Consider the following 56,740-nt stretch of genomic DNA (forward strand, 5'->3'; position numbering starts at 1 on the left):
ATGTTGCCGGAAAGCAACGGATCCCGGGTGAGCGGGCCCTCCAGACTCAAGGCGCCACCTACAGTGGCTGAGAGCATGTCGCCATCGGTATAACGGGCATCGGAAAGGCGAATGGCAATTGATGCGGGAAAACCCGCAGCGGCATTGGTGGAGATGGTGCCGTTGGCGCTGACGCTGCCACCGCTAGAGAGATTTGCGGTTACCTGTTGCAGGGTGACGGTTTCACCTGCCAGCGCCGCATCCAGCTGGATGCCGCTCAGACGCAGATTGGTCATGGGGTCGATGACCGTTGCATCACGTGTGGTAACGACGCCCGACAGCGACGGGTTCGTGACGCTGCCCGTTGCCGAGATCTGTGCCTGAACGCTCCCGCTGAACTGTGTTCCACGGCTGATGAGCTGTCTGTTCGCCAACTGCAGAGGCACGCTTGCCTGCGCATTCACCTGAAGCCCGGATCCGCTCAAGGGAATGCGCCCGCTCGCTTCCACAGAAAGTCCAAGCGGTCCCTGTGCATTCAGAGCAGAAAGATTGACCACTCCTTCGGAGAAATTGCCGTTGGCGCTGAGATCGAGAGGTGCGGCGCCAAGATTGGCAAGGGGACGCGCAGACAGGCCGGAAGCGGAGAGACTGAAAGTCACGTCCGGCGATGTGGCCGCACCCGCGACCCGCGCTGTCCCGGTGACGCTGCCGGCGAGATCCTGGCCGCTGATCTGACGGTTGAGAAGGGTCAACGGGAATGACTGCAGTTCCACGTCCAGCGCCAGTTGCCCGTCCGGCGACAGGGGCGCGGTGCCGGAGATATTTGCAGAGAGCCCCCCGGGGCTGCGCAAATTTGCAGCGATGTTCAGCCGATCCGAGACGCTGCGTCCGGTAGCGTCGATGTCGAGTGACGAAACACCGGCATCGACTAGGGCGTTCGCCTCGATGTCCCGGCCGATCAGTTCGAATTCGGCCTGCGGCGAATCCCGCGTGCCGGTGATCATGGCATTTCCGCTGACCGTGCCTGCAAGGCCGAGATCAGGCCGTACGGTGTTTGCGATGGAGAGCGGGATGGACTGGAGCGTAGCGTCCAGATCCAACCGATCCGAGACAGTTCCGCTGATGCTGATTTCACCACCTGCGACGTTCAGGAGCGTCGGTGAGATGGTGATATCATCGCCGATCATCTGCAGCTGTGTGGGCTCCACGAGATAGGCTGTGGTGTTGAGCCGTGTCAGTTCTGCCGTGTCCAGGCCGAGCGTGAAGCCCTGTTCCTGTTGTTCCAGCACACCGGCAAGCGCGATATCAGCACCATTTGCAAGGCGTGCATCTGCGCGAAAATCTGTTTGGTTCTCCTGCGTGCTGGCGGTTGCCTGAAGTGTTGCAATGTCGATCCCGGCAACCCGAAGATTGTCGGCAGTGATTTCACCTTCGGCCAGCGGCACGCCGAGCAGGTCATCAATCTGCGCTTCTATTCCTGCTGCGCCAATTCGCGTTTCGTCAATCTGCAGGTTCGTGACCTCTGCATCGATCCTCGCCCACTGGTCGTCCCCGCGCGGTGCAAGTTCTATACGCGCTTGTGCTGCCCCTTGTACGTCCCTCAGAAGCAGTGCGCCGACCGTTTCGAGTTCGGCGGCATCAAGGGCAAGCATGCCGGAGAACAAGCCGTTGGAATTCTGCGCGACTTCACCGGAAAGTTCCGCGCCGCCGGCTTGCAGTGAAAGTTCACGGATTGAGCGCTCATTTTCGGCAAACGAGATTTCGGCGCTGCCGCTGGTTCTCGTGCCATCCAGAAAGGCGTCGAGGGTGATCTGTCCAACCAACGCGACTTCGCCGAGCGTTCCGTCGAAGCGAAGTGTCGCGTCAGAGAGCCGTTTGTCGACAAGCTTCGCCTCGCTCGTCTTCGCGATCGCCTGGAGTGCCAGAGCATCGCCTGCGCCTTTTGCCGTGGCTTTCAGTTCCAGCCGACCCTGCGCGCGCGGCGTGATCCTCGCCAGATCGGTGACAGAAGCCTCGATATCGAAATCCGAGGCTTCAGACGCGATCGTCCCGTTTGCCTCTATCTCGACCTGCGCGTTTCTCAGTGCAAACTCATCTGCGGCAATACCTTCATCCGTGCGCGCTACCCGACCTGTGAGGGTGGTAGCGCCTGATAGAAGACCATCAACAGCGGTAACGCCGGTATTCAGATCCGTAGCTTCACCATCGAATGTCAGGTCAAAGCCACCGCTGAACGGCTTCAGAAGGCCGCGGGCGGTAAGGTCAACCCGTCCGGCAAGTTCGCGATTTGCGAAGCCGGAGAATGGCGCGAGGCTTGCCGCTTCTATCCGGGTCGTGCCGTCATATGAGCCGTCGGTGAAGTTTCCCTCGCTTGCGATGGACAGTCCGTTGCCGGAGATTGCTGCATTGGCAATTCGCAGGGCCTGGCCTGCGCTCCAGGAGCCTTGTGCGGTGAGATCGAGGCGTTCTCCCAGAGCCTGGGCAATATCAGCGCGTTCAGCGATGATATCCTCAATCGCCCCTTCGGCTTCGAACGTGATGCTGCGCTGTTCGGGCCGCTCGAGATTTCGGGCAGTGCCGCCGAGTTCAAGACGTGTGGTGCCGGCAGCGAAATCAGCTGTGGTCAGATCGCTCAACAGCAGGCGTGCCTGCCAGCGCTCCGCATTGGCCTCACCATAGGAGGCCAGGAGATCGACACGCCCCACCTTTGTCTGACCATCGCCGCCGGGAAGCAAAACCGGCTCGCCGGCCGGATCAGAAATGCGTGCCTCCAGCGAGAGGGCAGTCAGGAAGCCGTCCGAAGCTGTTTCTGCGGCAGCTGTCAGGTTCAGTGCACCGCTTTCCAGGCTGAGATCCTGTAGCAGCGTTCCGCCGCTGTCACGCACCACGCCAGATGCTGTCAGCTGCGTTCGATCACCGAAAAACGGCCGGTATTGTTCGGGAACGAGTCGTGCCAGGGTTCCACTCACATCTGTGGTAAAGCCGAGGCCTTCGCTGCGGCCACGAAGGCGCGCAGTGCCGGAGAGGGCCGGTTCGCCGGCAGTCGCAAGCGAAAGCTGCACGTCCAGCGCATCCAGAGGACCCGCACCGGCCACGACGAGTTCCACCGGCGGGCGGCCTTCAAGCGTGAGGAGATTGGCGACGACACCGTTCTCCGGCTCCTGTAGCTGGAAATCGATTTCGAAGCGTTCGGTGTCGGCGGCGTAGGCAAGATCAAGCGCCAGGCGTCCGCCTGGGCCATCGAGCCGGGTGACATCCAGTTCGGTGTCGAGGGAACCGCCTGCCAGCGCAAGGTTTCCGGTTACCGATATCTGCGACTCCAAGCCAAAAACGCTTCCTCCAAAGGAGACCAGCGGCACCTCCAGCATTCCCAGATTGATGGCGATCGGGAGTTCTGGAACCGAGAAACCACCCGCTTCCGGGGAGGGCAGTCCCTCGTCGGGTAGCGGTTTGCGCAGCACTTCTACGCGATCGGCGGCAAGGCGCTCGATCTCGAGGCGCTGGCGCAGCACGAGTGTCGAGCGGTCCCAGTCGATGCTGGCGTTCTCGATGCGGAGCCAGATCCCTTCACGGTCCGCGATGGTGATCTCCTCGATGGTCGCTTCGGAGGAAAGTGCGCCGGAGATGCCACGCAGTCGAATCTGACGGTTTGGCGTGGAAAGGCGGTCTTCGATGAAGGCCGTAAAGAAAGAGCGTTCTTCTTCCTCATTTGCCGGAGCAGCTTCCTGGGCGGCTGCGCCGAAAGCGAAGAGCAGGAAGGCGAGGGCGGTGAGGAAGCGTGTCAAAATGCCTGTCCTATTCCCACATAGAATGCAAAATCGGGATCATCCGTCTCCGGATCGAGAGGCACCGCGGCATCCAGCCGGATCGGGCCAAGTGCGGTGAGATAGCGCAAGCCTGCGCCCACACCCACCTTGAGATCCTCGGAGAAATCCGGGAATGCCTCGGCACCGACATAGCCCGCATCAGCGAAGGCGACAGCACCGATCGTGTCGGTGATCCTGACCCGCAATTCGGCGGAAGCTTCGGCAAGTGAGTGGCCCCCGCGCAGATTTTCACCGTCCCGCACGCCAATATTGCGATAGGCATATCCGCGGACCGACCCGCCACCGCCTGCAAAAAAGAGCTTGTCGGGTGGCGTTTTCAGCGCCGGCGGATCAAGAAGCGCGCCGATCTTTGCGCGGCCGGCAATGACGAACCGGTCCTCCTCGTCGAAGCTGTAATAGGCCCGCGCTTCGGCGATCATGCGCAAAGCGGCGTTGCCGTAGTTGAACTCGTAATACGGTTCGAGTGTTACCTCGGCAAAAATGCCTTCGGTCGCGTCTGCGGGATTGTCGCGCGTATCATAGGTGACTGCGCCCAGAAGGCCGGCAGTGACGAATTCACGCGTGCCGAAATCGTCTTCGAAGCGTGCCCAGCCGCCATTGGCGAAAAGTCTACCTGACAGATCTGGCGTGAAGCGATGTGTAACGCCGACTTCCCCCGACACGCCCGTGCGCGTATAGGCGTCAAGAACCTCCCGCTCGCCGTAAAGCGATGCGACGAAGTCGGTTTCAGGCAGGTAGATGCCCGGTCGGGTGAATGTTCCGCCGAGTCGGTAGGTGAAGTCTTCCGGATCGATGCTTTCGCCGATCCCGGAAACCTTGCCTTCCACGCGCAGACTTTCCGCGCGACCGAACAGATTGCGGTGCAGCCAATAGGCTTCCAATCCAAGCCCGTCGACGGTGGAATACGAGCCGCCGACGCCAAACCGTCGCGGCAGGCGTTCCTGCACGATCACATTGACCGGCAGTATCCCGTCTTCCCCGATTTCTTCGGCGGTCTCCACGCGGGCAGAACGGAACACGCCAAGCCGATTGATGCGTTCACGTGCCAACTCGATATCATCGGGATCGTATTCTTCACCGGGCTTCAGCCCCGTGTGGCGCGCCACGAATCGAGCGTTCATGCGCTCGGTACCACGAACGGAGACGCCGCCCAGTCGTGCATAGCGTCCAGGTTCGAGGACGATGGTCGCGTCGATCGTGTCCGCGTCATGGGCGGCAACGACGCGCCGCTCGGCGACACGCGCCTTTGCATAGCCCTGCTGTTGCCAGGCTTCGGCGGCAAGGCGTCCTGCCTTGATGATCGCGCCGGATCGCGCTGGAAGGCCGCGGGCAAAGCCGTCGGCGACCTCAACCTCGTCTCCGGGTCCCGCTGGTGGAGCTTCGTTTTCGACACGTGCCGTTGAGAACACAAATTCCGGACCCGGGTCGATGCGAACCATCACCTGGACGGGATTTGGAAATTCGCTGTCGGGCAGGATCTCGGAGGCCTGCTGGCCATTGATCGTGATAGAGATGGTGCCGCCATAGCGTGCATTGGCGTAGAGTTCGTTGAGAATACGCCGATAGTCACCACGCGCCTTCGCTATGAGTCCGCCTGCGCCGGATGCCGGTTCATCGCGATCCTTCCACAGAGTTGAAGCCTTCTTCAGCTCCCGCGAAAGCTCGTCGTTCTCACCGACAACCGTGAACTCGACTTCGAAATCCTGGGGCGTGCCAATCGTGTCGACGGTTTCCTGCTTGTCCTTGCCGAAGAGACGTAGTCCGAAGAGCTCGAAACCATAGGCGGGCAGTGGCGCAATAGCGATGCTTGCAGCAAGGACTGTCCGCGCAAAAGGGCGTGCGCGGCAAAGACCTGTGATCCGAGCATGCTGCAAGACATTCCTCCCCGGCGAATAGTCAAAAACCCGACCAATCGGGCCCATGAGGAAGGCTCGCCCCCTTCTTCATGCAACCTGTTCCGGCTTCAGGAATTGGCAAAACAGGTACTGCACTGATTTGCTAGCCCAGATCATGTGACCAATTCAACAATCGTTTGAGGCGTTTTCACGTCAGGCCGAGGAAGGGACATGACAAAACAGGAGCCACATACAATTCCCAACGAGCGCGGGCGCGATGCGCGCGCGCCGTCCCAGATCCCTCGTTCCGGCTGGAAGGATATTCTTTGGCGCGTATATGGGGAAATAGGTGATGACCGTGTGACGCTGGTAGCCGCGGGAGCCACCTTTTATCTGTTGCTTGCGCTGTTCCCTGCGCTTGCCGCTTTCGTGTCGATATATGGCTTCGTTGCCGATCCAAGCAGTGTGGCGGATCACATAGCCTTTCTGGGTGGGATGTTGCCGAGCGGAGGCCTGGATCTCATTCAGCAGCAACTCGACCGCTTGGCATCGCAGGACGCACAGGCGCTGTCCTTCGGCTTCGTCTTCGGCCTTCTGCTGGCGCTGTGGAGCGCAAATACGGGCATGAAGACGTTGTTCGAGGCGCTAAACATCGCCTATGACGAGGATGAGAAACGGGGCTTCATCATGCTGAACCTGATGAGCCTGATGTTCACGCTGGGTGGAATGCTGATCGGCATCTTCCTCATCGTCTCGGTGGGGGTAATTCCGGCCATTCTGGCCTTTGCAAATCTGGAAGGCGTGGCGGAGACGCTTATCCGGCTCCTGCGGTGGCCGCTGCTTTTCGTCGTCATTGCAGCCGGTATTTCCGTCATCTACCGGTATGGCCCCAGCCGCAGCCGCGCCGAATGGCGCTGGATCACCTGGGGTGGAGCAATCGCAACCATTGTCTGGGTTGCTGCATCAATCGGGTTCTCGTTCTACCTGCAGAACTTTGCAAATTATGATGCCACCTACGGTTCGCTCGGCGCGGTCATCGGTTTCATGATGTGGACCTGGCTGTCGGTGGTCATCCTGCTGATCGGTGCGGAGCTGAACTCCGAGATCGAGCATCAGACGATGCAGGACACCACTGTCGGGCCGGATGAGCCTATCGGGAAACGTGGGGCTGTCATGGCTGATACGGTAGGGGAATCCCGCGGCTGATGCCGCGGGAACGGTAAGTCAGTCGCCTGCGGGGCTTTCGCGATTGCCCTTCCCGAGATCTTCGCGGGCGCGGACATCCTTGTCGAGTTTCTCAAAGCTTTCGATAACGTCATCCGCCTCGCGCTTGGCGTCGGGCTGTGCGTGGCGCTGGTTGCGCACATTCGCCTGATCGTTGCCTTTCAGGTCATTGTCGCCCATTTTCCGATTTGCCAGATCAGTCTCGCGCAGCTCATCTGCCGGTTTGTCGAGGCCGCGTGCCTTGTTCTCCTGGTTCATGGTCTTTCTCCTGTGTTTAGACCCATGCTCAGGCAACGTCCCGCACGAGGCGGGGTTTCGCAGTCGGCCGATTTTTCTGCGTGTACGCTGGTTGTTTACGCATTGTGGTTGAGGAAGGGCGCCCATGCCCTAATATGCTGACGGGGCATTGCTTCCAGTCGCAACAGGGTGAATTCATGGCCGTAACTCCTAAAACGACTTCCAAGCCTACCGCACGCCGCAGTGCATCACGCAGGCCCGCAGCGCGCAGGAGTGGCGCGCCGGTGAACGCGTCCCATACCGGCGACCGCCCGGTTTACGTGGTGGATGGGTCGCGCACGCCGTTTCTGAGAGCCCGGGGTGAGCCGGGACCGTTCACACCTGTTGATCTTGCGGTGCAATGCGGTCGTCCGCTCCTGGCGCGCCAGCCCTTTGCGGCTGAAGCTTTCGACAGCGTCATCCTGGGCTGCGTGAATGTGATAGCGGATGAGATGAACCCAGCCCGCGTTGCCGCGCTCCGTCTCGGCATGGGCGCGGCCATGCCAGCCTTCACGGTGCAGATCAATTGCGGTTCGGGAATGCAATCCATCGACAGCGCATTTCGCACCATCGAGGCAGGCAAGGCCGATCTCATACTGGCTGGTGGAGCCGAAGCCCTTTCACATGCACCTCTCGTGCTTTCAAGAAAGGCTGCCGGGTGGTTCGGCCGTTTCGCGACGGCCAAGACCACCATGGACCGTGCAACGGCTGTCGGTGCGTTCAGGCCGGAGATGGCAAAGCCGGTTATCGGTCTTGAACGGGGACTGACGGATCCCATCACAGAACTGAATATGGGCCAGACGGCCGAGGTGATCGGCCATCTGTTCAATATCAGTCGCGAAGAGGCGGATGCCTATGCGCTGGAGAGCCATCAGCGTCTCGCGCATGCGCAGGCTGAAGGATATCTCGCGAATGAGGTCGAGCCGGCGGTGACGAAAGACGGGCGCTTGCTTGATCATGATGACGGGGTGCGCCCGGATAGTTCGATGGAAAAGCTGGCCAAACTCAAACCCGTCTTCGAGAAGCCCTATGGGAAAGTCACGCCTGGCAATTCCTCGCAGATAACCGACGGCGCGTCCTGGGTGATCCTCGCCTCGGAAGAGGCGGTCAGGAAATACAAGTTGAAGCCGCTTGCACGGATCGTTGACAGCGAGTGGTCGGGGCTGGATCCCTCGATCATGGGGCTCGGACCGACCCTGTGTTCGACTGCGCTCATGAAACGCCATGAACTGGCGCGTGAGAATATTGATCTATGGGAACTGAATGAAGCATTCGCCGCTCAGGTTCTGGCCTGCCTGGCAGCCTGGGACGATGCCGATTACTGCAGGGAAGTGCTTGGCCTGGAAGGACCTTTCGGCCGGATTGATCGCGACAAGCTCAATGTCGATGGCGGGGCGATCAGCCTCGGGCATCCGGTGGGAACAAGTGGCAACCGCATCGTGCTGCATCTGGTGAACGCCATGCGGCGGAAGAAACTCAAGCGAGGGATCGCCACCGAATGCATTGGCGGTGGTCTTGGCGGCGCAATGCTTCTGGAGGTGGTCTGATGTCTGTTTCTGAAGCGAAGGTCTGGGAGAAACTGAAGAGCCGCAATATCGAGCTGGGACCAGTCACCGATATCGCAGATGGCGAATACCGACACTGGAAGATCGCGCGCGATGCCGGCGATGTCGCCTGGCTGGTTCTCGATCGCGCAGGCGAGAGCGCCAACACACTTTCCGAAGAGGTCATGGAAGAACTGGGAGAGATCCTGGAGAACCTCGACAAGAAGCGCCCGAAGGCACTCGTGTTGCGCTCGGCCAAGCCCGGCGGCTTTGCGGCCGGTGCGGATATCCGTGACTTCAAGGGTGTTCGTGATGCACGCCAGATCGAAGAGCGCATGAAGGATGCTCACCGTATCCTGGACCGATTGGCCCATGCGTCCTATCCAACCCTGGCGATTGTTCATGGCCATTGTCTGGGCGGCGGTCTGGAGCTGGCGCTTGGTTGTGATCACCGCATTGCCATTGCCGGGGCAACCTTCGGTCTTCCCGAAGTGCTGCTGGGGCTACATCCCGGGCTTGGCGGCACCTATCGTTTGCCTGCGCTGATCGATCCGATCGAAGCCATGACCATGATGCTGACCGGCAAGACGGTGCATGATCGCAAGGCCAGGAAGCTTGGACTGGTCGAGGCAGTCATCGAAGAGCGCCATGTCGACAAGGCAGTCTCGGATTTCGCCGCCGGGGGCCTGAAGAAGCAGGACAGGAACACTGCAGGCTTTGCGAGCGGTTGGAAGGAGCGGCTGCTGGGGCTTGGGCCTGCGCGCGGGCTTGCGGCCAAACGCATGCGCGGGGAGGTGGAGAAGCGCGCCAGGCGCGAACATTATCCCGCGCCCTATGCCCTCATCGAATTGTGGGAACACGCTAATGGTGACATGGAGCGTGCGCAGAAAGCCGAGATACGCTCGTTTGCCGAGCAGTTGAGTGGAGAGACCGCCCAGAACCTGATCCGCGTCTTCTTCCTGCGGGAGAAGATGAAGTCCAAGGCCAAGGGGGAAAGCGACATCGCGCATGTCCATGTGATCGGGGCAGGGACAATGGGCGGCGACATCGCGACATGGTGCGCTGCGCGAGGCTTGAAGGTCACGCTCAGCGACCTGCAGCCGAAGGCGATCGCTGCCGCGGTTGGCCGCGCGTCCAAATTCTATGACAAGAAGCTCCATTCAGGTATTGCGCAGCGTGATGCGCTGGACCTGTTGATGCCCGACTTCAACGGCGTTGGTGTTTCCACGGCCGACATTGTCATCGAAGCCGTCGCGGAGAAGGTCGAAATCAAGAAGGCCCTTTATGCCGAGCTGGCAAGGAAGATGAAGCCGGGCGCCATATTGGCCACCAACACTTCCAGCATCCCGCTTGAAGACCTGCGGGAAAGCGCGCCATCGCCCGAGCGGTTCGTTGGGGTCCACTTCTTCAATCCGGTTACGCAGATGGAGCTTGTTGAGATCGTACGGCACGACCGGGTCTCCGACGAGACATTGGTGCGCGCACAGGCCTTTTGCGGTGACATTTCCCGTTTGCCTGCTCTGGTGAGAAGTGCTCCCGGCTTCCTGGTCAATCGCGCACTGTTTCCCTATCTTGCCGAAGCCTTTCTCCTTATTGACGAAGGTGTGGCGAAAGAGACGATCGACCGGGCGGCCGAACGGTTCGGAATGCCGATGGGGCCTGTGGAACTCGCAGATCGCGTGGGGCTCGACATATGTCTCGAAGTCGCGCGCATGCTGCGGGAGTCAGACCCGGAAAACACTTTGCCAGCGCCTCCCGCATGGCTTGAGAGGCATGTTCAAAGCGGCGAGACAGGCAGGAAAGCCGGTCGCGGTCTCTACAGCTATGATGAGAAGGGCAAGCCGAAAAAGCAGTCGTCTTCCGGTGACGACAGCGAGGATCTGTCAGCACTGGCGGACAGAATGGTGCTGCCCATGCTGAACACGCTGGTCGCCTGTCTTCGTGAAGGCGTAGTCGAAGACGAGGAAACGCTGGACGGCGCAATGATCTTCGGGACCGGCTTCGCACCCTTCAGGGGCGGGCCCCTGCACTATGCCCGCAAGCGGGGTGTTGCGGATATCAAAGCAGCGCTTTCCAAGCTGGAGGACAAGCACGGCCAACGGTTTGCGCCCGATGAAGGCTGGCAGCGGCTGGAAAACTGACCTCTGCAACAGACTGGCCGAGAAAAAGAAGGCCCGGCGGAAAATGCCGGGCCTTTTATTGTCGAGGATCAGCCGCCGACCGGGGTCCCGCCATTGGGGTGGAGAACCTGACCGGTCATGTATGACGAATCCTCGCAGGCAAGGAACAGCATGCATGGTGCGACCTCGTTGGGTTGACCCGGCCGGCCAAGAGGCGTGTTGGAGCCGAATTCCCTGACCTGCTCTGAGGGGAAAGATGCAGGGATAAGCGGCGTCCAGATGGGGCCCGGGGCAACGCCGTTCACCCGGATGCCCTTTGACGCAAGGCTGCCAGAAAGCGCACGGACCATGGCCAAGAGCGCTCCCTTCGTCGTTGCATAGTCCATCAGCACATCTTGCCCCTTATAGGCGGTTATCGACGTGGTGACGATGATGGATGCGCCTTCCTTCAGATGTGGCAGCACCGCCTGGGTCAGGTGAAAAGCGCCAAAGACATTCGTTTGATAGGTGCGGACGAACTGTTCTTCGGGAATGTTCTCGAACTCTTCCTGATAGTGCTGTTCGGCGGCATTGTTCATCAGGATGTCGATCTGACCGAATTTCTCCAGAACTTCATCGACGAAGGAAAAGACTGCCTTCCGGTCAGCAATGTCGCCTGATTTGGCATAGGCTTTGGCGCCTTCGGCTTCAATCAGCCGGACGGTCTCCTGCGCATCCTCGTGCTCATCGTGATAGAAGAACGCCACATTTGCACCTTCACGCGCGAAGAGAACGGCTGTCGCACGCCCAATTCCGGAATCTGCGCCTGAGATGACTGCAACCTTGCCTTTGAGCCTGTCCGATCCCCTGTAACGCGGTTCATAGTCCGGCTGGGGCTTCATTTCGTGCTCGTCGCCGGGCTGATGCTTTTGATGTTGTGCAGGCATGTGCTGGTTCATGTCGAGCCTCATTGGTTCGGGAGGAATTCGATGACTCAACACGGGGCAGGATGCAGAGTTCCATCAAGCTTGCGCCAAGCATGACGGGAACAATGCGGCTCGGCACACCATTGAGAATGACAGGATCGAAGGAGGTGACGATGCCAGCCCAATCCAAGGCTCAGCAGAAAGCTGCCGGTGCAGCACTGGCTGCCAAACGCGGCGACATGCCGAAGTCGAAGCTCAAGGGTGCCTCGAAGGACATGGAAGATTCCATGACCGAGAAGGAGCTCGAAGAGCTTGCGGAAACCGATCGCAAAGGTCTTCCAGACAAGAAAGACTGACCGGTACGGATATCAAGGAAGCCCGCAATATGCGGGCTTTCTATTCAATCCAGTGGCGGCGGCGAAATTTCGTGTTCGAGGGTGGCCAGGAAGTTGCTCAGCCAGTTGGCATTGTCGCGCTTTCTGATCCGCTCGAGCAGGGCGCGCTGGCGCTCCTGTCTCTCGTCCAGAGGCATTGTCAGCGCTCGGCAGAGATTCCGCGCCATGTCGTCGACATCGTAGGGGTTGACGATCAGGGCCTCGCGCAGGTCTTCCGCCGCACCTGCGAATTTCGAAAGGACGAGGACACCGGGATTGTCCATGGACTGCGCGGCAACATATTCCTTGGCGACCAGGTTCATACCGTCACGCAGCGGCGTGACGAAACCCACTTGGCTTGATCGGAAAAGTGCTGCCAGGGCGTCGCGTGGCACGGTGCCGTGGATGTAGTGAACCGGTGTCCAGTTGAAGTCGGCGAAACGCCCGTTGATCGCGCCGGACAGTGCTTCCAGCTCCGTTCGTATTTCAACATAGGCTTCAACTTCCTCACGCGTGGGCGTGGCGATCTGCATGAGCGCCACGGATTTGCGCATTTCGGGATAGAGCTCAAGCAGGCGCGCGAAAGCGCGAAGCCGGTCCGGCAATCCCTTGGAATAGTCGAGACGGTCCACACCGATGACCTGCCGGCGCCCCAGGATTTCGCGCCGCCGCGTCTCGATCAGCACTTCGTCATTGGGACGCTCGGCCATTTCGACGAAGGCATCCACGTCGATACCGATTGGATAGACGCCTGCGATCACTTCGCGGTCACCCCAGCGTACATGCCCCTCCGCACTCACTTCGGTGGACAGGTGCTGCTCGATATAATGCTGAAGATTGTTCAGGTCCGTCTGGCTTTGCAGACCGATCACATCGAACTGAAGAAGGCTTTCCACCAGCCATCGATGGCGGGGGACCGCCGACAGCATCTCCGGCGGGGGCAGCGGTATGTGCAGGAAGAAACCGATGCGTTGCTTGCAGCCGCGCTGGCGCAATTCCGCAGCCAGGGGGATGAGGTGATAGTCATGGATCCAGATCAGGTCGTCTTCGTGGAGTGATGACATCAGCGCATCGGCGAAACGGGCATTTACCCGCCGATAGCCCTCCAGATAGTCCGTTTTGTATTCGACCAGGTCGAGACGGTAGTGGAAGAGCGGCCAAAGCACGCTGTTTGAGAAACCGAGATAATATTCCTCATAATCCCGACGGGTCAGCGGCAGGGTGATCTGCGTGACATCACCGACCTGTTTGGACTGAGGTTCAAGATTCTCATCGCTGTTGGCGGTCTGGCCGTCCCAGCCGAGCCAAACACCACCACGCTGACGCAGCGAGTCGGCCAGTCCGACAGCGAGCCCTCCCGACTGCGACGTCTTAGTCAGGTCTGCAACGCGGTTCGATATGACTACAAGTCTTTTCAAACCACAGACTCCCAGGGTGCGGACAGGCGCCGCGCGCCATTGATGATGCCAACCATGGAGTAGGTCTGAGGATAGTTGCCCCACATTTCTCCGGTAATCGGATGGGTGTCTTCCGAAAGCATGCCGAGGGGGTTGCGCGTCTTCAGAAGGGTTTCGAACAACTCACGTGCCTCATCCTTGCGACCGATGCGGGCGAGAGCGTCGAGACGCCAGAAGGCGCAGATATTGAACGAGACCTCGGGCTTTCCGAAATCGTCTGCCGCCTCATAGCGCAACATGTAAGGACCGTCGGAAAGGTGCTTTTCCAATTGGCCGACGGTGCTGACATAGCGCGGATCCTTGGGATCTATAAAGCCGACTTCGGTCATCAGCAGCACGCTTGCGTCGAGGGTTTCACCGCCAAAGCTTTCGACGAATGCCTGGCGCTTCTCAGACCACGCCTCTTGCAGGATACGGGCCTTGATCTCGTCCGCCCTGTCTCGCCAATACCGAACACGAGAAGTCTCTCCAATGCGATGGGCGATATGCGCCAAGCGATCACAAGCTGCCCAGCACATCAGGCTGGACGAGGTGTGAACGCGTGAGCGGGAGCGCAGTTCCCACATCCCGGCATCGGGTGCGTTGTGAAGCTTGTATGCCTGCTCGCCGGCCTGTTCCAGCAGGCGGAAATCGGTCAGGCTTGGCTGCATGCGAATGCGCTGGTCGAAGAATATCTGCGCAGCACCAAGGATCACATTGCCATAGACATCGTGCTGGTAGTGCTCGTGGGCCTGATTGCCCAGCCGCACCGGGCCCATTCCACGATACCCGGCGAAATTCTCCTGTATGCTTTCGACGAGATCGGCTTCGCGTCCAACACCGAAAACGGGCTGGAGATGGCCGCCATCGGCATCCGCCACGATATCCATCAGATAGCGGAAATAGTTCTCCATCGTCTGGACCGTGCCCAGACTGTTGAGCGCGCGGACCACGAAGAAAGCGTCGCGAAGCCAGCAGAAGCGGTAGTCCCAGTTGCGACCGCTGTCTGGCGCTTCGGGGATGGAGGTCGTCATTGCAGCAATGATCGCGCCGGTCGGCTCATAGGTGCACAGCTTGAGCGTGATTGCCGCGCGAATGACGGCTTCCTGCCATTCGAAGGGCAGGGAGAGGCCCGTGACCCAACTGTGCCAGTAATTGGCAGTGCGATCGCGGAACTCGCGTGCAGTCTCGCTTACATCGCCGTCGAGCGTCTCATCCGGGCCCAGCACGAAGGAGAGGGGGCTGGAAAGATTGAAGCAGGTTTCGTCCAGGACATAGTCGATCGGCGCATTGGTCGTCAGGCGCAGCGTCAGTTCCGGACCGGTATAGCGGATATGGTTCGAGCCACGCGTCATCTGGGGGCGCACGGTGCCATGCGCGAAGGTCGGGCGCAGACGCACCGAGATGCGTGGGGTGCCGGAAAGCGGACGGACCTGACGCACCAGGGTCTGCGGGCGGAACATCCGGTCACGCCAGAAAAAGCGCGGCGCGAAATCCACGATTTCCAGCGAACCGGAAGCCCCGTGCAGGCGGGTGATCAGGATCGCGGTATTCGGATCGTAATGCTGTTCCGTCTCGGCAAGGTCTTCAAGCTGGATCGAGAAAAGGCCTTCGTCCGGTTCGTCTTCTCCACTGATGAGCGAATTGAAGACCGGATCGCCATCGAAACGCGGCAAGCAGCACCAGACGATGCGGCCCTTCGGGTCAATCAATGCGGAGAAGGTGCAGTTTCCCACTGCGCCGAGATCGAGTGTCGACATATATTGCACCTATGTAGTCAGTTGTTGCGTTCGAACATGCCGGCCAGCGAATCCAGCCAGCTTCTGAAACTTTCGGTGCTGTCGGCCCGATAGGCCGCAGCGGTCTTGCCATCGCCGATCTTGATGGAGACGCCCCTGTCACCGGCAATGGCAACAAATGCATCTTCGTCCGTGACGTCATCCCCGGCGAAAAGTGGAATGCGTCCCGTGAAAGGGTGTTCCTTGAGAAATGCCTTCAGTGCATCGGCCTTGGTGGCCTTGCCCGCCTTGATCTCAATGACCTTCTTGCCATTGAGAATATGCAATCCGGCATGTCCGTTGACTGCTTCATGCACCGCAGTCTTCGATGCGGATTCAAGTTCCGGCCGTTTTCGGTAATGCAGCGCGATTGAACCCTGCTTGTGTTCGATAAAAATGCCTTCGTTCCTGTCGCGAAAGCGCTCCAGGTGATCTGCCACGTATTCCAGCGCCTTCTCGTCAGTAGGCACCGAAGTCATGGAGCCATCGGCTCCTCGACGTTCCAGTCCATGCACTCCGGCGATGGGGAGGTTCAATGGAAACAGGAAATAATCGATCTCGGAAATCGGCCGTCCAGTAACAATCGCGACCGCTCCACCAGTGATCTTTTCAAGGCGTGCGAGAGCCTCGATCGTCTGCCTCGGGACAGCGACGGCTGCGGGGTCTTCTGCGATATCAGCGAGCGTCCCGTCGAAATCCAGAAAGATCGCGACTTCAAGGGGATGCAGGGCGTTTTTATCGAGCTTTGCGAGTGGTTCTGGTGTGCCAGCCATATTGTTGCGAGAAATGAGCGGAATCATGAAGCCTTGGGAGGGCTCTCACAAGCTAGGACATGGTCCCCCAAATGTGAAGGAAGGCACCGGGAATAACCGGATTTAATTCGAGAAAGGCTCGCCTCATGCGAAAATCCGCCCTCACGATGATGTCTGCGGCCGTGGTGATTTGCGGTGCCGTGCCCGCTCTTGCGCAATCCGGGCGCACCGACAGCCGGGCTTTGTCCTGTGCGCAGGCGCGGGCTACTGTCGCCGCCAATGGTTCGATTGTTCTTGGCACGGGGCGTCATACATATGACCGCTATGTCGCCAATGAGCGATTTTGCCCTCCGCACCAGATGGCGAAGCGGGCGACAGTGCCCACGCGCGACAGTGCCGCCTGCCTTGTCGGCTACAGATGCGTTCTGAATACAGAACGTGAAGACCGCCGGTGGTGGCTCCGGCGGCGTTGATCATTCCGCCGCTACGGTGCCGGCGCTGCGCTGGAGAATGTAGCGGCGGAGCCTTAGCGCGGCCTCCCGCAGGATCTCGTCATCCTGGCACATGGAGATGCGTACATGGCCTTCCGCCGAGGCGCCAAAGCTGGTGCCGGGCATGATGGCGACATTCTCGTCGTTCAGCAGGCCCCAGGCAAAAGCTTCGCAGTCCGGCTCGATCGCGGAGATGTCGAGCATGACATACATGCCGCCGTCAACGCCGCGCTGGACGATGCCGTTGAGACCGGCGATCTCGTCCAGGAAAACCCTGCGTCGTTTCGCGTAGCGTTCGGCAATCTGGGAAACACCGTGCTTTTCTTCGACAGCGATGGCCGCCGCGCGCGAGACGAAATCCGCCAGGCCGTAGCTTGAAACGAGGTTGAGGCTGATGAGTGCCCTGATCATCTCGGAAGGGCCCGTCAACCAGCCCACGCGCCATCCGGTCATGCCGTGGCTTTTGGAGAGCGAATTGATGACCAGCGTTCGTTCCTTCATCCCCGGCAGGCTGCGCGGCGACAGGTGGCTGCCTGGCGTGTTGATGGTCCAATAGACCTCGTCGGAGACGAGCCAGAGGTCATGCTCGATGCAAAGCTCGCTGATGGCTTCGAGCGTCTTGCGCGAATAAACCGCGCCTGTGGGATTGTTCGGCGAATTGATCAGGATCATCCGCGTTTCCGGCTGGATCGCTGAGGCGATCTTGTCGGGGTCCGGCTCGAAATCGCGCTCTGCCTCTGCCGCTATCTCCGTAAAGCTTGCGCTGGCGGCACGGATGGTGCCGGGATAGGTTGCGTAGTAGGGCGAAACTATGATGGCGTGATCGCCTGCGTCCAACGTGGCCTGGCAGGCAGCGAAGAGTGCGCCCTGACCACCTTGCGTTACGATGACCTCCTGCTCCAGCGTATCAATGCCGGTCGCTTCCGTGGAGAGCTTCGCAAGCGCGCTGCGCAGGCGGGGCAGGCCGGGGAGCTGGATGTAGTGGTGATAACCGGAACGCACGGCGTCAACTGCCGCTTCAACGGTGCCTTCGGGTGTGTCGAAATCATGATCGCCGATGGAGAGCATGAGGATCTCTTCACCGGCCAGCTTGCGCTGCATGGCCGCGAAATGAACTTCCCAACCATCCTTGCCCTGAGCGGTAATGCCGCTGACGCGTTTTGAGGGGTGAGGCATGTGAGTGCGCCTTCAGTGTAATTTGTTTCTGACAGAGGGGGTCTACCAGCACGCGCCTTCTGTCAAGCGATTGGCGCCGATGCTCGCTCCCGCCATGTTCGTTTCAGCAGCCTGCAGGTGCCGAGATCCAGAGGACCGTTGCCGGTATGGCGTCCAGGTTGCGCCAGGAAGCTTCCCCCTCGTTCACGGTGAAGCTGTCACCCACTTCAAGCAGGTTTTGCCCCCCGGCATGCGTGAATTCCACGCGACCAACAAGTATCTGCCCCGCATCCTCGCCACGGCGATCTGCAGGCCGTGACCAGCAGGCGCCCGGGTCGATCACGGTTCTGGTCATGGAAAAGCTGCCGCCCAGATCGGGTGAAACCAATTCCCTGCTGACGCCCGGGCTTTCCACTTTCAGGTTCCGGCCCGCTCCCAGGCGAACCACGCCTGGCAGATCCTGCCTGTCTTCCTGGACGGGTTGAAAGAAGAAGCTTACCGGCACCCTGAAATGGCCGGCGAGCAAACGCAGATCTGCCAGTGTGGGCAGGGATATGCCACGCTCAACCTGGCTCAGCCATCCAACCGAACGCCCGAGTTTCTGCGAAAGCCCTGCAAGCGTCAGCCCGTTCGACTTTCGCAGACGCCGGATGTCCTCGGCCAGCAAACGCATGGCGCGCATCTTCAAGTCCTGCGTGTTTGTGCGATCGTTGAGCATTTGTCTGCGTCGAATTTCCTCTGGAAATTATTCAGACCGGCGGCTATGAAAAAATCAAGCTGAATTTCACGGGCCGGCGCTTCAAGTGTCCGGCCATTATCTTTTGTCCAAGAACGACGATCCGAACGGGAAGGGAACATGTTGGCTCCGGATAAAAACGGGAAATATTCCGACATCGCCCAAACGGTTGACGAAGCGCTTCTCACGCGCCGCTCCGTGCGCGCGTTCCTGCCGGATCCCGTTGATGACGAGACCATACGCGACATTCTGAAACTCGCTTCGCGCGCGCCGTCAGGCACGAACATGCAGCCCTGGAAGGTTTTCGTTGCAACGGGTGAGGTCAAGCAGAAGATTGCGGACGCCATCCTTTCATCGGGCATTCGCCCGGAGAAGGTAGAGTGGGACGAGTATCACTACTATCCGGACAAATTCTTCGAACCCTATCTCTCGCGCCGTCGCGCCGTCGGCTTCGCGCTTTACAGCCTGCTTGGTATCGGGCGCCGCGAGGTTGAGCGCATGCGTGCCCAGCATGACCGCAATTTCACCTTCTTCGACGCGCCTGTCGGACTGATCTTCACGATTGACCGTCGTTTGAACAAGGGCTCGTGGATCGACCATGGCATGTTCCTGCAGTCCATCATGCTCGCCGCGCGGGCGCGGGGTCTGCACACCTGCCCACAGGCCGCTTTCGCGCCCTATCACCGGCTGATCCGGCCGATCCTCAACATTCCGGATGAGGAGATCGTGGTCTGCGGCATGGCTCTTGGCTATGAAGACAGCTCGAAGCCGGAAAACAGCCTGCGAAGCGAACGGGCTCCGCTCGAGGAATTCGTGACTTTCGTAAAATAGGAAAAGAAGGTCAGCGCATTACGAAAGCTTAATCTGGCGGCAAGAGGGCTGTAATCTGCCGGATGCCACTCTGAGCATGTTCAAGACGTCGTAGACCCCCCGACGACGCATGCAAGGAGACTACCTCATGTTTCGCAAGATTATACTTTCCGCCCTCGCTTTATCCCTTCTCGCCGGCACTGCGGCGGTTCACGCCCAGGACAATTCCCCGGCAACACCAGAGGCTTCATCCAGCCGAGAAGCTGGGGCCACCCCGCGGCAAGGCCGGATGCTTCAGCGTCTGGATACCAACAATGACGGGCAGGTTTCCGCTGAGGAATTTGCCGCCCGTCATACGGGTCGCCTGTCCGAAGTCGACGCAAACGGTGATGGCGAACTTTCGAAAGAAGAACTCGCAGATCATCTGATGCGTCGCGCTTTCGAGCGGCGCGCCGAACGGCTGGCCAAACGTCTCGACATCAATGGAGACGACACCGTGACGCTGGAAGAGATCGAAGGCCATCAGGCCAAGCGCTTCGCCTTGGCGGATCGCAACGATGACGGCGTGCTTGACCAGGACGAGCTACGCAAATTCGCGGGCGAGCGCGGCATGCACAAGGGCAAGCGTCATGGCGGCCACATGGAGCATGGCGAGAAAGGCGGCCGTGAGGGCATGCGTCATCACATGCGCAAGGTGCACGACGGTCAGGACCGGAAGCCCGTGACGCCACGTGCGGCACCTGCAGAATAAACGCCGCATTTTCTCGTGACTTCGATCAGGGCCCGGCGCAATGCCGGGCCTTTTTCATGCCAAGAAGTCTGCTAAGGCTGTTTTGACGAAGCTGATTGAATGTTACCTGATGTTCCTGGTGCTGACAGGAAGGACACGAATCAATCGTGAGAAGACAGACGCGAGTTTTGAGAGCGGTTCGAGTTGCTTTATTGAAGCCGGTTTCCATTGTCTTTTTTCTCCTGTTTCTTTCGCTGGGCGCTCTGGCGCAAAGCGAACTGGTGCAGCAGCAGCAAAACGAAATCGCGGATATCAATGAGGAGACCGAATCTCTCTCGGAAAAGGTCTCCAGCGAAGACGTTGATGACGCAGAACTTGTAGCAGCGCGGCTGGAACTGGAGCGGCTGTCGCGGGAGCTGTTGCAGAGCGGGGTTGCCTTCCGACCGAGGCTCACCGAGATCAATGATCGTCTCGACCAGCTGGGTCCGGCTCGCGGCGAGGGCGAGCCGCCAGAACCCGAGATCGTCGTGCAGGAGCGTCAGAGGCTGCTCGACGAGAAAGCCACGATCAATGCGATGATCGGTGAGGCGGAGACGCTTTCGGTGCGTATTGGCCGGCTGATCGACCAGGTTGCGCAAAAGCGGCGCGAGCTCTTCACCAATGCGCTTTCAAGGCGTTTCGATATCTCAGCGGCTTTCGGACCGGAGGTCGCAAAAGAGTTCACCGGCGACATCGAGCGCCTTTATAATTCCGTTTCTTCGTGGCTGAACTATGTGGTGCAGGTGAAGCTGAGGGCCGCTCTTCTGGCTGCAGGTGCTTCACTTATCTGCGCATTGGCCTTGCTGATGGGCGGCCGACGCTATTTCAGCGACCTCATTGCGCCCGACATAGAAAATGATGACCCGTCATATCTTGCCCGGCTTTCGGTCGCGCTCTGGTCGACCTTGCTGCCGTCAGCTGCCTTGGGCATTTTCCTGGCGCTGACATATCTCCTGTTCGATACGTTCAATGTGCTGCGCGAAGATATAGCCCAGCTGCTTGCGACGCTCTTCATCGTCATCGGTACGGTATTCTTCGTCTATCGTCTCACGCGCTCTGCGCTTGCACCGCACAGGGCTAATTGGCGACTTCTGCCGATAGAGTGCAGCGCATCTTCACGGCTTTGCTGGCTTATTGCCGCCATGGCGGGGGTCACAGCCTTCGATTATTTCATGGGCCAGGTCTATTCGGTGATCGGCTCGCAGCTTTCATTGACCGTGGCGACGAGTTTGGGCGCAACGGTCGCAGTCGGCGTGCTTCTCATCCTTATCGGCATGGTCAAACCTTTTCCGCCGGAAGAGGAGGGTGATAAGCCGCGTCCCTGGCCGCTGGCATTCAGGCTGCCGATCTTCCTGTTCGGTATCGCAACCATCCTGGCGGCGATCTTCGGCTATATCGGCTTTGCACGCTTCCTGTCGCAGCAGGTTGTGGTGACGGGTGCCATTCTGGCCACGATGTATATCGGCTTCCTGACGTCCGGTGCGATTGCCGGCGAGGGCGCTTTTGGTCGTTCCCGCATAGGGCACATGATGGGGGAGCGCCTCGGGCTGGATGAAGGCGTGCTTGATCAGTTGGGACTGGTCGCTGGTCTTGGTATCAATGTGCTTGTCGTGCTTATCGGTGCGCCGATGATCCTGTTGCAGTGGGGTTTCCACTTCGCGGATCTGACGACCTGGACCTATGGCATCGCCAACGAAATCCGCATCGGCTCGATCTCTTTTTCGATCATAGGCATCCTGACGGGCATCGTGGTGCTGGTGCTCGGCTATTTCATCACGCGCTGGTTCCAGGCATGGCTTGACGGTTCTGTCATGTCGCGCAGCCGCATGGATACCGGTGTGCGCAACTCCATTCGCACAGCCGTTGGCTATGTGGGCATCGCCATTGCAGCCCTGATCGGCATCTCTGCCGCGGGTATCGACCTTTCGAACCTGGCGCTTGTTGCCGGTGCGCTTTCCCTGGGTATCGGTTTCGGCCTGCAGAACATCGTCTCGAATTTCGTGTCGGGGCTCATTCTGCTGGTCGAGCGTCCGTTCAAGGCGGGTGACTGGATCGTGGCCGGTGCCGTGTCCGGCACGGTAAAGAAGATATCGGTGCGCGCGACCGAAATCGAAACCTTCCAAAGGCAGACGGTCATCCTGCCAAACTCTGAACTCATCAATGCTGCGGTCGGGAACTGGACGCACAAGAACAGTCTTGGCCGGCTGGAGATACCGATCGGAGTTGCATACGGCTCTGACGTGCGTCGGGTGCACGAGATATTGATGGGTATTGCGAAATCGCATCCGCTGGTGCTCAAGAATCCCGAGCCCTTCGTTCATTTCGCGAATTTCGGTGATTCATCACTCGACTTCGAGGTGCGGGTCTATCTTGCCGATATCCTGCGCCAGCTCGAGGTGCAAAACGATATCCGCTTCGCCATTATCGAGGCCTTCGAGAAGGAAGGTATCGAGATTCCGTTCCCGCAGCGCGATCTTCATTTGCGTGGAGGTTTTGTCGTCGCGCCCAAGGAAGATGCCGCGCATGAAAAGACAACGGATCGCAACGGCCAGGAGAACGGTTGATAGCGATTGCGGCAACGTTCAGTTGCCGTTCACAATGCCATGGCTATAACGGGGCGCAAGTAAGACGGTCATTGTCTGATCGTCGTTGAACAGAGGCGGTGGCGACACCGAAGTGCATGATGAAAAAGCTTGTTCTTGCTCTTGTGGGTGTCACCCTGGCCGTTCCCGCAGCTTCTGCTGCCAGTATCGTCAATCGCGATGAAGAGACCCATACGATCACGGTGACGGAGAATGGTGATCAGGCGCGTCTCAGCGTGTCCAAGGACGAGACTGTTCAGTTTTGCAACGATGGCTGCTTCGTGACCATGCCGAACGGCGACCGGGAGGTTCTCACCGGTTCTGAAACCATCGAGATCGAACAGGGGCGCGGCCGGATCCGGTAGGGCTTTGCGAGCAGAGATGTTTTGACATGGATGATGCCGGACAGAAATGTCCGGCATTTTTGTTTGCGCGTTATGCGGGTGTTAACGCTAAACCGCGTTTCGGTCGCCACCACGAATGCTTTGCGATCCTCGTATACCATTCGCCAAGAGGTTGAGTGTAATTCCCCTGCAGGAGGGCGCGTTCTTCGCCCGTGGGAGCATCAGGGGGCTTACAATATGGATGTGCGGTCTGAGCGCAATTCCGTACCACTTGCGGTCGATCTCGACGGCACGCTCATTGCGACCGATCTTCTGTGGGAGACGCTCTTCCTGCTGATCCGTCAGCAGCCTCACTGCGTGTTTCTCCTGCCGATCTGGCTGCTGAAAGGCAAGGCGCACTTCAAGTGCAAGATCGCCGAGCGAGTGAATTTCGAACCTTCGAGTTTGCCGTACCGCACCGAGCTGCTGACACGCCTGCAGGTGCAGAAAGGCGAGGGGCGGGAGATCGTGCTTGCGACGGCCTCCCCACGAAAGCTCGCAGAAGCAATCGCTGCATATCTGGGCGTGTTCGACCGGGTCCTGTGCACTGATCCACATTGCAACATGGCCTCCCAGACCAAGCGGCAGGCACTGGTCGATCTTTATGGAGACGGGGGGTTCGACTATGCCGGGAACAGCCGCGCGGATATACGAGTTTTCGATGCGGCTCGAAACTCGATCGTCGTTGCGCCGGACAAGGCAGCGTCGCGCTGGCACGGAACCCATGGCGGCGAGCTGATCGAAGGGCCCAAAGTGGGCCTCAAGGTCATCGCAAAGATGCTGCGCGTGCATCAATGGCTCAAGAACGCGCTGATTTTTGTGCCAATCATACTGGCGCATCAATACACGAACATTCCGGTGCTCGTTGAGGGAATGCTCGCCTTCATCGCTTTCAGCGCAGTGGCATCCTCAATCTACATTCTCAACGACCTGTTCGATCTGGCGCTTGATCGTGCTCACTCGACGAAGAAGAACCGTCCGTTTGCCAGCGGCGCACTTTCCATACCTTTCGGCCTTGCATGCATGGCGGTGCTTCTGGGTATCGGCGCGCTCGTGGCCGCGTTTCTGCCGCCGCTTTTTGGCGGGGTGATGCTGCTCTATCTCGTGGCAACGACTGTCTATTCGATAACCGTCAAGCGCATGCTGTTGGGTGACGTTCTGACGCTGGCGGGGCTCTACACGCTGCGCATACTCGCGGGCTGTGCAGCCACGGGGATATCCGTTTCGTTCTGGCTTCTGACCTTCTCCATGTTCTTTTTTCTCTCGCTGGCCCTGGTGAAGCGGTTCGTCGAACTGCGTTCGTCCGAGGTCTCGGTGGGAGAGCGGGTCGCCGGGCGCGGATATCGCTGCGAGGACCAGGATATCGTGGCGCAGGCTGGCATGGCATCGGCATTCTCGGCCGCACTGGTCCTTGCACTCTACATTCAAAGCGACGTGACGGACGAGATGTATCGCTATCCCTGGCTCATCTGGCCGCTGGGCCCGATCGTCCTCTACATCACCATGAGGATCTGGATACTGGCTCGCCGCGACGAGATGCATGACGATCCGATCGTCTTCATCATTCGTGACTGGCGCAGTCAGGCTGTCGCGGCATTCGGTGCCGTCCTCCTGCTCATTGCGGGACTGTGACCATGGCGCGCGAATTTGCCAGTTTCGGGCGAACGGTCACGCCGACCCGCAAGGGTCTCCATCCCCGGGAGGCGCGTGCGATGCTGGAGCAGGGCCGGGTTTCGGCGAGTGGAATGCTAGCCTACGGCAATGGGCGTTCCTATGGCGACAGCTGCCAGAACAGCTCCAATTCGGTCGTCCTGATGCAGGAGGCGACGGCTCAGATCAGTTTCAATCCGGAGAGCGGATGGCTGACGGCGTCTTCCAGCGCGATGCTGTCGCAGATCATCGCGCATGCAGCGCCTTATGGCTGGTTCCCGGCCGTGGTGCCAGGCACGCAACATGTCACGTTGGGTGGTGCGATTGCCAATGATGTGCATGGCAAGAACCATCACCGCCGCGGCACATTCGGTTGCCATGTGGAGCGTTTCAGTCTGCTGCGCTCTGACGGAGTCGTTCGCGAATGCAGCCGGGACGAGAATACGGAGCTTTTCGAGGCGACTATCGGCGGAATGGGGCTTACCGGACTTATCCTGGATGCAACGATCCGGTTGATGCCCGTCGGGCATGCAGATGTGGAAGAAAGCGCAATACCGTTCGACAATCTGGAGGAGTATTTTGCGCTGGCAGTCGATGCGGATGCGCGAAACGAATATGCCGTGGCGTGGATCGATCAACTCGCCGGCGGCCAGTCGGTTGGAAGAGGTGTTCTCCTCGCGGCCAATCATGCCGCGGATGGCGGTGCGTTCAAGGCGGCGAAAAAGCCGAGTCTTTCCGTGCCTTTGCAGCCGCCTTTCAATGTTCTGAATCAATATTCGATAAGCCTGTTCAACAAGGCGTACAGGTTGAGCAAGCTGCGCAAGACAGGGCTCCGCCGCAGCACTTACAACAGCTACTTTTTCCCGCTTGATGGAGTGCGCAACTGGAACCGTCTGTATGGTCCACGCGGCCTCTATCAGCACCAAAGCGTCGTTCCCGAGGCGGCCGGTCCTGAAGTCATAGCCGCGCTTTTGAAAGCGGCTCAGGATGCCGGTCAGGCGTCTTTCCTGACGGTCCTCAAACGGTTCGGAACCGCGCGCTCGCCGGGCCTGCTGTCTTTTCCGAGTGCCGGCTACACGCTGACGCTAGATTTTCCGGCCCGAGGTGAGGACACACTCAACCTTCTTGAGAGGCTGGATGCCATCACGGTCGAGGCCGGAGGTGCGGTCAATCCCTACAAGGACGCCCGCATGAATGCCGAGGTCTTCGCGGCAGGCTTCCCGCAATGGCGCCGTCTGGAAGCATGGCGCGATCCTGCCTTCATGTCCGATTTCTGGCGACGTACCGCGATGGTTCTGGACGCTCGCGAGCGGATGCAGGAGGTCGCGGAATGACGGGGGCATCCTTTCCAATCGATGAATGCGAGCGGTCGAAATCTAACAATGTGCTGCACGCGATATTTGCATCCATCACTTATGACTTCGCGCAGGACCTACGGGGCGAAACACAATGAAATTCCTACCATTCATACTATTCACGGTGCTGACCAACGCGGCGGCCCAGCTCATGCTGAAATACGGCATGATGACCATGGGGCCCATCAGCTTTGCGGGCGTCAATCCGATACTGAAGATCCTCCAGATCGTGTTCAGTCCGTGGATTTTTGCCGGCCTGTCGGTCTTCGTGATCTCGATGGCGTCGCATCTCTACGTGTTGTCCAAGGTGGAGCTTTCCTTCGCCTATCCATTTCTGAGCCTTGCTTATGTGGCGGTGGCGGTCTTCGCCTATTTCGTCTTCCGCGAGGATCTCAACGCATATCGCATTGCGGGTATCGCGCTCATCTGCGTGGGCACCGTGCTCATCGCGCAGAGCGGCCGTGATGCACCTGAAAAAACGGCTGAAGCAGCCTACAAGTCGGAAAGGTCGGTGATCCAATGAGACATATCATTTTTGGTGGAGACGGGTTTGTCGGGCGTCATCTCGCGCCCAAGCTGGTTGCCGATGGCCATGAGGTCATCGTCGCGGATATCGTGAAGAGCGATCTGTCTCATTATCGTCAGGTGCAGTTCGTGCACTGCGACGTGACCGATCCGACCGCTGTCGAGGCGCTCGGCATGAAGGCTGACGACATGGTCTACAACCTGTCGGCCAAGATGCTGTCGCCGATCCAGGTGCGCGCAAAGCGTCACGACTTCTTCTATCCGGTGAACTACCACGGCACGGTCAACATCATCGAGGCGATGGACCGTGCGGGGGCGAAGAATCTCGTGCATTTCACCACCGACATGATCTATGGCCACACTGTCACCTATCCGATGACCGAGGATCATCCGGTCGCGCCGCTGGGTGAATATGGGCAGTCGAAGCTTGATACCGAGATCCTTGCAGCCGAGTGGCGCAAGCGTGGCATGAACATCTCGCTGTTCCGCCCGCGCCTCATCATCGGCCCTGGACGTCTCGGCATCCTGGAAAAGCTTTTCAAGCTCGTAGACATGAATCTGCCGGTACCGATGATCGGCTCGGGCAAGAACCCCTATCAGTTCATCTCGGTCTTCGACTGCGCGGAAGCCGCACGCCTTGCCTACAAGGCGGGGGTTCCGAACGAAGCCTATAATCTCGGTTCCATCAATCCACCGCCGGTGCGCAAGTTGCTCGGTGATCTGATCAAGCATGCGGGTTCGAAATCCTTCACGGTGCCCACGCCGGGTTGGGCGGTCAAGCGCACGCTCGACCTGCTCGACTGGATGAACATGCCGCTGATGGACCCTGAACAGTATCTGATTGCCGACGAGATGTGTGTTCTCGACGTCTCAAAGGGTGAGCGGGATCTGGGCTGGGTGCCTCAGTACAATGACGGCGACATGCTGATTGCCGCCTATGACGAGTATCGAGCGAAAAAAGCTGGCCAGACGGTCAGTGCCGAACACGTGCCGGCCGAGTAGGAGAGGGCAGATGACAGTCATGACCAAAACCAGCGAAATCGAAGCCAAACCCGTGGTTCAGGCGCCGGAACTTGCGCCTTCAGCAATCGCCAAGCCGCCGCTTCTATCCGTTGAGGACGCCAAGGAACTCAATGTCGAGCGGATGACGGACCTGTTCAAGGCCCATCTCAACCCCGGCCAATACCACTTCATGAAGCTTCTGGGTTTCCACAAGATAAAGGTCGAGTGTGCCGAGGGCATGTACTACATCGACCAGAACGGCCGGAAGATCCTCGACTTTTTCGGGGGGTTCGGATCGCTGGCCTTTGGGCACAACCATCCGCGCATTCTGAAGGCACGCCAGAAGTTCCAGGACGAGAAGCGGCACGAGATCGCTATTGCGTTCATGTCGCAATACTCGACGGCGCTCGCCTATAATCTTGCCGCCTGCTCGCCGGGTGACCTCGACATGGTCTTTCTCGGTTCCTCGGGTTCGGAAGCCATGGAAGCTGCGGTCAAGCTTGCCGAAAGGGCTGCCGGGCCGAAGCGTCCGAAGATCGTCTATGCGGAGAATTCCTTCCACGGCAAGACGAAGGGCGTGCTCTCGCTGACAGACGGTCAGCTCTACCGTGGCGAGTTCAAGCTCACCGACAACACGGTACGCGTTCCGTTCGGCGATATCGATTCTGTCGAGAATGCCTTCCGCTCTGATCCGGAAATCGGTGCCATTGTTCTGGAGACGGTCCAGGGCGGCGGCGGCATCATCTCCGCCGACAAGGAATACTGGCAGAAGCTGCGCGCGCTCTGCGACAAATATGGCGTGATATGGGTTGCTGATGAAGTGCAATGCGGTTTCGGTCGCACCGGACGCTTCTATGCCTTCGAGCACTATGACGTGGTGCCCGATATCACTGCTCTGGCCAAGTCGCTGGGTGCCGGCAAGGCTGCCGTTGGTGCGATGATCGCCAAGCGCGACGTCTACATGAAGGCCTATGGCACGCCGAAGACTGCCATGATCCATGCCATGGCGACTTTTGGCGGCATCGGTGAAGCCTGTGCGACTTCAATCGAGGGCCTCAACGTCCTCTATGACGAGCACCTGATCGAGAATGCCGAAGCGGTCGGCGGTTATCTCATCGAGCGGCTGAACGGCCTGAAGGAGAAATATCCGCGCATCATCAAGGATGTGCGCGGGCAGGGCTGTATGGTGGGACTCGAATTCCACGATTTCTCGCAGACACTTCCAGCCGTATTGCGCCCGGTGGTTGGAATGCTTGACGACAAGCTGAAAGGTTCGCTTTCCGGCTTTGTCGGCGCGCTGCTTCTTCGCGATCATGACGTGCTGGTGGCCTTCACCGAGTATAACCGCAACGTCATCCGGCTCGAGCCGCCGCTTATCGTGCAGCGTGAGCATGTCGATGCATTTGTTGATGCGTTCGACAAGCTGCTGGGACGCGGCGTGGTCGCGATCGTGAAGGATTTCGTCAAGAGCCAGATGGGCTGACGAGAAGATGTCCGAGGGGATGGGCAAGATGAGCATGAATGAATACACCATGATCGGGCGCGTGCTGACTGCAAGAGCGGCGGCCAGCTTGACGTCCACGCTTCTTGCTCGCCCACTACTCGACAAGGCAGCAGCGCTTTTCATGACGCTCTGCATCCTTGCGGTTGCTGCATATGGATTGTTGAAGCCGGATTACAACTGGGACATGGTCGCCTATGTGGCGACCGCTCTGGAGGACCGGATCGAGGAACCGCAGGCACTGCATCGCGAAACCTGGTCTCTGATCGAGCAGGGGGTAAGCGAGAATCAGGAATATCACCTCAAGTTCTCGAACCCCTACAATCTGAACCAGTGGGAAAATCCGCAGGACTTTCAAAGCCAGCTTTCGATGTACCGCGTGAAGGTTGCGTATGTGGCCCTTATGCGTCTGCTGGAACCGGTGACGGGGCTTGTATGGTCCTCGATCATTCTCAGTGTCGTGCCGAGCCTGTTGCTGGGGGCCCTGTGCCTTTACTGGCTCTGGCGTGCCGATGCGCTGCAGGGCGCGGTTTTCCTTGTCCCGCTGTTCCTGCTCACCGACTATTCCCGCATGACGTCGGCGGTCGTGCCTGACATGCTGCTTGCGTTCATATCCATGGTCGCGCTCTATGCGCTTTGGCGGGGCAGGGATGCGCTCGGGTGCCTCCTGCTGTTCGCCTCCGTCTTCGTTAGACCCGACAATCTCATCCTGATCTTTGCGCTTCTGATAGCTTCGGTCCTGTTCAACTGGCGATGGATCTATTTCCTGGCCACATTCGCGGCGGCATTCGTGGCGTGCATGCTCATTTCGAAGCTGGGCAATCACCCCGGCTGGTGGGCGCATTTCTACTTCTCCTGCATCGAGATCCAGAATTCCATGGCCGGATTTGCGCCTGACTTCTCGCCCTTGATGATGGTGAAGGGCTATGTGCGCGGCCTCGTCGTAGCCCTGCAGCACAATGATTGGCCCGCACTGCTTCTCGTGCTTTGCGCAGGCTGGGCGCTGCTTTCGAAATACGGCCTCATATCGGGCAAGCGCGTTCACGGTCTGGCTTTCGCACTCGCGATCGGTGCGCTGGGAAAATTCGCCAGCTTCCCACTGCCTGACGACCGGTTCTATTTCGTCTTCATAGCAGGGCTTGCAATGGTCCTCGTGGCAAGTTGGAAGCCAAGCTTCGAGGTGGCCCGCAGCGCCTGAATGGGGATATGCGGCCACTCACTCTCGCGATCGTGAGCGGATAGTACCGGCGACAGAAGCGGTTCCACTTGCCGCTGGCGGCTGGTGCCTTACAATCCGATGAATGGAACCGCCTCGAAAAACAGGCCATGCCGCGAAAGTTCTGGCGCTTTCGTTGGGGTTCCTTGCGCTGTCCGTTCCCGCCAACTCCCAGTCCGTGGTTGATGTCGAACTGGTGCTTGCGGTGGACGTGTCGCTTTCCATGTCTCCCGACGAACTCGAGATCCAAAGGCGTGGCTATGCCGAAGCGCTTGTTCATGACGATGTGCTCAACGCGATCCTGGGCGGCCTGCATGGTCGTATCGCAATCGCCTATTTCGAGTGGGCGGGAATGGGAACCCAACGGCTTGTTCTGCCCTGGACCGTCATTGCAAGCCATGGCGACGCCCGGAAGGTAGCTGAGACACTATCGGTCGATCCACCCGCGAGCGCACGGCGGACATCCATCTCGGGTGCGCTGGATTTCGCGCTGACGCTGTTTCAGGAAACCTCGTTCTCCGGGCTGCGTCGTGTCGTCGACATCTCCGGCGACGGGCCGAACAATCAGGGGCTTCCGGTAGATGAAGCGCGCGATGCGCTGACTTCGCGAGGCATCACGATCAATGGTCTGCCTCTCATGACGAATGGCGGGTTGACGACCCGCTTCGATGTGCGCGACCTGGATACGTATTATCAGGATTGTGTGATTGGTGGCCCGGGAGCATTCGTGCTGCCGGTCAATGACTGGGATCAGTTCGCCGAGGCAGTCAGGCGCAAACTCGTCATCGAGCTGGCGGGTACGGCTGGAGCCGAAGACGCGGTGAATGTCGTCAAGGTGCAGTCTTCTTCCTATGACTGCCTGATCGGCGAGAAGATGTGGGATGACCGCTCATGGCGCTGGCCCGCCCCCTGATGGTGCAAGGGGCGAGCAGTTCGTCCAGCTGTTCGGCTAGTTGATCAGAAACCCGTATTTCAGGCCGGCCATTGCGCCGGTTTCACCAGGCATCGTGCGCTGTAGACGCTGGCGTTCGGATCTGGCCTTGTCACGCGTGTGGCGGATGCCGCGTAGCAGCTTGAGCAATTTCATGGTCATTCTCCATACCGCCGGTATCCTCCGGGCCACGACGCTTTCCAGCGGTCTCCGCTTGTGGCCAATCCGGGGTGCTTTCAGCCTGATCGGATGTGCGACAAGCCCGGAGCGAGCAATGGGCGGTTTACTTGTGCGGCAGCTTTGCCGGCTTGCCCGTGCGTGCGACATCCAGCATGGCATCGAATTCACGAGCGAATGCCCAAAGCGTGGTAGCGATCTTCTTCACAAGGCCAAAAGTCATTTTACTGCTCCAGTTTTTGACCGTTTCCGCGACCGGCGCACCCTGTGCCAAACCATTATGTCAGGGCGCTGCGAAACCAATCATTGTGCTATTCAGGATTTCGTCGCCGTCCGAATTGCGAACTGCTCAATCAGAAATGCGACATGCTCCTTTCTTCGTGCCTGTGTGTGGTGAAGCTTTGCTTCAACCTTCTCATCCGCGAAGGCCGCAATCATCCCGGCTCAGATATTCGCGCCTGCCGGGCCAGCCGATGTCCTTGCGGATCTCCGGGGGCAGCGCGGCGACGAATTTTGCGGTGCGGCGGCGTTCCCAGTTCATGAAGAACCGTTGTAGGGACTGTGCGAGGTTGCGAGGGCGGGTCATCTCCATCTCCATTGGTTGCGTCTGGTGAGGTTCCAAGAACCGGATTGACTATGGCGCCGCGTTGATGTTCAATCAAACGCAATGGAATGATCTTAACATTCAGAGAAATTGAATATGAACGCGCCCCTCAATCATCCCATGCCGCTTCTGGAACTCGATGTGCTGCGCACATTCGTGGCGATTGCGGAAACCGGCAGCTTTACTGCCGCAGCGAATTCCGTGTTTCGCACGCCATCAGCCGTTTCCATGCAGATCAAGAAGCTTGAAGAGATGCTGGGGCGCAGCGTCTTCTCGCGTGACGCCCGGTCGGTGACCCTGACGGCTGATGGAGAGGTTCTTCTTGGCTATGCCCGTCGCCTCCTGGCCCTAAACCGCGAGGCGGTTTCCAAATTCGTTGCTGCCGATATCAGCGGTGTCGTACGTCTGGGTTCGCCCGACGATTATGGGGAGCGCGTCCTGCCAAGCGTGCTCAAGCGCTTTGCCCAGTCTCATCCCTCCGTCATGGTCGACGTGGTCATCGACAGCAGCATCAGCTTGCGAAAGCGGATGCATGCCAACCAGCTCGACATCATGCTTCTCACCTGCTCGGACCAGACAGATGTGAGCAATGTCGAGATCATGCTGACGGAGCCGCTCGTATGGGCCGGTGCCAAGGGAGGGAGTGCACATCTGCGCGAACCCTTGCCCGTGTCGCTTTGGGAGGACGGATGTGCCTGGCGGGGGGCGGCACTGAAGGCACTCGACGAGAGCGGCCGTGACTACCGTGTCGCATTCATGAGCGCCCATACTTCGGGGCAACGTGCCGCGATAATGGCGGGGCTGGCGATCGCGCCTCTGCCAAAATCGTTCATAGCCGATGATCTGGTGGAACTCGGCGAGAAGGATGGCCTGCCCGAGATCGGCAGATACTATCTGGGAATGATCGTCGCGCCTGATGCTTCGGCGCCGGTCAGAGCCGCGGCAGACCACATTCGCGCAACCTTCGACGAGTTTACGACCACCGGCACGTTCTGAGCCGCTCAGGGAACCGGCGACGCTGCTTGGCAATTACCTCCAGAACTAGCGCGTTCATGTTCCGAGGTATCGCCGTGGTTGCTCGCCCCGTATGGAAAGGCCAGTTGCGCCTGTCTCTCGTCTCCATCCCGGTGGAGATGTACTCTGCCACGAACCGGAAAGCGCGCATCTCATTCAGACAGGTTCACAAACCGTCTGGCAAGCCCGTCAGTTACCAGAAGATGGTGCAGGGCGTGGGGCCGGTGGACAGTGACGATATCTGGAAGGGCTACGAGGTCGACAAGGACGAGTATGTTCTGATCGATCCGGACGAGCTGGATGAGATCAAGCTCGAGACGAAGAAGACGCTGGAACTCGTACAATTCGTCGACATTTCCGAGATCCCGCCGATCTATTTCGACAAACCCTATTTCCTGGCACCTTCGGATGAACTTGCCGAAGATGCGTTCCGCGTGGTGCGCGATGCGCTGCGCCAAACAGGCAAGGCCGGTCTCGGGCAGCTTGCCATGCGCGGGCAGGAGCATCTTGTCGCCGTGCGTCCCTGCTCCTCGGGGCTCCTTCTCGAGACACTTCATTATGAAGACGAGATCCGGAAGACCGATCCGTTCTTCTCTTCCATTTCCGACAAGAAGGCGGACAAGGAGCTTCTGACGGTTGCCACCGAACTGATCGAGCGCAAGACGGCAGAGTTCGATGCCGCCGCGTTCAAGGATCACTATGCGGATGCGGTCCGGGCCCTTGTTGACGAAAAAGCGGGCAAGCACAAAAAGAAGGCGCCCTCTGCAACCCCGTCGAAGCGTCCGGAAGGCGAGAATGTCATCGACCTGATGTCCGCGCTGAAAGAGAGCCTTGAGAAATCGGGCAGCAAGAAGAGCAGTGCCAAGCCAAAGCCCAGCCGTCCGCGCAAGAAATCCGCCTGAACCACATGGCTCGCAACGACCCCGACACTCTGCTCAAGGATTACAATGCAAAGCGCGACTTCACCCGCACGCGCGAGCCTCAGCATGCGGAAAAGGGGAGTGACGGCGAGGAGCTGTCTTTCGTAATCCAGAAACATGATGCCACCCGCCTGCACTATGATTTTCGTCTCGAATGGGAAGGTGTGCTGAAGAGCTGGGCTGTGACCAAGGGGCCGAGCCTCGATCCGTCCGAGAAGAGGTTGGCCGTGCGTACGGAAGATCACCCGCTAAGCTATGGCGGTTTCGAAGGCACGATCCCGGAAAAGGAATATGGCGGGGGAACGGTCATGCTGTGGGACCGCGGCGTGTGGGAGCCTGAAAGCGACCCGGCGAAAGGCCTCACGGACGGCAAGCTCACCTTCCGCCTGAAGGGTCAACGCCTGACCGGCACCTTTTCGCTGGTGAGAATGCGGTCACGCAAGGGCGAGAAGCGGGAAAACTGGCTGCTCATCAAGGCTGATGATGAAACTGCGAGCCGACGCGGCGATGTTCTGAAGAAGCATACCAAGAGTGTCGCCAGCGGACGAACCATGGCGGCGATTGCAAAGTCCGGATCCGAGTGGCGTGAGGAGGAAAAGCAGGAGGAGCAAGCTTCAGGCAAACCGGAGCTGTCGGGAAAGTCGCGTCCGATCCCGCGTTGGCGGGAGCCGCAGCTTGCCACGCTGGAGCAAGATCCGCCGGAGGGCGACGAGTGGCTGGCCGAGATGAAATATGACGGCTACCGCGCGCTGATTGCCATCGGAAAGGGTGGGGCGAAAGTATTTACCCGCAATGGCAAGGACTGGACCGACAAGTTCAGGCACATTGCCGAAGCCGCAGCACGTCTTCCCACTTCGGGCACACTGCTCGACGGAGAGATCGTGGCCTATTCGAGCGGTCGAACGGATTTCTCAAGTCTTCAGGCCGCGATCAAGGCGGGTGGCGACATGTCATGCTTCGTATTCGACCTCCTGCAGATCGACGGGGCTGACGTGACCGACAGACCGCTGACGGAGCGAAAGGAGCGGCTGGCCGCGCTGATGAAGCACGCAAAGCCGCCGCTGGCCCTGTCGACAGACATTCGCGGGCACGCGGCCACCGTTCTGGAGAAGCTGTGCGCTGGTGGACATGAGGGCATAATCGCGAAGCGGGCGGATGCACCCTACCGGTCGGGACGGAACAGGAGCTGGCTGAAGGTCAAATGCTCCAGGCGGCAGGAGCTGGTGATTGGCGGATTTTCGGCGAGCGACAAAAAGGGCCGTCCCTTCGCTTCGCTGCTTTTGGGTGCATATGAAGGTGATAGGCTCGTTTATCGCGGTCGGGTCGGCACAGGCTTCAACGAGGATGTCATGGAAGATCTGGCCGGTCTCTTCGCAAGGCGGAAACGCAAGACATCGCCATTTCACGGAATGCCTAAAGCCGCGGCCAAAGGCGCGCATTTCATCACCCCGGATCTCGTGGCGGAGATAGAGTTCGCGGAATTCACTGCCGATGGCATGGTGCGCCATGGAGCATTCAAGGGGCTTCGGCAGGACAAGGATGCCAAGGCAGTCTCGATCGAAACTGCAACAGAAGGCGAGGGCGCAGCCATGGAGCATGAAGGGCGAACGGAAATCGCCGGGATCAAGCTATCGAGTGCTGACAAGGTGCTGTTCCCCGCCCAAGGGGTGACCAAGGCCGATCTTGCCGCACATTATGAGCGGGTGGCAGACCGGATGTTGCCTCTGATTGGAAACCGTCTGTTGAGCCTCGTGCGTTGTCCCGATGGCAGGACCGGCCAGTGCTTTTTCCAGAAGCATGGGGGCAAGGGCTTTCCGGAAGCCTTCAAGCGCATGATGATCGAGGAGAAGGATGGGGAGAAGGCCGAGTATCTTTATGCGGACGATCTTTCCGCCCTGGTGGCGGGTGTGCAGATGGGCAGTCTGGAGTTTCACATATGGGGCTCGAAAACGGACCGTCTTGAAAAACCCGACCGTCTTGTCTTCGACCTCGATCCCGATGAAGGCCTGGACTTCAGCAATATACGTGACGCGGCTTTCGATGTTCGGGATCGGCTGAAGGCGCTTGGCCTGAAGACCGTTGCGATGGTTACCGGCGGCAAGGGTATCCACGTGATTGCGCCCCTTGAACGCCGCGCTGAATGGCCGGAGGTGAAGGAGTTTGCGCGCGGTTTCGCCAAATGGCTTTCTGCCCAGGACAGGGAGCGCTATCTCGCTGAAGCCTCCAAAGCGCGTCGCAAGGGGCGCATCTTCATCGATTGGCTGCGCAATGAACGCGGTGCGACCGCCATTGCTCCCTATTCCGCGCGATCGCGGGAGGGCTGTCCCATCGCCACCCCGGTCAGCTGGAAAGAGCTTGAAGGGCTTGAGCGTGCCAATGGATTCGGGATCGCCGACATGGCTGAGCGCCTGAAACAGCCGGACCCTTGGGCCGGGATTTCTTCATGGCGGCAGTCCATCACCGCGGCAATGCGCAAGGCCGTAGCGGAAGATTGAGATGTCAGTGGAACAGCGCGGCTGCAAGAACGCTGGCCGCGCCGATCACGAAGCCGATCACCGCAAGGGACAGCAAGCCGCTGGTCACTGCCACCGCAAGCAGGATGCCGTCGCGCTCCGACAGAGCAAGGCCCACCAAAGCGCATGAAAATGCGGGAAACCAGTTTCCGAACGGAATGGGCAAGGTGACGGCGATCGCCAGGACCAATGCAATCGTGCCGATGATACGGTCCGCATGATTGCGCGCGAATGGCCAGTAGCGAGGGCGTATCAGCCGTTCGATCCACTTCAACCGCGGCAGCATCCTGACCGTGAGATTGCGAAACTTATCCGCGCTGATCGATTTCCGTAGCACGAATTGCGGAAGCCAGACGGTACGGCTCCCAGCCACCATCTGCACGCATAGAAGCAATAGGGGGATGCCGAGAATCAAGGTGCTGCCGGGCGGCAAGGGCAGCATGTTGAGGCAGGAAAACAGCACAAGCAGCGTGGCAAAGCTGCGGTCGCCAAGAGCGTCGCGCAACTGTTCGACCGTGACTGTGCCTTCGGCCTTGTCCGCGAGTTCTTCGAATATACGGGACAACCGGCGCGGAGCGTCCGCTTGAGCCGTCGTGCCCGAGACCATGTCCAAACTCGTTTCCTCCGCCTGCGCGCGCAGGCTTTCCTGCGCCGGCATATTGTCCATTCTCGGGTTAAACCTTCATGACAGGCTTAGCAGATGTCACTGCCGACGAAACTCCAATATATCAAGGAGCGACTCCCGATAAGGTGCCGGAAACTCGATCCACCAGTGATCTGCCGCGCTCATGAAGGCAAAGCCAGCCTGATCACTTTCCGGCCCACTTCCATAATCGGGGGCGGGATCGCCCGCAACATGGTAGCTGCCGAGATATGCAAGTTTGTCCTCACCAAGCGTGTAGAAACGCCCAGCGGTCCGTTGCGAGCCGGAGGTCTTTTCAAGGCGCCATTCGTCGCCGCTTATCTCGCAGTCAAACCAGTCATAGATCACCAGCGGAGCGGGACCGCCGAGCTTGATTGTCCTGCACTGCCACTCGCCTGAAATATCCGCTTCGGCGATTGCAATGCGCTTCAGGTCGAGGATGGTTGTCACTTGCTCGAACTCGTCGGCCCTATCGGTCGTCTTGGCCATTTCCAGCGCCTTCGCCTTGATCCATTCGTGACCGTCGAGTCGCGCTGCATCCCGGTATGTGACTTGCCCCAGCATCGAACCTTTGCCGATATCGCTGATCTCGTGTTCCAGCTTTGACTGCGTCAGCGTCTGGCTGACCGGGGATTGACCCTGAGCTGCAACCGTAAGCGAGAGGGTGGCGACCGCCACCAGGAAAGGAATGCGCATCTGAAACCTCGGAAATTTCAATCCATCTGCTCCTAGAGAGCTATTGCTGCGAGATTGTGTCGTTGTTCCTGTAGTGACGCGGATCGAACCTTTTCCCCCGTCTGTGCGTTTCAGAAACGCAGCAACTGAGGGATTTCGAACATGAAACTTCGCACTTTCTCACAGATCATAGTCGTGCTCGGCAGTCTGGGCCTCATCGCGGGCTGCTCCAACACCATCCGTGGCGTGGGGCAGGATACCGCCAATGCCGTAGACGCGACGCAGAACGCTGGTCAGAACGTGGCCCAGGCCGCAAGATAAACCATCTTGCTCTGACCGCCATTTGCGGGCCGCCGATCACTTCGGCGGCCCGTTTTAGGTTGTGTAAATGCATTCGATGCAATTTAAAATGGTTTTAACCTGATTGGCGCTGTAATCAGTGGTAGAAAAATCGCGGGGGCTACAACAACAGGAACTCGCGATGAGACAAGGGCTACTGATTTTCGCATCCATTGCTCTGCTATTGTCAGGGCGTAGTTTTGCGGCGGAAGGAACTGTTACCTTCAACGGCACCGTTCTGCCTTCCTGCCTGATCACGATCGGCACGCCCGGCACGCTTGCAGCTGATGCCAGCTACTCGCAGATAAGCTCGAAGAATGTCGGCGGTATTGCAGGAACTGCATCCGTGGTGGCAACCGCCCCCACATTCTCTCTTTCAACAACCGCACCCGTCGCCTTTACCAGCGCTCCTGCCGGGGGCGGCGACGATGTTACCTTCGCTTCCACCTACAGTACCAATGGCGTGACTTCGGTCACGGATGTCGCGGGCGGTGTTGCCACGCAGCTGGGCCTTGGTCTGACAAATGTCGACGTGGATCTGACAGCGACGAAAGCGAGTGGTGCCTTTCCCGCCGGCAATTATGTCGCAGACGTCACGATCACCTGTGAGTAGCGCGTGATGTGGCGGGGTTCTGCAAATATAGGCCTGATGTGTATCGGCTTGCTCTACCTGACTGCAGAGGTGCAGGGACAAGCGATGACACCCATGCGCGGCGAGATCACGAGCTATGCCGACGAGTTTGCTGTGCGCGTGGCGCCGCACAACCCCTATCGCCATCGCATCGAGGTGGCGATCAGGGTCTATGACGAAAAATTTCGCCCCATAAGGGCGAGGGTGTCGGACAGTCGTATCGGTCTGGCTGGGGGCGCTACCCGGAGAGTTCTGGTGATCGTCCCGTTCGAAGGTACCAGGAACCGGCGCGTGCGTATATGCGCCGAAAGCATTCCATATCCCAAGGCAACAACACGGATCAGGGCCCAGATATGCGGACGTTTCATGGCACGCAGGGTGCAATAGCTGCACTCATCATCATATCCGGTTTTGTTGCTCCATCTCAGGCGGAGCAGCAATATATTATCAACCAGAATCAGACAGGGATCACACTGCCCGGGGTCGTGGTACCCAATGGCTATGACGAGGTGCGCGCGGCGGACGGCACCTCATGCCGATCCTCCGTTGCCGCATCGGGCGCGTATGTAGATTCCGGCGTGATCGGGGGTGGGCTGGACGACAGCGGTAGCAACACGCTCTCTGCCTACGGGCGCGTGGTCGTTCCGCTCGGGCAGCGGCCGCGAAGGCTCAACTGCGACAAGCTGTACCAACTGGAACTGGAGCGTCTCCAGCTTGAGGTGAAAATGCTCAAACGCGGGCTGGATCCGAGGCTTGGAACAGCGGCGACGGACAATCCGGAATGGGCACAGGATGATGGCTGGACGAACGAGGGACGGAGATAGCCGACCTGCCGGAGGCTGGTCTTGCGAAGCCATGGGCACTGCGCTTACATGGCTGCCATGAGACAGATTCAGTTTTCCAGCGGCGCGGCTTCGACACCATCGCCCCGCACCTTGCATGCGGAGCTCTTGCGGCTTTGCGCGCGGATCGGCTATTCACCGCCGCACTCTTCTTGAACCAGCCTCGGCGCTTGCCGACTTGATTCAAGAGGAGATTCCAAGCCTATGACTTATCAGAACTTTTCCCTGAAGCAGCTTCAGGATATTGATGCCGCGCATCACCTTCATCCCTTTACCGATCACAAGGACCTGCGTGACGCGGGAACACGGATCGTCACGCATGCCAAGGGCGCCTTCGTCTATGACACCGAAGACAACGAGATCCTCGATGGCATGGCGGGCCTGTGGTGCGTGAATATCGGCTATGGCCGCGACGAGCTTGCCGAGGTCGCCTATGAGCAGATGAAGGAATTGCCTTACTACAATTCCTTCTTCCGCTGCTCCACGCCGGCGCCCGTACTGCTTGCTCAGAAGCTGGCCCAGCTTGCACCCGACAATGTGAACCAGGTCTTCTACGGTTCATCCGGGTCCGAGAGCAATGATACCGCGCTGCGCCTCGTACGCCACTACTGGGCGCTTGAGGGCAAGCCTGAAAAGAACGTGATCATTTCGCGCAAGCAGGCCTATCACGGTTCTACGGTCGCAGGCACGTCGCTTGGCGGCATGGAGGCCATGCATGGACAGCTTGGCGGTGCGGTGCCGAATATCGAGCATGTGATGCCGCCCTATGCCTTCGAGCTGAAAGAAGAGGGCGAGAGCGATCACGATTTCGGGGTCCGCGCGGCAAAGGCTGTCGAAGATGCCATTCTGGCGGCCGGGCCTGAGAAGGTTGCAGCATTCATCGGCGAACCGGTCATGGGGGCCGGTGGCGTGAAAATCCCGCCGGAAAGCTATTGGCCGGAGATCGACCGCATCTGCAAGAAATACGACGTTCTTCTCATGCTGGACGAGGTGATCACCGGCTATGGGCGCACCGGCGAGTGGTTCGCGGCGCAGCGGCTGGGCCTCAAGCCCGACACGATCACCACCGCGAAGGCTCTGACCTCGGGCTATCAGCCGCTTTCGGCACTTCTGGTCGGGGACCGCATTGCAAATACGCTTGTGGAAAAGGGTGGTGAATTCTTCCACGGATACACCTATTCCGGACATCCGGTGGCTTGTGCGGTGGCTCTGAAGAATATCGAGATCATCGAGAAGGAAGGTCTGGTCGAGCGGGTGCGCGAGGAAACCGGACCATATTTCGCGAATGCGCTTTCCGAGAAGATAGCGCCCCATGCACTTGTTGGAGAGGTCCGCAGCTTCGGGCTGATGGGCGCCATCGAGATCGTGAAGGACAAGGGCACGCGTGAGCGTTTTGCGGGTGGCGGTGCGGCAGGTGTCGCCGTGCGCGATGCTGCCATCTCGGAGAATCTGATGCTGCGCGCTGTTGGCGATACGATGATCCTGTCACCGCCGCTCATCTGGACGCGGGAGACCATCGACATGTGCTGCGAACGCATCTTGAAGGCGCTCGACAAGGCGCAGGAAAAGCTGAGCTAGGTCTTCGGGGAAGGGAGGGCGCGTTCACCGCGCTCTCCATCCGGAGAGACGCGGTAGTACGCAAAGAACTTTGTGGCCTGCCTACGATACTCAAACACTTGCAGAAGGCCCTGTCTCCGGTACGCGAGACCTTTTCCGGAGCGCTGGAGGCCGCAACAACCGCCTCGCAATCCGTTTTACGCGGACATCGTTACCGGGAGGTTAGCAAGTGCTTTCGCAATCCTTAACTGGCCGATTTTATTGCTCAATGCGCCGCGCTTGAAAGCAGAAAGCTTCTCCTACCGGTTGGTCTTGCCACGCAGAAATTCGATGATGCCGGAGAAGTCTTTTCCGCCATTCCCCAAGGCTTCAAACAGACTGTAAAGTTGTGCTGCTTCCGCTCCAAGCGGGGTTGCGGCGCCTGCCTCCTGAGCGGCCTGTTGGGCAAGGCGCAGATCCTTGAGCATCAGACTGGCGGCGAAACCCGGCTTGTAATCGCGATTTGCCGGGGAGTTGGGAACGGGGCCTGGCACCGGGCAATAGGTCGTCAACGACCAGCACTGTCCCGATGACGTCGAGGCAACGTCGAACAAAGCCTGGTGCGAGAGACCGAGCTTTTCGGCAAGCACAAATGCCTCGCCAACGCCGATCATCGAAATCCCCAGGATCATGTTGTTGCAGATCTTGGCCGCCTGACCGGCACCGGCATCGCCGCAGTGAACGATCTTTCCGGCCATGGGCTGAAGCAGTGGTTCTGCCTTCCCGAATGCATCGGTCGTTCCGCCGGCCATGAAGGTGAGTGTCCCGGCCTCTGCGCCACCCACGCCACCGGAGACCGGTGCATCTATGGAGAGGTGGCCGCTGGCCTCTGCCAATTCATGTGCCTTGCGCGCCGACTGGACATCGATCGTGGAGGAATCGATGAAGAGAGTTCCGACATCTGCCTTTTTGCTCAGTTCCTCGTAAACCGACAGCACATGCTTGCCAGCCGGCAGCATGGTTATGATGCAGGCGGCACCCTCGATGGCATCGGCAGCACTTGCCGCGGCCATCACGCCATTGGCTTCAGCACGCTTCAGATTCTCCGCCACCAGGTCAAATCCGCGGACTTCATGTCCCGCCTTGACGAGATTGGCCGCCATGGGTCCGCCCATATTGCCAAGGCCAATGAATGCGACAACCGTCATCGCCTGTTCCCCCTGTTTTTGTCGGTTCAGCGGCCGATCATGTGGCGCGCGATGATAACCCGCATTATCTCGTTCGTGCCTTCGAGGATCTGGTGGACACGCAGATCGCGCACCAGTTTCTCCATGCCGTATTCGTGCAAATAGCCGTAGCCGCCGTGAAGCTGCAGCGCATCATTGGCGATGTCGAAGCAGGTATCGGTGACGAAGCGCTTGGCCATTGCGGACCACTTGGAGGCGTCATGGGCCTTCGCATCCAGCCTGCTTGCGGCCGTGTAGAGCATCATCCGGCACGCATTGAGGTTGGTTTCCATGTCGGCCAACTTGAACTGGAGGCCCTGGAAGCGGTTTATCGGTTGGCCGAAAGCCTTGCGTTCGCCCGTATATTCCAGAGCCTTGTCGATTGCAGCTTGAGCGCCGCCGAGAGAGCAGGCGGCAATGTTGAGCCTACCACCGTCAAGACCGGCCATCGCGATGGAAAAGCCGCGCCCTTCGTCGGAAAGCAGGTTTTCCGCCGGAACGCGGCAGTCCTCGAAAATGACCTGACGGGTCGGCTGCATGTGCCAGCCCATCTTCTTTTCCGCAGGCCCGAAAGACAGGCCCGGTGCATCTTTTGGGATGATCAGGGTCGAAACGCCCTTGGGACCGTCTTCACCGGTCCTGACCATGGTGACATAGAGATCGGTCGAACCCGCGCCAGAAATGAACTGTTTCGAACCATTGAGCACATATTCATCGCCGTCGCGCACGGCGCGCGTGGAAAGCGCTGCGGCGTCGGAGCCTGAGCCTGGCTCCGTCAGACAGTAGCTTGCCAGCCATTCCATCGATGTCAGTTTCGGCAGGAAGCGCTGGCGCTGCTCCTCATTGCCAAAACTGTCGATCATCCATGCTGCCATGTTGTGGATGGAGATGAATGAGGAGAAGCCGGGGCAAGCGGCAGACAAGGCTTCGAAGATCAGCACGGCATCGAGCCGACCGAGAGCGGAGCCGCCAACATCATCGCGCACATAGATGCCCCCGAAGCCGAGCGGGCCCGTTTCCTTGATGACATCAATGGGAAAATGCGCCGTCTGGTCCCACTCCAGCGCGAAGGGTGCAACACGCTCGGCCGCAAAACTGCGGGTCATGTCCTGGATGGCACGCTGATCCGCGTTCAGCGCGAACTGTTCGCCCATGGCGTCCACGGCGGCATCCATCGCTACCTCCCGAAATAGATGGCTGTCGTGGAGGTCAGTCTATTCCTTTGGCGGTCGCGCGCAATGCGAGGGCTGACAAATGGGCTGTGCGGAAAACTGCAGCATTGACTGCTTGTTGTGCAGATATCAGCCTTCGCCGGTAAGGCGGCTCACGGCGAGCAGGATATATGCGGAAGTCATGATCCAGATTTCCGGAAATGGAATGATCGGGATCATGTCGAACGAGGCTCCAAGAGCAAAGCCCGCGATGACGAGGCTCATCAGAAAAAGCGTTTTCGCTGCGGTAAGGGCCATGTGATCCACTGGTGCTCGAACTGTCTTCGGGCACTGTGGAACCAACCGACTGTTATGCGCCAATAGGAGGCAGCGTCGCAGGCGACTAGTCGACGAGCAACTTCCCTGCGAGCGCCACACATACGGTCACAAGCAGCGGCTTGATGATGCGGGCTCCGTTGCGCATGGCAAGCCAGGCACCGCAGCGCGCGCCGAGGAATTGGCATGCGCCCATGAGCAGGCCGATTTTCCAGGCAACTGCACCCACAGCTACAAAAGCAGCAAAGCCGCCGACATTGGAGGCGAAATTGAGCAACTTCGTATGGGCCGTCGCCTTCAAAACGCCGTAGCCGGCAAAGGCAACGAACGAAAGCATGAAGAAGGAGCCCGTTCCAGGCCCAAAGGCGCCGTCATAGAAGCCGATCAGCGGGACGAGCGTGAAACCGAAGAGGGCAGGCGAGATGCGTCGCGCGCGATCGACGTCGTCCAGATTGGGTTTGAAGGCGAAGTAGAGCGCGATGAGAACGAGCAGGACGGGCAAGGCGGCGCGAAGCCATTCGCCAGGGATGATGGTGGCCAGAAGCGCACCGCCAATGGCGGCCAGAAATGACAACAGTGCCCAGGGCAATTGCGTCTTAAGTTCAACATGCCCCTTGGATGCGTAGGAGATAACAGAAGATCCGGAGCCGAAGATGCCCTGGAGCTTGTTGGTCCCCAGCGCCTCTACCGGAGTGTAGCCGGCAAGCATGAGCATAGGCACCGTGATGAGACCACCGCCACCAGCGATTGCATCGACGAAACCGGCAAAAAAGGCTGCCAAAGCAAGCAGCAGGACGGTTTCGGTGGCAATGTCAAACATTTGGCTATATTACCTGACCTAAAGTAGTGCGTTTGCATCACAACACGCCCTGAGTCGCAAGGCGCATCTGGCGTGGTGATCTTGAAGAGGGGCGCGTTCATGCCCGTGGAAACCGTTGTGGAAGAAAAGCCGCAGCCCATTCCTGCTGCTGCCGACCATGCCAGCGATGTCATGCTGCTCTTGCGTCTCGTCTTGAGCGAGGGGCCTGCTGACGGTCGTACCAGGCAGATGCTGGAAAATGTCGCCCGCGCTAGTTTCGAGATGGATGAGACGATGATCAGCAGTCTCATGCCGAAGCTGATGTCCTTCGGGTCGAGCGGGTCCTCGCGTGCTTCGGCTGCTCTCCAGGCTCAACCGCCAGAACATCGTGCCGGGCTTGCGGGCGTGGTTCTTGCTGCTGCAAAGCGTGAGCCGGGCCTGCGACCCCATCTGCCGCGCATGGCCAGCAGGCTTGCTGTTCTCCTGGATATAAGCGAAAGCGATTTTGCCGGGCCACGCGCCTGACTTCGATACGACAGTGCAGACGCATGCAGCTTCAGTGACGGGGCTGCATCAACCGCTGGCGGCGCGCCAGTGCCCGTTCCAGATCGGGTGCAGCCTCGACCAGTGCTTGCGCCGGTTCTGTCTGCGGGTCATCGAACACCGCACCCGTCTTCCCGCGTTCCACAATCCTGCCCTCATGCATGACCATGACCGTGTCGGTGAGAGCGCGTGCAACCGTCAGATCATGCGTGATGAACAGGCAGGCAAGACCCATGGTCGCGTTGAGTTCGGCGAACAGGTCGAGGATTTGAGCGCGAATAGAGACATCAAGTGCCGAGACAGGCTCGTCTGCGATGATGAGCTTCGGGCGCATGATGATCGCGCGCGCAATGGAAATGCGCTGGCGCTGGCCACCGGAAAATTCGTGCGGGTACCGGTCCATTGCCGAGCTGGGGAGGCCGACATTGTCGAGGGCTTCCGCCACGCGTTGGCGTCTCTCCTCACGTGACGGTTTCTCATCGGCGAGGTGCAGGGGTTCAGCAACCAACCGCTCTATCGTGTGACGCGGGTTGAACGAGCCGTAGGGATCCTGAAACACGACCTGCATGTTGCGCCGGGCTGCGCGAAGGTCAGCGTCATCCGCGTTTTCCAGCTGCTGGCCATTGAACAGGATAGAGCCGGAGGTCGGACGGTCGAGTGCCAGAACCATGCGCGCGAGCGTGGACTTCCCACAGCCGGAGCGTCCCACAAGGGCGGTCGTTTCGCCAGGCTTCAGTGAGAACGAAACGCCGTCAACAGCGCGGAATGATCCTGGCGGGGCGAAGATACTCCTGCGGCGCAGCCTGTAGTCCCGCACCACATTTTCCACATCGAGAAGCGGCGCTGAAGCACCCTTCGTTTCCATATGCCGTGCCTTGGCCGGCACATGTGTGGAAGCTTCCGCAAGCTGGCGCGTATAGGGATGTTGCTGCTCGAGCAGCGTTTTCGCAGTCTCGCCGGATTCCATCACTTCACCGTGGCGCATGATGGTGATGCGATCCGCCATCTGCGCCACCACCGCCAGATCGTGGCTGATAAGGAGGAGGCCCATTCTGTTTTCTTCGACCAGATCGCGCAGCAGGTCGAGGATCTGTGCCTGCAGAACCACGTCGAGCGCAGTGGTGGGCTCGTCAGCGATCAGAAGCTTCGGATTGAGAGCGCACGCGATGGCGATGACCACGCGTTGGCGCTGACCGCCGGACAATTCATGCGGATAGCGGGTGAGGGGGAACTTCGTCTCTGGCAGCCCTACACGCTCGAGCATCCTGCGTGCACGGATTTCCGCATCGGTGCGATTCGCGCCCGTGTGCCAGCGAATGCCCTCGGCCACCTGCTCGCCGATGGTCTTCACGGGATTGAGTGCGGTCATGGGCTCCTGGAAGACCATGCCGAGATCATCACCGCGCAGTCGGCACATGGCTGCTTCGGGCGCGTTCAGGATGTCGATTCCGTCGAATTCCAGGCGTCCGGCGGCTTTCGAGCGTGCGGGCAGCAACTGCATCAAGGTCAGCGCCGTCATGGACTTGCCCGATCCCGATTCGCCGACAAGGCCCAGCACCTCGCCCTGTTCGAGATGCAGATCGATGTCCTTCAGTATTGGCGTACTGCCGATTGAAAGTGACAGGTTTTCGATCTCGAGAAGGCTCATCGCTCCCGCCTCACCCTTGGATCGAGCACGTCGCGCAGGCCGTCGCCGAGCAGGTTGAGGCCGAGCACGGTGATGACGATGGCGAGCCCTGGGAAGAGCGCCAGATGCGGAGCCACGACCAGACGGGTCTGTGCATCGAACAACATGCGGCCCCAGGACGGCATTGGTGGCTGGGCTCCAAGGCCGAGATATGACAGACCCGCCTCCGCAAGAATGCCCAGCGCGAACTGTATGGTGCCCTGAACCAGAAGAACGGACGCAATGTTTGGCAGAATGTGTTCGGTCGAAATCAGGAATTTGCCCTTGCCCGACGCACGTGCTGCGAGGATGTATTCACGCGGCCAGATGGCCAGCGCACCTGCTCGCGCAACACGTGCGAACACAGGAATGTTGAAGATGCCGATCGCTATGATGGCGTTGATGGCGCCGGGACCGAAGATGGCCGTGATCATGATTGCCGAGAGCAGGGCAGGGAAGGCGAAGACCAGGTCGTTGAGCCGCATCAGCGCTTCATCTGCCCAGCCGCGTTGTGCTGCCGCCCAGGCGCCAAGCGGCACACCGATGCCCGCTCCGATGCCGACCGCCACGAATGCCACTGCGATGGAATTGCGGGCGCCAACCATGATCATCGAGAGAATGTCGCGGCCCAGATGATCGGTGCCAAAGGGATGTTCCAGCGAAAGGCCTTTCAGGCGCTGTGCCACCTCAAGCCTGGTAATGTCATAGGGTGTCCAGAACAGGGATATCAGTGCCATCAGCGCGATAACGGCAGTGATCGTCAGTCCAATGAGGAAGGAGCGGTTGGTAAGGGCCTGACGCAATATATGCCGCTCGCCGGACGCTTCGAAGACGGGATCTATGCTCAACGGGACGTCCTCAGTCGTGGATCGGCTGCGGCGTAGAGGAGATCCACGAGCAGATTGACGAGTATGACCGCGGCGACGAGCAGCATGACGACGCCTTCCACCACGATCAGATCGCGCTGGCTGATGGCTTGAAAGACGAGGCGACCGAGGCCTGGAAGGTAGAAGACATTCTCGATGATGATCGTGCCGGCCAGCAGAAACGCGAATTGCAGACCAAGAATTGTCAAAACGGGGATGAGGGCGTTTTGCAATGCGTGCTTCCAGAGAACGGTCCTGCGAGGCAGTCCCTTGGCGCGAGCGGTGCGAATATAATCTTCGCCGAGCACTTCAAGCATGGCCGAACGTGTGACGCGCGCGAGGATTGCAGCCTGGGGGAGAGCCAGCGAGACTGCCGGCAGAAGAAGTGCCTTCATGGCCTGCCAGCCGCTGTCCCATCCGGGAAAGCCCCCGGCTGGTACCAGCCGAAGACCGACCGCGAAGACGTAGACCAGCAGCAGGGCGAACCAGAAATTGGGTATGGCCACGCCGATCTGCGCCAATCCCATCGAAACCGTATCCGCCGCCTGGCCGCGCCGGGAAGCGGCGAAGACGCCGACCGGAATGGCGATCAGGGTGGAGAGAGCGAGCGCCAGAAGCGCCAGCGGCAGGGATACTTCCAGACGTTCCGCAATCAGTTCGCTGACAGGTGTGGAATAGGTGTATGAGCGGCCAAGGTCACCCACTGCCATTCCGGAAATCCAGTCGAAATAGCGCGTCACGAGCGGCTGGTTGAGACCCATCTCATCTCGCAAGGCTGCAAGGGCCTCAGGCGAAGCGTTCATGCCGAGCATGATGCGCGCCGGATCACCGGGCAGTATCTCCAGCACCGCGAAAACAACAAGGGATGCCACAATCAATGTGGCAAACCCTGTCAGTGCGCGCTTTGCGATATAGGCACTCAACGCTTCGGGCTACCCGTCAATCTTCCCAGGAAACGCCGGTCACATCATTTGCCTGGATGGGCTGGTTCTCCCACATGCCGTTGAGCTTGGCATCCCAGACGCCAGTCTTCGGCAGCTGGAAGAGAAAGCCATTGACGGCATCATCGGCAATGATGCGCTGGGCCTGGGCGTAGAGTTCCTTGCGCTTTTCAGGATCTGCCGTCTGATCAAGTTCTTCAATCACAGCATCGAATGCTTCGTTGTCATAGGCAAAATAGTAGTCGTCGCGCGCATAGATGTTGATGTCGTTCGGCTCGGTGTGGGAGACGATCGTCAAATCGTAGTCCTTGTTTGTGAAGACCTGCTCCAACCACTGCGCCCACTCGACCGGGATGATCTCCAGGTCGATGCCGATCTCGCGCAGCTGCGACGCGATGATCTCGCCCCCCTGGCGGGCATAGGCGGGTGGTGGAAGCTTGAGCGTGGCCTTGAAGCCGTCCTCATAGCCTGCTTCGGCCAGAAGTTCTTTGGCCTTTTCGGTGTCATGGGGGTAGAGGTCGGTCAGGTCCACAAAGGCGTCGTTGGCCGGCGAGAAATGGCTGCCGATCGGAACGCCGTTGCCGGAAGACGCTCCCAGAATGATCTCGTCGCGATTGAGCGCGTGCGAAATTGCCTGTCTGACCTTCAGATTGCTGAAGGGCTCCTTGCCATTGTTCATGGCGAGGATCGTTTCTCCCTCGGTTGCACCGATCACGACCTCGAAGCGCGGATCGGCCTGGATCTGACCCAAAGCGTCTCCGACCTGAGCATTGGGGAAGGCGTGCACATCGCCGGACAGGAGGGCCGGCACAGCGGCTGCCGCGTCCGGGATGAAACGGAACTCGACCTCTTCGAGAGCGACATCATCGCCCCAATAGTCATCAAATCGGGTGAGGGTGACCGAGGAGCCCTTGGCCCAGTTCCCGAACTTGAAGGGGCCTGTTCCGATTGGCTTCTCCTTGTTGGTCTCAGCCGATTCGGGTGCGACGATCACGGCATCACCCCATCCCATATTGTAGAGGAAGGAGCCCTGGGGGTGTTTGAGATTGACCGTGACGGTGGCCGGGTCGATGGTTTCAATGGACTGGATAGCCTCGAACAGCCCCTTTTGCGCATTGGTGGAGCTTTCGGCCATTGCGCGTTCCAGGCTGAACTTCACATCTTCGGCATCAAGCTGGGTGCCGTCGTGGAACTTCACGTTTTCGCGCAGCTTGAAGGTGTAGCTCTTGCCGTCTCCGGATACGGTCCAGTTCGCCGCCAGCGCCGGCTGTACTTCGCCGTTCGGGCCTATGCGGGTCAGCCCTTCGAAAAGATTTGCGTAGACGATCTCATCGATGGCAGCGGCCGCACCGGCCGTGGGGTCAAGATGAGGCGGTTCAAGCACCACGCCAACGACGAGATCCGTGCGCGCGCTCATGGCCGCATTCATGCTCACTGCCAGAACGGCAGCAGCACCCATCAGTTTTGCGATCAGTTTCACCGCGTTACCTCCCCGAATTCCTATCGTCTGAGTGGAACCTCATATCGGCGGTATAGAAACCCGAAATCCCTCAGGAGTAAATCGCTTGTGATGCCTCTACAGGAAAGATTGTGAGCCGCATCCAGCGTTATTTGCGTGGCTGTTTCAGCAGCGCGTCAATGCTCATGGCCATGACCTTTGCGGACTCCATCATGTCTTCTATGCCAACCCACTCGTCCGGACGATGGGCGAGATCGAGGATGCCGGGACCATATGCCACGCAGTCGTGCAGATGGCCGAGGCGCGAGATGTGCTTCTGGTCGTAGGTGCCGGGGGAGATGACGAATTCCGGATCCTTGCCGAAGACCTCACGGATCGCGTCCGCAATGGCCGTCGGTACGGGCGCATCCTTGTCGGTCATGAGGGGGAGAACTTCCATCAGGTCGCGCATCGCATAACGGAAATTCGGCCTGTCACGCTTGAGTCGCTCGAGAATCGATACGACCTCTTCCTTCACTTCGGAGATATCTTCCTCGAGCAGGAAGCGGCGGTCGATGATCAGGCGGCAACTGTCGGCCACATTGGGGGAGGGCAGCCCTGGCTGAAAATCCTCGGTCTGGCCACCATGCACCGAATTCAGGTTGAGCGTGGAGCGGCGCGCGCCTTCCGGGACAACCGGCATACGGGTCTGTTTGCGATCAAGGGCGGGAAAAAGCTCCTTCTCAAGTTCTGCCAGGAACGCTCCCATGTGACGGATCGCGGAATCGCCGAGAAAGGGCATGGCTCCATGGGCGATGGAGCCTTCCGTCTCGATCTCCGCCCACCAGACACCGCGGTGACCAAGGCAGATGCGGTCCTTGTTCAGCGGCTCGGGAATGATGACGTGGTCCACGCGTGGCCTGGAGAAATAGCCTTTGCCAGCCAGATAGGCGACGCCTCCATAGCCGCCCGATTCCTCGTCAACCGTGCCAGAGACCTCGATCGCCCCATGGAAATCGGGATTGGCTGCGATATAGGCTTCGGCTGCAATGATCGAAGCTGCCAGTCCGCCTTTCATGTCGCAGGCCCCGCGGCCATAGACGCGGTCGTCTTTCACCACGCCCTCGAAAGGGTCCATGGTCCAGCCTTCGCCGGCTTCCACCACATCGATGTGTGAGTTGAAGTGAATGGTCGGACCGGGACCCTTGCCTTCATATCGCGCGACCACATTGGTGCGAGGATAGCGGTCGCTGTCGCCGGGGGTGCCTTCCCCGCGCACATATTCGACCTCGAAGCCTGCAGCACCAAGCCGTTTTCCGATATATTCGGCACAGGGCGTGTAGGCTTCGCCGGGAGGGTTGATGGTGGGGAACCGGATCAGATCCACGGTCAGTGCGATCAGGTCCTGGCGGCGTTCGTCAATTGCGGCTGTGATCTTGTCTTTCATGTCGGCAATTGAGCCGCGCGGGTGCTTCGCATGCAAGGTCTGACTGGGACATAAGACTGGGCCAGTTGAGAGAATTTCATTCTGTCACATTGCCGTGAAATGCACGAGACGATGGTGAAAACACTGTCGTATGCGGCGTTTTCGCGCTTAAGATGAAAAATGCTGAGGGGAAATCAGCTTCATCGGGAAGCGTATAAGGAGGGGGCTCCATGAAAACGCTCATCAGATTCGTGCTGGCCTGCAGCCTGGTTCTGGCGGCCAGTGCAATGCCGGCATTTGCCCATGGCAGCAGTCTGGTCGCGAAGGTCAGTCTGTCACGCCAGACCATGACCGTGACCTATCGGGGCAAGGTGCTGCATCGCTGGAAGGTATCGACGGCGCGCAAAGGCTATGTCACGCCAAGAGGAACATGGCGGCCCAAGCGGATGCACCGCATGTGGTACTCGCGAAAATATGACATGTCACCGATGCCCTATGCGATCTTCTATCATGGCGGCTATGCCGTTCACGGGACGAACGCAGTCAGCCGGTTGGGGCGTCCGGCCTCACATGGTTGCGTGAGATTGCACACGGCCAATGCGGCGCGTCTCTATTCACTGGTGAAGCAGGTGGGAGCCGGCAACACGCGGATCGTCGTGACGCGGTAGGGCTAGCGGATCTGCCAGCGTTTGTGGAACCACATCCACTGACCGGGATCCTCGCGCACCCAGCGTTCCACGGTGTCGTTCAGCATCTGTGCCATGGCGGGTACGTCGACTTCGCCATCGGTCAGATGCGGCAGTCTTAGGCGTTCCTCGATCTCCAGCCGGTAGCGCCCGTCTGGCAAGCGGATGCAGCGGGCCGGATATACGTCGCACTCATATTGGCGGGCAAGTTTCGGTACGAGCGGGCTTGTCTGGCAGGGGCGGCCGAAAAAGGTCGTGGGTACACCGCGCATAAATTTCTGATCGACCAGCGCACCGACATTGCCACCTTTCTCGAGTACGCGGGCAAGCTGGAGAGCTGCACCGGCACGAGAGGCCAGCAGACCGCCCATGGAGGAACTGCGGGTCTTGTAGATGTAATCCGCGATATAGGGATTGTTCGGCGGACGGAAGAGCGCAGTCAGACTGAGGCCGAATGTAGATGCGGCAATTGGCAGGAACTCGAAATTGCCCAGATGCGCGGTGAAGAATATATGCGGGCCACCTTCGGTGCGGATGCGCTCGAAGATTTCTGCGCCCTCGACCTCCACCCGCCCGGTTGCCGCTGCATCCGGATCGTAGTCGAAGAGACGGTCCAGATAGATATATTCCACCGCCAGGCGTGCCATGTTCGCCCACATATCCGAGGCGATGGCCTCGATCTCTTCGTCCGACTTTTCCGGATAGGCGGCACGGAGATTTGATGTTGCGACGCGGTGGCGGCCGAACAGGGGGCCGAGCCTGCGTGCAACGCGCTCGGCGAAATTCATCGCACTTTCCATGGGGAGGAGGCGCAACAGGAACAGCGCGGTGAGCGCGAAGCGGGCGGTGACCCAGTATTCCGCCTGCTTCAGCCCGCGCAACAGTTTTGCAATGAAAGGTTTCATCTTATTCGGGAAGGCGCAGGATGATCTTGCCGAAGACGTCGCGGCCTTCCATGCGGACAAGCGCCTTGTCGATTTCCTCGAAGCCGACTTCCGTATCAATAACCGGCTGGACCAGGCCTGCCGCCATCTTCTGCATGGCGTCTGCCATGTTTTCCATACGACATCCGAAGGAGCCGAACAGCTTCAGCTGCTGCTGGAAAAGTTGCATCAGGTTCATGCTGGTCGACACGCCGGAGGTGGATCCGCAGGTGACCAGGCGTCCGCCGCGCTTGAGGCTAAGCATGGAGCCGGCCCAGGTGTCAGCGCCGACATGCTCGAAAACCACGTCCACGCCGCGCTTTTTCGTGATTTTGCGCACGGCACCTTCGAAACGGTCCTCGCGGTAATTGATCACATGGTCGGCACCCAGCGCCTTGGCCTTCTCGATCTTGGCGTCGGAACCGACGGTCGTGATGACCGTGCAGCCCATGCGCTTTGCCAGCTGGATGGCTGCGGAGCCGATACCGGAGCCGCCTGCATGGACGAGGATCGTCTCGCCGGGTTCAAGCTTGGCGTTGTCGAACAGCATATGCTCGACCGTGCCAAAGGTAACGGGTGCGACCGCTGCTCCGATTTCGTCCACTCCGGGAGGAGCGGGAACGAGGAGGCGCGCCGGCAGGTTGATTTTCTCCTGCGCAAATCCGTCCAGATGGAAGCCGTGAACGCCGCCCACATGCTCACAGAGATTGTCTCGGCCTTCGCGGCAGGGGCGGCATAGGCCGCAAGTGCGCGCGCCGTATATGGAAACGAGCTGACCGGGTTGCAGGCCGACAACGCCGGTGCCGACCGCATCAACAACGCCAGAGGCTTCCGCGCCGACCGTCAGCGGCAATTTCCGCTTGGCGAAAGCCATGCCGCGCCAGCCCCAAACGTCAATGTGGTTCAGGGCCACGGCCTTGATGCGCAGGGTGACTTCACCATGCGCTGGAGCTGGGGGCGGTGGCACATCGGTGATTTCGAGCTTGCGGTCGGCGACGAGTTGTAATGCACGCATGAAGCTTTTTCTTTTCCCGATAGAGCGTGAAGCTCAGCCCGCTTCGCGAGCCATGACAAGGCAGGTGTTCTGGCCACCGAAACCGAAGGAATTGGAAAGCACCGTCGCGACATCCGCCTTGCGGCTTTCGTTTGGAACGACATCCAACTCGATCGCGGGGTCCGGCGTTTCGTAGTTGATGGTGGGGGGAATGATGCCTTCGCGCATGGTGAGGATCGAGAAGACAGCCTCGATGGCACCTGCTGCCGAGAGCGTGTGGCCGATCATCGACTTGTTTGACGAGACGGGGATCGACTTGATGTCTTCACCGAAGACGGTGGAAAGCGAGAGATACTCCATCTTCTCGTTTTCCTGCGTGGAGGTGCCGTGGGCGTTGATATATTCGATCTCGCCGGTATCCATGCCCGCATCCGCCAGAGCCGCGCGAACGGCAGCAATTGCCGGCGAGCCGTCCGGCTTGGAGCGGGTGCGATGGAAGTCGTCCGCCTTCTCGCCGCAGCCACGCATGACGGCAAGCACCTCGGCGCCACGTGCGAGTGCGCTTTCGAGCGACTCCAGAACCAGCGCGCCAGATCCTTCGGCCAGTACGAAGCCGCTGCGGTCCTTTGAGAATGGCTTGGAGGCCTTCTCCGGCACGTCGTTTTGCGTCGTGAGTGCGGAGAGAAGCGAGAAGCGGATAAGAGCCTCTGCCGTTGCCGAACCGTCGGCCCCGATGGCCAGCGCGCGGTCGCATTCGCCGCGGCGAATGGCTTCGGTACCCAACTGGATCGCGGTCGCGCCGGAAGCGCAAGCCGTAGACAATGTCACCGGCAATCCGCTGGTGCCGAACTTGTCTGCAAGCTGGTCGGCAATTGACGAGAATTGGGTCTCGTCGAACAGACCGTTTTTCCTGGCCTCGCGTGCGGCTTCGATCAGGCTTCGCCAGTCACCGCCACGTTTCGAACCTGCGTAGAGATCCAGGCGGTGTTTCCAATCAAGTTCGACGGGAGGGGCTGCAAGAAAGAGCGGGCCGCCGAAATCATCTGCCGGCAGACCGGCTTGCGCCACGGCTTCTTCGGCAGCACTGTCTGCGAGAGCGTGGGTGAGGCGGCTTGGGCCGAGTGTGCTTTCAGGCAGAAAATCGACCATGCCCGAGATGCGTGTCGCCAGATGATCGGTTGGGAAACGCGTAATTTCGTGAATGCCGGACTTTCCGCTGGTCAGGGCAGCCCAATTGTCCATCTTGCCCCGGCCGAGCGAGGTGACCACACCCATTCCGGTGACGGCTACGAGCGGGCGGCCCAGATGATCTGTTGTCTTCATGAACGCTACTCCGTTCAAGCCTGCTCGAGGAGCGCCATGCCCTCGAAGCGGTGATAGCCGATCGCAGTGGCCAGAACATGCGAGGGTTCTGCCGATGCCGCCGCTTCTCCGTGGTCGGGAGCGAACGGCGAGGGGGTCGCCTTGCGATGCAGTGACATTGCGCCGAGCGCGACGGCAAAGGGGAATTGCGCTTCCTTCAGGTGACCGCTGAGGCTGCTCATGCCTCGCAATGGAGCATCGAGCTTGTCCAGGGCGTCACGCTCGGCCCGGGTGGCAGCATGGGCACCAGAAGCACCCGATAGGATCAGATCCGGGGCGCTGTCACCCAATGCTTTTTCTGCAAGGCCCGAAAGCTTTTCGGCGAAGCTGGAATCGCGGCGGTTGCGTCCGGAAACGACGCGGGAAATCCTGGCATATGCCTGCCTGCCGCGCCTTTCGGCATGCTCGCGCGATTCGAGTACGAGAAATGCAGCGCCTGAACCCGTGACGATGCCGCCTCCATGGGCCTCGTCACGCGCCCATACCGGGCTCCAACCGTCATGCTGAAGATAATTGCCAAGCTCGTAGGCCAGAAGCATGTCCGGGTGTTCGGTCTGGAATGCGGCGCCAACCAGCAGGTGGCTCGACTGGCCGGATGCTATTCGTGCGGCGGCGGTCTCCACCGCGGAAACACCTGCACCTTCCTCACCCATGAAGGTGCGCGATGAACCGGTGACCTTGTGAACTATGGAGATATTGCCGGCGAGCAGGTTGGAGAGCTGGGCCAAAAAGAGGGTCGGGCGCAGTTCGGTTGTCAGCTTCTCGTTGAGCAGGACTTCCCGGTCGTTGCGTTCCAGTGATGCATCAAGAATAGCCTGATCGACTTCCAGATCGCGCTCACCGCCGCCGGCAGCGACGACCATATCCATGGATGAGACGAGGGCCTCGTCGCCCTTCATGCCGGAATCATCCAGCGCAAGTCCAGCCGCATAGGTACCAAGGCGCTGCCAGGTTTCCATCTGCCGCTGATCGCCACGCTTGGGGATTTGCTGCGACCAGTCGATCTCCGGCAGTGGATGGACCGTGTAGGGGGAGAAGGTTTGCGAATCGGTTTTCGCCAGCGGCTTTGCCTCGCTGACCGCATTCCAGTGGTCATCCACACCAAGTCCAAGAGAGGAAACGATCCCTATCCCGGTGATGACCACATCATTGCCGCTCATGCAGAATTCTCCGTCCTCGGCAGCCCAGCCCTTCAGGCAGCCTTGGCTGCAACCAGTTCGTCGATCTTGGCGCAAAGGTTCTTCATCACGAAATATTCTTCGGTGGAAACCTTGCCGTCATTGACTTCCTGGGTCCACTTCTCAAGCGGAACCTTGATGCCGAATTCCTTGTC

52 protein-coding genes (2 of these 52 only partly in view) are annotated in these 56,740 nt (G+C 59.4%); 25 read left to right on the forward strand and 27 right to left on the reverse strand.

All coding sequences use genetic code 11. From position 1 onward, the window contains the following. Positions 1 to 3,764: the 5' portion of a translocation/assembly module TamB domain-containing protein gene (locus EL18_RS03785; RefSeq protein ID WP_051913740.1), read on the reverse strand. The gene continues 853 nt to the left of window position 1, outside the view; 3,764 of the gene's 4,617 nt are visible here — the first part of the coding sequence; the start codon lies at positions 3,762 to 3,764; its stop codon lies off the left edge, out of view. Continuing rightward, the gene (locus tag EL18_RS03790) at positions 3,761 to 5,680 is read right to left on the reverse strand and encodes an autotransporter assembly complex protein TamA (RefSeq protein WP_244444506.1); all 1,920 of its coding nucleotides are present in this window, start codon (positions 5,678 to 5,680) and stop codon (positions 3,761 to 3,763) included. Before EL18_RS03790 ends, EL18_RS03785 begins: the two co-directional genes overlap by 4 nt. Before the next feature lie 192 nt (positions 5,681 to 5,872). On the opposite strand from EL18_RS03790, the gene EL18_RS03795 reads away from it, so the two are divergent. Continuing rightward, positions 5,873 to 6,847 (forward strand): YihY/virulence factor BrkB family protein, encoded by a 975-nt coding sequence (locus EL18_RS03795; protein ID WP_036479936.1) that lies wholly within the window; start codon positions 5,873 to 5,875, stop codon positions 6,845 to 6,847. Between the two features lie 18 nt (positions 6,848 to 6,865). Here the strand turns inward: EL18_RS03795 and EL18_RS03800 are convergent, their stop codons facing one another. Beyond that, positions 6,866 to 7,123 carry a hypothetical protein gene (locus EL18_RS03800; RefSeq protein WP_036479940.1) on the reverse strand — a complete coding sequence of 86 codons (258 nt, stop codon included), beginning with the start codon at positions 7,121 to 7,123 and terminating at the stop codon, positions 6,866 to 6,868. Positions 7,124 to 7,299: 176 nt separating this feature from the next. Between EL18_RS03800 and EL18_RS03805 the strand changes: the two genes are divergently transcribed. Next, a complete protein-coding gene (locus EL18_RS03805) occupies positions 7,300 to 8,688 on the forward strand; it encodes an acetyl-CoA C-acetyltransferase (protein ID WP_081871193.1) in 1,389 nt (462 codons plus the stop codon). Continuing rightward, positions 8,688 to 10,826 (forward strand): 3-hydroxyacyl-CoA dehydrogenase NAD-binding domain-containing protein, encoded by a 2,139-nt coding sequence (locus EL18_RS03810; RefSeq protein ID WP_036479947.1) that lies wholly within the window; start codon positions 8,688 to 8,690, stop codon positions 10,824 to 10,826. The genes EL18_RS03805 and EL18_RS03810 overlap by 1 nt, the downstream gene beginning before the upstream one ends. 68 nt (positions 10,827 to 10,894) lie before the next feature. Here EL18_RS03810 and EL18_RS03815 read toward each other — a convergent pair whose 3' ends face one another. Next, on the reverse strand, positions 10,895 to 11,743 hold the full coding sequence (locus tag EL18_RS03815) for an SDR family oxidoreductase (protein ID WP_036479949.1): 849 nt from the start codon (positions 11,741 to 11,743) through the stop codon (positions 10,895 to 10,897). A gap of 140 nt (positions 11,744 to 11,883) precedes the next feature. Between EL18_RS03815 and EL18_RS03820 the strand changes: the two genes are divergently transcribed. Next, positions 11,884 to 12,066 carry a DUF3008 family protein gene (locus EL18_RS03820; RefSeq protein ID WP_036483913.1) on the forward strand — a complete coding sequence of 61 codons (183 nt, stop codon included), beginning with the start codon at positions 11,884 to 11,886 and terminating at the stop codon, positions 12,064 to 12,066. Positions 12,067 to 12,110: 44 nt separating this feature from the next. Here EL18_RS03820 and EL18_RS03825 read toward each other — a convergent pair whose 3' ends face one another. The 5 genes from EL18_RS03825 to EL18_RS03850 form a co-directional block, all read right to left on the reverse strand. Next, entirely contained in the window at positions 12,111 to 13,502 is a 1,392-nt protein-coding gene (locus EL18_RS03825; protein WP_036479952.1) for an alpha,alpha-trehalose-phosphate synthase (UDP-forming), read from the reverse strand. Next, the gene (locus EL18_RS03830; RefSeq protein WP_036479956.1) at positions 13,499 to 15,280 is read right to left on the reverse strand and encodes a glycoside hydrolase family 15 protein; all 1,782 of its coding nucleotides are present in this window, start codon (positions 15,278 to 15,280) and stop codon (positions 13,499 to 13,501) included. The genes EL18_RS03825 and EL18_RS03830 overlap by 4 nt, the downstream gene beginning before the upstream one ends. Positions 15,281 to 15,297: 17 nt before the next feature. Beyond that, the gene (gene otsB / locus EL18_RS03835; RefSeq protein ID WP_161781967.1) at positions 15,298 to 16,071 is read right to left on the reverse strand and encodes a trehalose-phosphatase; all 774 of its coding nucleotides are present in this window, start codon (positions 16,069 to 16,071) and stop codon (positions 15,298 to 15,300) included. Positions 16,072 to 16,523: 452 nt separating this feature from the next. Next, on the reverse strand, positions 16,524 to 17,717 hold the full coding sequence (locus EL18_RS03845; protein ID WP_036479959.1) for a pyridoxal phosphate-dependent aminotransferase: 1,194 nt from the start codon (positions 17,715 to 17,717) through the stop codon (positions 16,524 to 16,526). 103 nt (positions 17,718 to 17,820) lie between these two features. After that, positions 17,821 to 18,414, reverse strand: coding sequence for a helix-turn-helix domain-containing protein (locus EL18_RS03850; protein WP_051913746.1), 594 nt, complete (start codon positions 18,412 to 18,414; stop codon positions 17,821 to 17,823). 138 nt (positions 18,415 to 18,552) lie between these two features. Between EL18_RS03850 and EL18_RS03855 the strand changes: the two genes are divergently transcribed. From EL18_RS03855 to EL18_RS03905, 11 genes are all read left to right on the forward strand, one after another. Beyond that, a complete protein-coding gene (locus EL18_RS03855; protein ID WP_036479962.1) occupies positions 18,553 to 19,263 on the forward strand; it encodes a nitroreductase in 711 nt (236 codons plus the stop codon). A 127-nt stretch (positions 19,264 to 19,390) separates the two neighbouring features. Then, positions 19,391 to 19,993, forward strand: a complete 603-nt coding sequence (locus EL18_RS03860; protein WP_161781968.1) for an EF-hand domain-containing protein — start codon at positions 19,391 to 19,393, stop codon at positions 19,991 to 19,993. 191 nt (positions 19,994 to 20,184) lie between these two features. Then, on the forward strand, positions 20,185 to 22,575 hold the full coding sequence (locus tag EL18_RS03865) for a mechanosensitive ion channel family protein (RefSeq protein WP_051913749.1): 2,391 nt from the start codon (positions 20,185 to 20,187) through the stop codon (positions 22,573 to 22,575). A 119-nt stretch (positions 22,576 to 22,694) separates the two neighbouring features. After that, positions 22,695 to 22,958 (forward strand): hypothetical protein, encoded by a 264-nt coding sequence (locus EL18_RS03870; RefSeq protein WP_036483930.1) that lies wholly within the window; start codon positions 22,695 to 22,697, stop codon positions 22,956 to 22,958. A 216-nt stretch (positions 22,959 to 23,174) separates the two neighbouring features. Beyond that, positions 23,175 to 24,608 (forward strand): UbiA family prenyltransferase, encoded by a 1,434-nt coding sequence (locus EL18_RS03875; RefSeq protein ID WP_036479965.1) that lies wholly within the window; start codon positions 23,175 to 23,177, stop codon positions 24,606 to 24,608. A gap of 2 nt (positions 24,609 to 24,610) precedes the next feature. After that, positions 24,611 to 25,960, forward strand: coding sequence for an FAD-binding oxidoreductase (locus EL18_RS03880; RefSeq protein WP_036479968.1), 1,350 nt, complete (start codon positions 24,611 to 24,613; stop codon positions 25,958 to 25,960). Positions 25,961 to 26,075: 115 nt separating this feature from the next. Continuing rightward, positions 26,076 to 26,504 carry an EamA family transporter gene (locus EL18_RS03885; RefSeq protein ID WP_036479971.1) on the forward strand — a complete coding sequence of 143 codons (429 nt, stop codon included), beginning with the start codon at positions 26,076 to 26,078 and terminating at the stop codon, positions 26,502 to 26,504. Beyond that, the gene (locus EL18_RS03890; protein WP_036479974.1) at positions 26,501 to 27,508 is read left to right on the forward strand and encodes an NAD-dependent epimerase/dehydratase family protein; all 1,008 of its coding nucleotides are present in this window, start codon (positions 26,501 to 26,503) and stop codon (positions 27,506 to 27,508) included. Before EL18_RS03885 ends, EL18_RS03890 begins: the two co-directional genes overlap by 4 nt. Before the next feature lie 10 nt (positions 27,509 to 27,518). After that, positions 27,519 to 28,991: an aspartate aminotransferase family protein gene (locus EL18_RS03895; protein WP_036479976.1), complete on the forward strand. Its 1,473-nt coding sequence runs from the start codon at positions 27,519 to 27,521 to the stop codon at positions 28,989 to 28,991. 28 nt (positions 28,992 to 29,019) lie between these two features. After that, complete coding sequence (locus tag EL18_RS03900; protein WP_152552952.1) at positions 29,020 to 30,207, forward strand: hypothetical protein; 1,188 nt, start codon at positions 29,020 to 29,022, stop codon at positions 30,205 to 30,207. A gap of 103 nt (positions 30,208 to 30,310) precedes the next feature. Beyond that, positions 30,311 to 31,138: a DUF1194 domain-containing protein gene (locus EL18_RS03905; RefSeq protein ID WP_036479981.1), complete on the forward strand. Its 828-nt coding sequence runs from the start codon at positions 30,311 to 30,313 to the stop codon at positions 31,136 to 31,138. Between the two features lie 36 nt (positions 31,139 to 31,174). Here EL18_RS03905 and EL18_RS18045 read toward each other — a convergent pair whose 3' ends face one another. Both EL18_RS18045 and EL18_RS17910 read right to left on the reverse strand, forming a co-directional pair. Beyond that, a complete protein-coding gene (locus tag EL18_RS18045) occupies positions 31,175 to 31,312 on the reverse strand; it encodes a hypothetical protein (protein ID WP_200875497.1) in 138 nt (45 codons plus the stop codon). A gap of 436 nt (positions 31,313 to 31,748) precedes the next feature. After that, complete coding sequence (locus EL18_RS17910) at positions 31,749 to 31,919, reverse strand: hypothetical protein (RefSeq protein ID WP_161781969.1); 171 nt, start codon at positions 31,917 to 31,919, stop codon at positions 31,749 to 31,751. A 114-nt stretch (positions 31,920 to 32,033) separates the two neighbouring features. Between EL18_RS17910 and EL18_RS03915 the strand changes: the two genes are divergently transcribed. Genes EL18_RS03915 through ligD form a run of 3 tightly spaced genes read left to right on the forward strand, consistent with a single transcriptional unit; the run spans position 32,034 to position 36,366 of the window. Further along, positions 32,034 to 32,933: a LysR substrate-binding domain-containing protein gene (locus EL18_RS03915; RefSeq protein ID WP_036479984.1), complete on the forward strand. Its 900-nt coding sequence runs from the start codon at positions 32,034 to 32,036 to the stop codon at positions 32,931 to 32,933. A 56-nt stretch (positions 32,934 to 32,989) separates the two neighbouring features. After that, positions 32,990 to 33,853: a non-homologous end joining protein Ku gene (gene ku / locus EL18_RS03920; protein WP_244444508.1), complete on the forward strand. Its 864-nt coding sequence runs from the start codon at positions 32,990 to 32,992 to the stop codon at positions 33,851 to 33,853. A gap of 5 nt (positions 33,854 to 33,858) precedes the next feature. Beyond that, entirely contained in the window at positions 33,859 to 36,366 is a 2,508-nt protein-coding gene (gene ligD / locus EL18_RS03925) for a DNA ligase D (RefSeq protein WP_036479986.1), read from the forward strand. A gap of 4 nt (positions 36,367 to 36,370) precedes the next feature. Here the strand turns inward: ligD and EL18_RS03930 are convergent, their stop codons facing one another. Further along, entirely contained in the window at positions 36,371 to 37,051 is a 681-nt protein-coding gene (locus EL18_RS03930) for an exopolysaccharide biosynthesis protein (RefSeq protein ID WP_244444509.1), read from the reverse strand. Between the two features lie 36 nt (positions 37,052 to 37,087). Further along, the gene (locus EL18_RS03935) at positions 37,088 to 37,723 is read right to left on the reverse strand and encodes a DUF4893 domain-containing protein (protein ID WP_051913752.1); all 636 of its coding nucleotides are present in this window, start codon (positions 37,721 to 37,723) and stop codon (positions 37,088 to 37,090) included. Between the two features lie 141 nt (positions 37,724 to 37,864). Between EL18_RS03935 and EL18_RS03940 the strand changes: the two genes are divergently transcribed. From EL18_RS03940 to EL18_RS03960, 5 genes are all read left to right on the forward strand, one after another. Next, positions 37,865 to 38,023, forward strand: coding sequence for an entericidin domain-containing protein (locus EL18_RS03940; protein ID WP_036479988.1), 159 nt, complete (start codon positions 37,865 to 37,867; stop codon positions 38,021 to 38,023). A gap of 160 nt (positions 38,024 to 38,183) precedes the next feature. After that, on the forward strand, positions 38,184 to 38,654 hold the full coding sequence (locus tag EL18_RS03945; RefSeq protein WP_036479990.1) for a hypothetical protein: 471 nt from the start codon (positions 38,184 to 38,186) through the stop codon (positions 38,652 to 38,654). Between the two features lie 84 nt (positions 38,655 to 38,738). Beyond that, positions 38,739 to 39,059 carry a hypothetical protein gene (locus EL18_RS03950; protein ID WP_341872053.1) on the forward strand — a complete coding sequence of 107 codons (321 nt, stop codon included), beginning with the start codon at positions 38,739 to 38,741 and terminating at the stop codon, positions 39,057 to 39,059. Further along, positions 39,026 to 39,496 carry a hypothetical protein gene (locus EL18_RS03955; RefSeq protein ID WP_036479992.1) on the forward strand — a complete coding sequence of 157 codons (471 nt, stop codon included), beginning with the start codon at positions 39,026 to 39,028 and terminating at the stop codon, positions 39,494 to 39,496. The genes EL18_RS03950 and EL18_RS03955 overlap by 34 nt, the downstream gene beginning before the upstream one ends. 222 nt (positions 39,497 to 39,718) lie before the next feature. Then, positions 39,719 to 41,092 (forward strand): aspartate aminotransferase family protein, encoded by a 1,374-nt coding sequence (locus tag EL18_RS03960; protein ID WP_036479994.1) that lies wholly within the window; start codon positions 39,719 to 39,721, stop codon positions 41,090 to 41,092. 278 nt (positions 41,093 to 41,370) lie between these two features. Here EL18_RS03960 and mmsB read toward each other — a convergent pair whose 3' ends face one another. From mmsB to EL18_RS03975, 4 genes are all read right to left on the reverse strand, one after another. Beyond that, entirely contained in the window at positions 41,371 to 42,258 is an 888-nt protein-coding gene (mmsB, locus tag EL18_RS03965) for a 3-hydroxyisobutyrate dehydrogenase (protein WP_036479996.1), read from the reverse strand. Positions 42,259 to 42,284: 26 nt separating this feature from the next. Further along, the gene (locus EL18_RS03970; protein ID WP_036479998.1) at positions 42,285 to 43,451 is read right to left on the reverse strand and encodes an isobutyryl-CoA dehydrogenase; all 1,167 of its coding nucleotides are present in this window, start codon (positions 43,449 to 43,451) and stop codon (positions 42,285 to 42,287) included. 126 nt (positions 43,452 to 43,577) lie between these two features. Continuing rightward, a complete protein-coding gene (locus tag EL18_RS18050; protein WP_200875498.1) occupies positions 43,578 to 43,745 on the reverse strand; it encodes a hypothetical protein in 168 nt (55 codons plus the stop codon). A gap of 85 nt (positions 43,746 to 43,830) precedes the next feature. Continuing rightward, entirely contained in the window at positions 43,831 to 44,583 is a 753-nt protein-coding gene (locus tag EL18_RS03975) for a TSUP family transporter (RefSeq protein ID WP_036480000.1), read from the reverse strand. 99 nt (positions 44,584 to 44,682) lie between these two features. On the opposite strand from EL18_RS03975, the gene EL18_RS03980 reads away from it, so the two are divergent. Then, positions 44,683 to 45,087: a hypothetical protein gene (locus EL18_RS03980; protein ID WP_036480002.1), complete on the forward strand. Its 405-nt coding sequence runs from the start codon at positions 44,683 to 44,685 to the stop codon at positions 45,085 to 45,087. 31 nt (positions 45,088 to 45,118) lie between these two features. Here the strand turns inward: EL18_RS03980 and EL18_RS03985 are convergent, their stop codons facing one another. The 5 genes from EL18_RS03985 to EL18_RS04005 all read right to left on the reverse strand — a co-directional run bounded on the left by EL18_RS03985 (position 45,119) and on the right by EL18_RS04005 (position 51,463). Beyond that, a complete protein-coding gene (locus EL18_RS03985; protein ID WP_036480004.1) occupies positions 45,119 to 46,753 on the reverse strand; it encodes an ABC transporter ATP-binding protein in 1,635 nt (544 codons plus the stop codon). After that, complete coding sequence (locus EL18_RS03990) at positions 46,750 to 47,619, reverse strand: ABC transporter permease (RefSeq protein WP_036480006.1); 870 nt, start codon at positions 47,617 to 47,619, stop codon at positions 46,750 to 46,752. The genes EL18_RS03985 and EL18_RS03990 overlap by 4 nt, the downstream gene beginning before the upstream one ends. Next, the gene (locus EL18_RS03995; RefSeq protein ID WP_036480009.1) at positions 47,616 to 48,560 is read right to left on the reverse strand and encodes an ABC transporter permease; all 945 of its coding nucleotides are present in this window, start codon (positions 48,558 to 48,560) and stop codon (positions 47,616 to 47,618) included. The genes EL18_RS03990 and EL18_RS03995 overlap by 4 nt, the downstream gene beginning before the upstream one ends. A 16-nt stretch (positions 48,561 to 48,576) precedes the next feature. Next, the gene (locus tag EL18_RS04000; RefSeq protein ID WP_425277146.1) at positions 48,577 to 50,037 is read right to left on the reverse strand and encodes an ABC transporter substrate-binding protein; all 1,461 of its coding nucleotides are present in this window, start codon (positions 50,035 to 50,037) and stop codon (positions 48,577 to 48,579) included. Between the two features lie 148 nt (positions 50,038 to 50,185). Next, positions 50,186 to 51,463, reverse strand: a complete 1,278-nt coding sequence (locus EL18_RS04005) for an acetylornithine deacetylase/succinyl-diaminopimelate desuccinylase family protein (RefSeq protein WP_036483940.1) — start codon at positions 51,461 to 51,463, stop codon at positions 50,186 to 50,188. A gap of 266 nt (positions 51,464 to 51,729) precedes the next feature. On the opposite strand from EL18_RS04005, the gene EL18_RS04010 reads away from it, so the two are divergent. Beyond that, complete coding sequence (locus EL18_RS04010; protein ID WP_244444574.1) at positions 51,730 to 52,110, forward strand: L,D-transpeptidase; 381 nt, start codon at positions 51,730 to 51,732, stop codon at positions 52,108 to 52,110. A 2-nt stretch (positions 52,111 to 52,112) separates the two neighbouring features. Here the strand turns inward: EL18_RS04010 and EL18_RS04015 are convergent, their stop codons facing one another. The 5 genes in view from EL18_RS04015 to EL18_RS04035 are tightly spaced (at most 33 nt apart) and all read right to left on the reverse strand, a layout consistent with a single transcriptional unit that may run on beyond the window. Further along, positions 52,113 to 53,033: a lipid A biosynthesis lauroyl acyltransferase gene (locus tag EL18_RS04015; protein ID WP_036480015.1), complete on the reverse strand. Its 921-nt coding sequence runs from the start codon at positions 53,031 to 53,033 to the stop codon at positions 52,113 to 52,115. A 1-nt stretch (position 53,034) separates the two neighbouring features. After that, the gene (locus EL18_RS04020; protein ID WP_036480017.1) at positions 53,035 to 54,066 is read right to left on the reverse strand and encodes a zinc-binding dehydrogenase; all 1,032 of its coding nucleotides are present in this window, start codon (positions 54,064 to 54,066) and stop codon (positions 53,035 to 53,037) included. Positions 54,067 to 54,099: 33 nt separating this feature from the next. After that, positions 54,100 to 55,368 (reverse strand): beta-ketoacyl-ACP synthase, encoded by a 1,269-nt coding sequence (locus EL18_RS04025; RefSeq protein ID WP_036480019.1) that lies wholly within the window; start codon positions 55,366 to 55,368, stop codon positions 54,100 to 54,102. A gap of 14 nt (positions 55,369 to 55,382) precedes the next feature. Beyond that, complete coding sequence (locus EL18_RS04030; RefSeq protein WP_036480022.1) at positions 55,383 to 56,567, reverse strand: beta-ketoacyl-ACP synthase; 1,185 nt, start codon at positions 56,565 to 56,567, stop codon at positions 55,383 to 55,385. A gap of 32 nt (positions 56,568 to 56,599) precedes the next feature. Then, a protein-coding gene (locus EL18_RS04035) for an acyl carrier protein (RefSeq protein ID WP_036480024.1) crosses the window boundary here: on the reverse strand, positions 56,600 to 56,740 show its end. It continues 141 nt past the right edge of the window; only the last 141 of its 282 coding nucleotides appear in the window; its start codon lies beyond the right edge, outside the window — the gene reads right to left on this strand; its stop codon occupies positions 56,600 to 56,602.

It is taken from the genome of Nitratireductor basaltis, from assembly GCF_000733725.1.
Classification (GTDB): Bacteria; Pseudomonadota; Alphaproteobacteria; order Rhizobiales; family Rhizobiaceae; genus Chelativorans; species Chelativorans basaltis.

Excerpts from the sequence above, each read along its gene's own strand:
- EL18_RS03795 (WP_036479936.1), top strand. The coding sequence starts at position 5,873 with ATGACAAAACAGGAGCCACATACAATTCCCAACGAGCGCGGGCGCGAT.
- EL18_RS03800 (WP_036479940.1), bottom strand. The coding sequence starts at position 7,123 with ATGAACCAGGAGAACAAGGCACGCGGCCTCGACAAACCGGCAGATGAG.
- EL18_RS03805 (WP_081871193.1), top strand. The coding sequence starts at position 7,300 with ATGGCCGTAACTCCTAAAACGACTTCCAAGCCTACCGCACGCCGCAGT.
- EL18_RS03810 (WP_036479947.1), top strand. The coding sequence starts at position 8,688 with ATGTCTGTTTCTGAAGCGAAGGTCTGGGAGAAACTGAAGAGCCGCAAT.
- EL18_RS03815 (WP_036479949.1), bottom strand. The coding sequence starts at position 11,743 with ATGAACCAGCACATGCCTGCACAACATCAAAAGCATCAGCCCGGCGAC.
- EL18_RS03820 (WP_036483913.1), top strand. The coding sequence starts at position 11,884 with ATGCCAGCCCAATCCAAGGCTCAGCAGAAAGCTGCCGGTGCAGCACTG.
- EL18_RS03830 (WP_036479956.1), bottom strand. The coding sequence starts at position 15,280 with ATGTCGACACTCGATCTCGGCGCAGTGGGAAACTGCACCTTCTCCGCA.
- otsB (WP_161781967.1), bottom strand. The coding sequence starts at position 16,071 with ATGGCTGGCACACCAGAACCACTCGCAAAGCTCGATAAAAACGCCCTG.
- EL18_RS03845 (WP_036479959.1), bottom strand. The coding sequence starts at position 17,717 with ATGCCTCACCCCTCAAAACGCGTCAGCGGCATTACCGCTCAGGGCAAG.
- EL18_RS03850 (WP_051913746.1), bottom strand. The coding sequence starts at position 18,414 with ATGCTCAACGATCGCACAAACACGCAGGACTTGAAGATGCGCGCCATG.
- EL18_RS03855 (WP_036479962.1), top strand. The coding sequence starts at position 18,553 with ATGTTGGCTCCGGATAAAAACGGGAAATATTCCGACATCGCCCAAACG.
- EL18_RS03860 (WP_161781968.1), top strand. The coding sequence starts at position 19,391 with ATGTTTCGCAAGATTATACTTTCCGCCCTCGCTTTATCCCTTCTCGCC.
- EL18_RS03870 (WP_036483930.1), top strand. The coding sequence starts at position 22,695 with ATGAAAAAGCTTGTTCTTGCTCTTGTGGGTGTCACCCTGGCCGTTCCC.
- EL18_RS03875 (WP_036479965.1), top strand. The coding sequence starts at position 23,175 with ATGGATGTGCGGTCTGAGCGCAATTCCGTACCACTTGCGGTCGATCTC.
- EL18_RS03880 (WP_036479968.1), top strand. The coding sequence starts at position 24,611 with ATGGCGCGCGAATTTGCCAGTTTCGGGCGAACGGTCACGCCGACCCGC.
- EL18_RS03885 (WP_036479971.1), top strand. The coding sequence starts at position 26,076 with ATGAAATTCCTACCATTCATACTATTCACGGTGCTGACCAACGCGGCG.
- EL18_RS03890 (WP_036479974.1), top strand. The coding sequence starts at position 26,501 with ATGAGACATATCATTTTTGGTGGAGACGGGTTTGTCGGGCGTCATCTC.
- EL18_RS03895 (WP_036479976.1), top strand. The coding sequence starts at position 27,519 with ATGACAGTCATGACCAAAACCAGCGAAATCGAAGCCAAACCCGTGGTT.
- EL18_RS03900 (WP_152552952.1), top strand. The coding sequence starts at position 29,020 with ATGAGCATGAATGAATACACCATGATCGGGCGCGTGCTGACTGCAAGA.
- EL18_RS03905 (WP_036479981.1), top strand. The coding sequence starts at position 30,311 with ATGGAACCGCCTCGAAAAACAGGCCATGCCGCGAAAGTTCTGGCGCTT.
- EL18_RS18045 (WP_200875497.1), bottom strand. The coding sequence starts at position 31,312 with ATGAAATTGCTCAAGCTGCTACGCGGCATCCGCCACACGCGTGACAAG.
- EL18_RS17910 (WP_161781969.1), bottom strand. The coding sequence starts at position 31,919 with ATGACCCGCCCTCGCAACCTCGCACAGTCCCTACAACGGTTCTTCATG.
- EL18_RS03915 (WP_036479984.1), top strand. The coding sequence starts at position 32,034 with ATGAACGCGCCCCTCAATCATCCCATGCCGCTTCTGGAACTCGATGTG.
- ku (WP_244444508.1), top strand. The coding sequence starts at position 32,990 with ATGTTCCGAGGTATCGCCGTGGTTGCTCGCCCCGTATGGAAAGGCCAG.
- ligD (WP_036479986.1), top strand. The coding sequence starts at position 33,859 with ATGGCTCGCAACGACCCCGACACTCTGCTCAAGGATTACAATGCAAAG.
- EL18_RS03930 (WP_244444509.1), bottom strand. The coding sequence starts at position 37,051 with ATGGACAATATGCCGGCGCAGGAAAGCCTGCGCGCGCAGGCGGAGGAA.
- EL18_RS03935 (WP_051913752.1), bottom strand. The coding sequence starts at position 37,723 with ATGCGCATTCCTTTCCTGGTGGCGGTCGCCACCCTCTCGCTTACGGTT.
- EL18_RS03940 (WP_036479988.1), top strand. The coding sequence starts at position 37,865 with ATGAAACTTCGCACTTTCTCACAGATCATAGTCGTGCTCGGCAGTCTG.
- EL18_RS03945 (WP_036479990.1), top strand. The coding sequence starts at position 38,184 with ATGAGACAAGGGCTACTGATTTTCGCATCCATTGCTCTGCTATTGTCA.
- EL18_RS03950 (WP_341872053.1), top strand. The coding sequence starts at position 38,739 with ATGACACCCATGCGCGGCGAGATCACGAGCTATGCCGACGAGTTTGCT.
- EL18_RS03955 (WP_036479992.1), top strand. The coding sequence starts at position 39,026 with ATGCGGACGTTTCATGGCACGCAGGGTGCAATAGCTGCACTCATCATC.
- EL18_RS03960 (WP_036479994.1), top strand. The coding sequence starts at position 39,719 with ATGACTTATCAGAACTTTTCCCTGAAGCAGCTTCAGGATATTGATGCC.
- mmsB (WP_036479996.1), bottom strand. The coding sequence starts at position 42,258 with ATGACGGTTGTCGCATTCATTGGCCTTGGCAATATGGGCGGACCCATG.
- EL18_RS03970 (WP_036479998.1), bottom strand. The coding sequence starts at position 43,451 with ATGGATGCCGCCGTGGACGCCATGGGCGAACAGTTCGCGCTGAACGCG.
- EL18_RS18050 (WP_200875498.1), bottom strand. The coding sequence starts at position 43,745 with ATGGCCCTTACCGCAGCGAAAACGCTTTTTCTGATGAGCCTCGTCATC.
- EL18_RS03975 (WP_036480000.1), bottom strand. The coding sequence starts at position 44,583 with ATGTTTGACATTGCCACCGAAACCGTCCTGCTGCTTGCTTTGGCAGCC.
- EL18_RS03980 (WP_036480002.1), top strand. The coding sequence starts at position 44,683 with ATGCCCGTGGAAACCGTTGTGGAAGAAAAGCCGCAGCCCATTCCTGCT.
- EL18_RS03985 (WP_036480004.1), bottom strand. The coding sequence starts at position 46,753 with ATGAGCCTTCTCGAGATCGAAAACCTGTCACTTTCAATCGGCAGTACG.
- EL18_RS04000 (WP_425277146.1), bottom strand. The coding sequence starts at position 50,037 with ATGGGTGCTGCTGCCGTTCTGGCAGTGAGCATGAATGCGGCCATGAGC.
- EL18_RS04005 (WP_036483940.1), bottom strand. The coding sequence starts at position 51,463 with ATGAAAGACAAGATCACAGCCGCAATTGACGAACGCCGCCAGGACCTG.
- EL18_RS04010 (WP_244444574.1), top strand. The coding sequence starts at position 51,730 with ATGCCGGCATTTGCCCATGGCAGCAGTCTGGTCGCGAAGGTCAGTCTG.
- EL18_RS04015 (WP_036480015.1), bottom strand. The coding sequence starts at position 53,033 with ATGAAACCTTTCATTGCAAAACTGTTGCGCGGGCTGAAGCAGGCGGAA.
- EL18_RS04020 (WP_036480017.1), bottom strand. The coding sequence starts at position 54,066 with ATGCGTGCATTACAACTCGTCGCCGACCGCAAGCTCGAAATCACCGAT.
- EL18_RS04025 (WP_036480019.1), bottom strand. The coding sequence starts at position 55,368 with ATGAAGACAACAGATCATCTGGGCCGCCCGCTCGTAGCCGTCACCGGA.
- EL18_RS04030 (WP_036480022.1), bottom strand. The coding sequence starts at position 56,567 with ATGAGCGGCAATGATGTGGTCATCACCGGGATAGGGATCGTTTCCTCT.